Source organism: Dyadobacter psychrotolerans, assembly GCF_004349265.1.
GTDB classification, from domain to species: Bacteria; Bacteroidota; Bacteroidia; order Cytophagales; family Spirosomataceae; genus Dyadobacter; species Dyadobacter psychrotolerans.
Genome location: NZ_SMFL01000007.1, coordinates 230687 through 288357, shown reverse-complemented (window position 1 = coordinate 288357; position 57671 = coordinate 230687). Strand labels below are relative to the sequence as shown.

Annotated in this window: 48 protein-coding genes (2 of these 48 running past the window's edge); 24 read left to right on the top strand and 24 right to left on the bottom strand. The window is 42.0% G+C overall.

What is annotated here, in order from left to right:
* From E0F88_RS20180 to E0F88_RS20160, 5 genes are all read right to left on the bottom strand, one after another.
* On the bottom strand, nucleotides 1–2021 hold the 5' portion of the coding sequence (locus tag E0F88_RS20180; RefSeq protein WP_131960080.1) for a hypothetical protein. Its footprint begins 382 nt before the window's first position; the window shows 2021 of its 2403 coding nt (coding positions 1–2021); it begins with the start codon at nucleotides 2019–2021; its stop codon lies beyond the left edge, outside the window.
* A gap of 15 nt (nucleotides 2022–2036) precedes the next feature.
* Entirely contained in the window at nucleotides 2037–3722 is a 1686-nt protein-coding gene (locus tag E0F88_RS20175; protein WP_131960079.1) for a RagB/SusD family nutrient uptake outer membrane protein, read from the bottom strand.
* Nucleotides 3723–3734: 12 nt separating this feature from the next.
* Nucleotides 3735–7136, bottom strand: a complete 3402-nt coding sequence (locus E0F88_RS20170; protein ID WP_131960078.1) for a TonB-dependent receptor — start codon at nucleotides 7134–7136, stop codon at nucleotides 3735–3737.
* 293 nt (nucleotides 7137–7429) lie between these two features.
* The gene (locus tag E0F88_RS20165; protein ID WP_131960077.1) at nucleotides 7430–8554 is read right to left on the bottom strand and encodes a FecR family protein; all 1125 of its coding nucleotides are present in this window, start codon (nucleotides 8552–8554) and stop codon (nucleotides 7430–7432) included.
* A 118-nt stretch (nucleotides 8555–8672) separates the two neighbouring features.
* Nucleotides 8673–9281, bottom strand: a complete 609-nt coding sequence (locus E0F88_RS20160; protein WP_131960076.1) for an RNA polymerase sigma factor — start codon at nucleotides 9279–9281, stop codon at nucleotides 8673–8675.
* 261 nt (nucleotides 9282–9542) lie between these two features.
* On the opposite strand from E0F88_RS20160, the gene clpB reads away from it, so the two are divergent.
* The 5 genes from clpB (at nucleotide 9543) to E0F88_RS20135 (ending at nucleotide 15858) form a co-directional block, all read left to right on the top strand.
* A complete protein-coding gene (gene clpB / locus E0F88_RS20155) occupies nucleotides 9543–12146 on the top strand; it encodes an ATP-dependent chaperone ClpB (RefSeq protein ID WP_131960075.1) in 2604 nt (867 codons plus the stop codon).
* Between the two features lie 208 nt (nucleotides 12147–12354).
* Nucleotides 12355–12909 carry a type 1 glutamine amidotransferase domain-containing protein gene (locus tag E0F88_RS20150; RefSeq protein ID WP_131960074.1) on the top strand — a complete coding sequence of 185 codons (555 nt, stop codon included), beginning with the start codon at nucleotides 12355–12357 and terminating at the stop codon, nucleotides 12907–12909.
* Between the two features lie 219 nt (nucleotides 12910–13128).
* Nucleotides 13129–14628, top strand: coding sequence for an ATP-binding cassette domain-containing protein (locus E0F88_RS20145; protein ID WP_131960073.1), 1500 nt, complete (start codon nucleotides 13129–13131; stop codon nucleotides 14626–14628).
* Between the two features lie 12 nt (nucleotides 14629–14640).
* Complete coding sequence (locus tag E0F88_RS20140) at nucleotides 14641–15405, top strand: helix-turn-helix domain-containing protein (protein ID WP_131960072.1); 765 nt, start codon at nucleotides 14641–14643, stop codon at nucleotides 15403–15405.
* 66 nt (nucleotides 15406–15471) lie between these two features.
* Complete coding sequence (locus tag E0F88_RS20135) at nucleotides 15472–15858, top strand: DUF1398 domain-containing protein (protein ID WP_131960071.1); 387 nt, start codon at nucleotides 15472–15474, stop codon at nucleotides 15856–15858.
* Here E0F88_RS20135 and tsaD read toward each other — a convergent pair.
* On the bottom strand, nucleotides 15855–16853 hold the full coding sequence (tsaD, locus tag E0F88_RS20130) for a tRNA (adenosine(37)-N6)-threonylcarbamoyltransferase complex transferase subunit TsaD (protein ID WP_131960070.1): 999 nt from the start codon (nucleotides 16851–16853) through the stop codon (nucleotides 15855–15857). The genes E0F88_RS20135 and tsaD overlap by 4 nt on opposite strands.
* Before the next feature lie 150 nt (nucleotides 16854–17003).
* Here tsaD and E0F88_RS20125 point away from each other — a divergent pair, with 150 nt between their 5' ends.
* The gene (locus tag E0F88_RS20125) at nucleotides 17004–21587 is read left to right on the top strand and encodes a translocation/assembly module TamB domain-containing protein (protein ID WP_131960069.1); all 4584 of its coding nucleotides are present in this window, start codon (nucleotides 17004–17006) and stop codon (nucleotides 21585–21587) included.
* Here the strand turns inward: E0F88_RS20125 and E0F88_RS20120 are convergent.
* Both E0F88_RS20120 and E0F88_RS20115 read right to left on the bottom strand, forming a co-directional pair.
* Nucleotides 21577–22104 carry an acyl-CoA thioesterase gene (locus E0F88_RS20120; protein ID WP_131960068.1) on the bottom strand — a complete coding sequence of 176 codons (528 nt, stop codon included), beginning with the start codon at nucleotides 22102–22104 and terminating at the stop codon, nucleotides 21577–21579. The two genes, E0F88_RS20125 and E0F88_RS20120, sit on opposite strands and share 11 nt — an antisense overlap.
* Nucleotides 22105–22184: 80 nt before the next feature.
* Nucleotides 22185–22577, bottom strand: coding sequence for a hypothetical protein (locus tag E0F88_RS20115; RefSeq protein WP_229213841.1), 393 nt, complete (start codon nucleotides 22575–22577; stop codon nucleotides 22185–22187).
* Nucleotides 22578–22825: 248 nt separating this feature from the next.
* On the opposite strand from E0F88_RS20115, the gene E0F88_RS20110 reads away from it, so the two are divergent.
* The 3 genes from E0F88_RS20110 (at nucleotide 22826) to pafA (E0F88_RS20100) (ending at nucleotide 29197) form a co-directional block, all read left to right on the top strand.
* A complete protein-coding gene (locus E0F88_RS20110) occupies nucleotides 22826–25636 on the top strand; it encodes a M16 family metallopeptidase (protein WP_131960067.1) in 2811 nt (936 codons plus the stop codon).
* Nucleotides 25637–25825: 189 nt separating this feature from the next.
* Nucleotides 25826–27493 (top strand): alkaline phosphatase PafA, encoded by a 1668-nt coding sequence (gene pafA / locus E0F88_RS20105; protein ID WP_131960066.1) that lies wholly within the window; start codon nucleotides 25826–25828, stop codon nucleotides 27491–27493.
* A 48-nt stretch (nucleotides 27494–27541) separates the two neighbouring features.
* Entirely contained in the window at nucleotides 27542–29197 is a 1656-nt protein-coding gene (gene pafA / locus E0F88_RS20100; RefSeq protein WP_374756319.1) for an alkaline phosphatase PafA, read from the top strand.
* A 74-nt stretch (nucleotides 29198–29271) separates the two neighbouring features.
* On the opposite strand, the gene E0F88_RS20095 is transcribed toward pafA (E0F88_RS20100), so the two are convergent.
* The 3 genes from E0F88_RS20095 to E0F88_RS20085 form a co-directional block, all read right to left on the bottom strand.
* Nucleotides 29272–29709 carry an NfeD family protein gene (locus tag E0F88_RS20095; RefSeq protein ID WP_131960065.1) on the bottom strand — a complete coding sequence of 146 codons (438 nt, stop codon included), beginning with the start codon at nucleotides 29707–29709 and terminating at the stop codon, nucleotides 29272–29274.
* A gap of 1 nt (nucleotide 29710) precedes the next feature.
* Nucleotides 29711–30625 (bottom strand): SPFH domain-containing protein, encoded by a 915-nt coding sequence (locus E0F88_RS20090; RefSeq protein ID WP_131960064.1) that lies wholly within the window; start codon nucleotides 30623–30625, stop codon nucleotides 29711–29713.
* A 115-nt stretch (nucleotides 30626–30740) separates the two neighbouring features.
* Nucleotides 30741–31853, bottom strand: coding sequence for an acyl-CoA dehydrogenase family protein (locus tag E0F88_RS20085; protein ID WP_374756321.1), 1113 nt, complete (start codon nucleotides 31851–31853; stop codon nucleotides 30741–30743).
* 264 nt (nucleotides 31854–32117) lie between these two features.
* On the opposite strand from E0F88_RS20085, the gene E0F88_RS20080 reads away from it, so the two are divergent.
* Both E0F88_RS20080 and E0F88_RS20075 read left to right on the top strand, forming a co-directional pair.
* Nucleotides 32118–33434, top strand: a complete 1317-nt coding sequence (locus E0F88_RS20080; RefSeq protein WP_131960062.1) for a UDP-glucose dehydrogenase family protein — start codon at nucleotides 32118–32120, stop codon at nucleotides 33432–33434.
* Nucleotides 33435–33473: 39 nt separating this feature from the next.
* Nucleotides 33474–34466, top strand: coding sequence for a UDP-glucuronic acid decarboxylase family protein (locus E0F88_RS20075; protein ID WP_131960061.1), 993 nt, complete (start codon nucleotides 33474–33476; stop codon nucleotides 34464–34466).
* A 52-nt stretch (nucleotides 34467–34518) separates the two neighbouring features.
* Here the strand turns inward: E0F88_RS20075 and E0F88_RS20070 are convergent, their stop codons facing one another.
* The 6 genes from E0F88_RS20070 to dusB form a co-directional block, all read right to left on the bottom strand.
* Nucleotides 34519–34848, bottom strand: a complete 330-nt coding sequence (locus E0F88_RS20070; protein ID WP_131960060.1) for a type II toxin-antitoxin system RelE/ParE family toxin — start codon at nucleotides 34846–34848, stop codon at nucleotides 34519–34521.
* Nucleotides 34838–35071 carry a hypothetical protein gene (locus E0F88_RS20065; protein WP_131960059.1) on the bottom strand — a complete coding sequence of 78 codons (234 nt, stop codon included), beginning with the start codon at nucleotides 35069–35071 and terminating at the stop codon, nucleotides 34838–34840. The genes E0F88_RS20070 and E0F88_RS20065 overlap by 11 nt, the downstream gene beginning before the upstream one ends.
* 66 nt (nucleotides 35072–35137) lie before the next feature.
* Nucleotides 35138–35698 (bottom strand): ribosome recycling factor, encoded by a 561-nt coding sequence (gene frr, locus E0F88_RS20060; protein WP_131960058.1) that lies wholly within the window; start codon nucleotides 35696–35698, stop codon nucleotides 35138–35140.
* A gap of 27 nt (nucleotides 35699–35725) precedes the next feature.
* Complete coding sequence (pyrH, locus tag E0F88_RS20055) at nucleotides 35726–36445, bottom strand: UMP kinase (RefSeq protein WP_131960057.1); 720 nt, start codon at nucleotides 36443–36445, stop codon at nucleotides 35726–35728.
* A 63-nt stretch (nucleotides 36446–36508) separates the two neighbouring features.
* Nucleotides 36509–37027 (bottom strand): biotin/lipoyl-containing protein, encoded by a 519-nt coding sequence (locus tag E0F88_RS20050; protein WP_131960056.1) that lies wholly within the window; start codon nucleotides 37025–37027, stop codon nucleotides 36509–36511.
* A complete protein-coding gene (dusB, locus tag E0F88_RS20045) occupies nucleotides 37021–38010 on the bottom strand; it encodes a tRNA dihydrouridine synthase DusB (protein WP_131960055.1) in 990 nt (329 codons plus the stop codon). The genes E0F88_RS20050 and dusB overlap by 7 nt, the downstream gene beginning before the upstream one ends.
* A gap of 118 nt (nucleotides 38011–38128) precedes the next feature.
* Here dusB and E0F88_RS20040 point away from each other — a divergent pair, with 118 nt between their 5' ends.
* From E0F88_RS20040 to E0F88_RS20025, 4 genes are all read left to right on the top strand, one after another.
* The gene (locus E0F88_RS20040) at nucleotides 38129–39091 is read left to right on the top strand and encodes a CPBP family intramembrane glutamic endopeptidase (RefSeq protein WP_131960054.1); all 963 of its coding nucleotides are present in this window, start codon (nucleotides 38129–38131) and stop codon (nucleotides 39089–39091) included.
* A 26-nt stretch (nucleotides 39092–39117) separates the two neighbouring features.
* Nucleotides 39118–39336, top strand: coding sequence for a putative signal transducing protein (locus tag E0F88_RS20035; RefSeq protein ID WP_131960053.1), 219 nt, complete (start codon nucleotides 39118–39120; stop codon nucleotides 39334–39336).
* Nucleotides 39311–40144, top strand: a complete 834-nt coding sequence (locus E0F88_RS20030; RefSeq protein WP_131960052.1) for a phosphatidate cytidylyltransferase — start codon at nucleotides 39311–39313, stop codon at nucleotides 40142–40144. The genes E0F88_RS20035 and E0F88_RS20030 overlap by 26 nt, the downstream gene beginning before the upstream one ends.
* A gap of 169 nt (nucleotides 40145–40313) precedes the next feature.
* Nucleotides 40314–41060 (top strand): carboxypeptidase-like regulatory domain-containing protein, encoded by a 747-nt coding sequence (locus E0F88_RS20025; protein ID WP_131960051.1) that lies wholly within the window; start codon nucleotides 40314–40316, stop codon nucleotides 41058–41060.
* An 11-nt stretch (nucleotides 41061–41071) separates the two neighbouring features.
* Here E0F88_RS20025 and E0F88_RS20020 read toward each other — a convergent pair whose 3' ends face one another.
* On the bottom strand, nucleotides 41072–41878 hold the full coding sequence (locus E0F88_RS20020) for a UDP-2,3-diacylglucosamine diphosphatase (RefSeq protein WP_131960050.1): 807 nt from the start codon (nucleotides 41876–41878) through the stop codon (nucleotides 41072–41074).
* A gap of 158 nt (nucleotides 41879–42036) precedes the next feature.
* Here E0F88_RS20020 and E0F88_RS20015 point away from each other — a divergent pair, with 158 nt between their 5' ends.
* Together E0F88_RS20015 and E0F88_RS20010 are read left to right on the top strand one after the other, a co-directional pair.
* A complete protein-coding gene (locus E0F88_RS20015) occupies nucleotides 42037–43434 on the top strand; it encodes an OmpA family protein (RefSeq protein WP_131960049.1) in 1398 nt (465 codons plus the stop codon).
* 179 nt (nucleotides 43435–43613) lie between these two features.
* Nucleotides 43614–44354, top strand: a complete 741-nt coding sequence (locus E0F88_RS20010) for a hypothetical protein (protein WP_229213840.1) — start codon at nucleotides 43614–43616, stop codon at nucleotides 44352–44354.
* Nucleotides 44355–44405: 51 nt separating this feature from the next.
* Here E0F88_RS20010 and E0F88_RS20005 read toward each other — a convergent pair whose 3' ends face one another.
* Complete coding sequence (locus E0F88_RS20005; protein ID WP_131960048.1) at nucleotides 44406–44912, bottom strand: DUF4494 domain-containing protein; 507 nt, start codon at nucleotides 44910–44912, stop codon at nucleotides 44406–44408.
* Between the two features lie 267 nt (nucleotides 44913–45179).
* Between E0F88_RS20005 and E0F88_RS20000 the strand changes: the two genes are divergently transcribed.
* The 7 genes from E0F88_RS20000 (at nucleotide 45180) to E0F88_RS19970 (ending at nucleotide 54386) form a co-directional block, all read left to right on the top strand.
* On the top strand, nucleotides 45180–45830 hold the full coding sequence (locus E0F88_RS20000; protein ID WP_131960047.1) for a hypothetical protein: 651 nt from the start codon (nucleotides 45180–45182) through the stop codon (nucleotides 45828–45830).
* 111 nt (nucleotides 45831–45941) lie between these two features.
* The gene (locus E0F88_RS19995; protein ID WP_229213839.1) at nucleotides 45942–47774 is read left to right on the top strand and encodes a hypothetical protein; all 1833 of its coding nucleotides are present in this window, start codon (nucleotides 45942–45944) and stop codon (nucleotides 47772–47774) included.
* 15 nt (nucleotides 47775–47789) lie between these two features.
* The gene (locus E0F88_RS19990) at nucleotides 47790–48554 is read left to right on the top strand and encodes an exodeoxyribonuclease III (RefSeq protein WP_131960046.1); all 765 of its coding nucleotides are present in this window, start codon (nucleotides 47790–47792) and stop codon (nucleotides 48552–48554) included.
* A gap of 77 nt (nucleotides 48555–48631) precedes the next feature.
* Complete coding sequence (locus tag E0F88_RS19985) at nucleotides 48632–49225, top strand: pseudouridine synthase (protein ID WP_131960045.1); 594 nt, start codon at nucleotides 48632–48634, stop codon at nucleotides 49223–49225.
* Nucleotides 49226–50090: 865 nt separating this feature from the next.
* Nucleotides 50091–52739 (top strand): DNA mismatch repair protein MutS, encoded by a 2649-nt coding sequence (mutS, locus tag E0F88_RS19980; RefSeq protein ID WP_131960044.1) that lies wholly within the window; start codon nucleotides 50091–50093, stop codon nucleotides 52737–52739.
* 88 nt (nucleotides 52740–52827) lie between these two features.
* On the top strand, nucleotides 52828–54021 hold the full coding sequence (locus tag E0F88_RS19975) for a nucleoside permease (RefSeq protein WP_131960043.1): 1194 nt from the start codon (nucleotides 52828–52830) through the stop codon (nucleotides 54019–54021).
* A complete protein-coding gene (locus tag E0F88_RS19970; RefSeq protein ID WP_131960042.1) occupies nucleotides 54018–54386 on the top strand; it encodes a DMT family protein in 369 nt (122 codons plus the stop codon). Before E0F88_RS19975 ends, E0F88_RS19970 begins: the two co-directional genes overlap by 4 nt.
* Nucleotides 54387–54503: 117 nt before the next feature.
* On the opposite strand, the gene rbp is transcribed toward E0F88_RS19970, so the two are convergent.
* From rbp to E0F88_RS19945, 5 genes are all read right to left on the bottom strand, one after another.
* Nucleotides 54504–55001 (bottom strand): RNA-binding regulator, encoded by a 498-nt coding sequence (gene rbp, locus E0F88_RS19965; protein ID WP_131960041.1) that lies wholly within the window; start codon nucleotides 54999–55001, stop codon nucleotides 54504–54506.
* A 43-nt stretch (nucleotides 55002–55044) separates the two neighbouring features.
* Nucleotides 55045–55875, bottom strand: coding sequence for a strictosidine synthase family protein (locus tag E0F88_RS19960; RefSeq protein ID WP_131960040.1), 831 nt, complete (start codon nucleotides 55873–55875; stop codon nucleotides 55045–55047).
* Nucleotides 55876–55986: 111 nt separating this feature from the next.
* Nucleotides 55987–56439 carry an RES family NAD+ phosphorylase gene (locus tag E0F88_RS19955; RefSeq protein WP_131960039.1) on the bottom strand — a complete coding sequence of 151 codons (453 nt, stop codon included), beginning with the start codon at nucleotides 56437–56439 and terminating at the stop codon, nucleotides 55987–55989.
* A 39-nt stretch (nucleotides 56440–56478) separates the two neighbouring features.
* Nucleotides 56479–57003, bottom strand: a complete 525-nt coding sequence (locus tag E0F88_RS19950) for an Xre family toxin-antitoxin system antitoxin (protein WP_229213837.1) — start codon at nucleotides 57001–57003, stop codon at nucleotides 56479–56481.
* Nucleotides 57004–57126: 123 nt separating this feature from the next.
* Nucleotides 57127–57671: the end of a 3-keto-alpha-glucoside-1,2-lyase-like domain-containing protein gene (locus tag E0F88_RS19945; protein ID WP_131960038.1), read on the bottom strand. 2902 nt of this gene lie beyond the right edge of the window; the window shows 545 of its 3447 coding nt (coding positions 2903–3447); its start codon lies off the right edge, out of view; it ends in the stop codon at nucleotides 57127–57129.

Sequence of the window (57671 nt, the reverse complement as noted above, 5' to 3'; positions counted from 1 at the left end):
GAAGTTTGACCTGTTCCGCTTAGTACAAGCAGCCCTCGCCAGGTACAGAAATCAACGATTTGTTTTTTGTGGGTTGTGATCGGGCGCATCGATGAAAATCCGGCATCACGGGGAACTTCATAAAAAGTGCCGTGCGCGTTAAACATGTACCGTTCCGACATCAGCTCGCGACGATCTCTCGGCCAGCCTGCGGTAAATGGCTGGTCATACTTGGCAGAAGTTTTAGGCAAACGATAAGTACCGGTTTTGTCTTTTACAATCACAGAAGCCTCATCGGTTTCAAACTCTCTTGTCAGTTTACAAAGTTCTGCCAATTCCTTTTCCCGGCTTTCGGCAGGTTTGGAGAAAGCAAGCTTTTCGTCAACTTCATAATAAACAGGTGCAGGAGAGGAAATATCCAGGAACTGAAGGTTTTTGTTGTACGCTGCCGGACGGATCAGCCCTGCTGTAACCATCCCGGTTTCATCAATTCCTGCAAGTGACTGAAACATTTTGGCAGAGGCCGCCGAATCATGCCCTTTTCCCTGGTAATGAAAAAAAGCAGAAGCGACACAGTTCTGATCGCTTTTGATACGAACCCAGGTTGCAGCAAAGTTGTCAGGAAAAATATGATATTGGTAACCGGAAGACGGAACAGTGATTTTGGAATACTCTTTCCAGTTGTTATCTCCTTTTACATCAATTTCAATGGTAAACTTTACATCCTTCCCCGAATCCTGATTAAGGTGCAGGATTTTTTTACCAAAACCATTGATCAGAAAAGCGTCCGAAGCTGTATTGGCCGTTACCTGATCATTCATCCAGATTCCGCCCCAGCCACTGGCTGCTCCCCATTCTTTGAGTTCTTCCGACTTACCAAACCAGATATTGGACTGCGAACGGCCGGCCATTGGATTTTGTAAAAGACTGGTCTCGTCAGAGGCAAGAAGCAGCTGCCCATTCCAGTTGGTAAAATCAGGAATGTATCTTAAATGACTGGAAACCGGCAAAATGCCGGATGTATTTGATGCAGTAAATGTTTTGGGAAAATTATAAAACATCCCGTGCATGTCCATCAGCATTTTTCCGTTCCCGATTTCTCTGATCCTGGGCCATTCGGTATAAACACCGGTTGATCCGTCGTAGGTGTGGGTTGATTTTGGCAGACGGTATGTGCTCCATTTTCCGCTGTCAAGCAGTTTCAGTATTACCGAACGTTTGTCCCAGCCAATGCTCCAGAGCGGACTTTTATCATCCGGCGAACCATAAATTCCACCCGGCCCTGTCACATCGGTAAACTGTTTACGCTCGATGATTTTCCAATCCTTTCCATCCCAGGAAGCCAGAACGCCCATATCCTCTTTGGACTTCGGAGCGCCGCCAACCTGTAAGTCTTTTGAATCCAGGTTCCAGTTTGCACGTTCACCGTTGTTTGCCAAAACAAGCTGTCCCTGAGCCGTGTAACCGCCTTTGCCGTGCCAGCCGGGAATGGGGTAAGTGAACAGCTTATTGACTTTCAAAGTGTTTACATCCGCTTCATAAAGCGCTCCTTCCATTTCGTAGTAATACACTTTGTTGGCCGGATCTGTCAGGTGTCGCGCCGTGGCGGTAAGCCTTCCCGGCATCTGTGATGGTGGAATTGTTCTTACTTTGCCTGAAGCATCAATCAGATACGGACCGATCAGCAGCTGATTGGATTCCTTGTGAATCATCCGGTTAGCAGGAGTTCCGCCCACACTTTCCGGGCGGATTTCCATATTCAGCTTATCGTCAATTGTATAAAGTTTATCCGAACTACCTTCCGGACAATGCGGCGAGTAGGTGATCATCCATAACTTGCCAGCCCAGGGAACCACCGCACCTATCCCGATCTCAATCCCGTTTCCGGGATTTTTGATACAGGGAATACCATCTCCTTCATTAAATGCTGCCAAATGCGGATAAACACCGCTGATCTGCAAAGGCTTTTTTGTTTGTCCAAAGGCAATACCGGACATAAACAGGCTTAGTGAAAGCCCTAGTGCAACATTTCTGATGTTCATGCGTGTTCCTGAAATTTAATAGTTTGGATTTTGTTTCAGGCCACTTGTTAAAATTTCAGTGGTTGGTATCGGCCATAAATACTGGCGCGTTGCGTCAAACTTGCGAACAGCAATTTGTTTGATTAAACCGGCAGTAAACATCGGTGTAAAATCAGCAGATCCATCTTCATCGATAACCGGTGTGGAAGGGAAAAACCAAAGACCTGGCTTTACTACCTTCGTGCGAAGATCAGCGGGATCCAACAGACCGTAATTGATTTTATTCAATACTTTTTCGGCCAGCTTCCAGCGGATAATATCCATATACCGGATCCCTTCAAAAGCAAATTCCATGCGGCGTTCGATCCGTACCGCTTTTCTCAATTCACTTTGAACCTGTGTTTTAACAGCAGGATATGTTGTGGCAGATAGTGCTACACCATAAGCCCGTGCACGAACTGTATTAATTGCATCCAGAACAGTCTGGTCAATTTCATTAAGCTCAATTTTCGCTTCTGCATACATAAGCAAAACGTCAGCATAACGAATGAGGATTTTATCGGGCTCGACGGACCACGAATTTAAAAGCCAGTCACTGTCAACACCTTTTTTCAGAACCAAACCATTAAAAGAAGCAAACTGTGCTACCGAACGCGTGTCTTTGTTTTCAACATATTTGTTATCTGCAACTTTGAAAACTGTCAGAGAATCCGGATGCGGCTGGTAGGTGTATCCCAAAAAGCTGGTTTGAAATTCAACGATTGTCGCTTTACATCTTGGATCACGGTTTAGAAATGGCCTGCGGGGATTGTAAAGAGGTGATTTATCAATTGGTAAACCATCTGTGCAAAGAAAAGAGCATAACAGATCCCATGAAGGATCTTTTGCTGCAAAACCACCAGCATTTCTGGTAACATAATTCTGTGTATCACCCTGAACAACCTTCAACGCAATGGAACGCGGAAGCCCGAAAATGGTTTCAACAGAATTTTTTGTTTTTGAAATAAACAGGTTGTCAAAATTGCTATGCAGATTATAAAGTTTTAAATCCATACAGGCCTTTGCAGCAGTTTTCGCCGTCGCCCAATCACCCATTTGCAAGGCAATCCTTGCTTTCATTGCATAAGCTGCACCCGCAGAAGCTCTTTTCAGTTCCGAATTGCCATAAGTTGTTTTCAGGGTCCCAGCGGCAAAATCAAAATCAGCATAGATTTTTGGCAACACCGTTGTTTTGTCTTCTTGTTTCAGTGTTAAAGCTTCCTCGATATCAAGGTCTTTTTCTGTATAAATGATGTTTCCATAATGCGAAAGTAACCGAGAATACTGGCAGGCACGTACAAAACGTGCTTCTGCTGCGTACCGGTCAATTTGAGCTTTGGACAAAACTGCAGCAGCCCTATCGACGCTTGAAATAACAATATTTGCCCGAGCGATCGCTTTATAGGTATTTGTCCACCAGGTTTTGACAAAATCCGTTTGACCGTTAAGGCTGGAACCTGTAATTGGAGAAAGGGCATCCCTGTAAATGTAATCGTCGGCCCATTCTTCGCTGTCGACCATCCAAAAAGCATCTTTATACAAACCGTTTAAAGACATTTCTATTTCTTCTGCCGTGGAATTCCAGGTTTCGCTAGAGCCATCAGACAAAGGATTTAAGTCCAGTGTACCACAAGAGGTTATCAGGATCGTGCAAATACACGTAATGAATATTTTCAATTTCATAATTTCTCAGTTTTAAAATTTAACAGATGCTCCGAAAACGAAAGAAGTAGTGATCGGATAACCAAGTGAATTTTGCTCAGGATCCCATCCTTTTGGGAAATGATTAAGAGACAAAAGATCAGTCACAGTGCTGTACAACCGTATTCCCTGAATATGAATTTTGTCGGTTAACACTTTTGGTATGTTATAACCAAGGCTAATGTTTTTCAAGCGGAAATAAGCACCGTTAATCAGCCAGTAATCGGACATAGCATAATTGTTTGATGCAGAGGTATTAGAATAACGCGGATATGTTGCCGCTGCATTCTGCTCCACAGTATTATACTTACTCCAGGTATTACCATCAAGGATCGCAGGGAATGTACCGAAGTTTTCACGCAACGGCTGGATAATATCGGGACCAAGACGCGAGTTCTGCTTGGCAACGCCTTGAAGAACCAGTGCGAAATCCCAGTTTTTATAACCTACTGAAAAATTAGCACCAAACATTAGTCTAGGCAATGAACCACCCAGCAAAACACGATCATAGTCAGGAGAAATTTTACCATCAGGAGTACCATTTGGTCCGCTGACATCTTTATAGCGAATATCGCCCGGTTTCACATTAGCATTCAGCTTTGGCGATGCATCTACTTCACCCTGAGTTTGGTAAAGACCGTCGGATAGGTATCCGTACCATTCATTAAACTGACTTCCCTGGAATTTTACCTGGTTATCCAAAAATTCAGTACCACCCAGATCACCCATTTTTGATTTGAAATCGGAAAGGTTAAAAGATCCAGAATAACGGATATCACCTGCTTTATCGGACCAGCTAATTTGCGCTTCCCACCCATTTGTATACATTTTTCCTGTATTCTGATTTGGATTGTCGAAGCCTATGTAGTCAGGAATTTCAAGGGGAAGCAACATATCCTTGGTCGTTTTTTTGTAATAGTCTCCCGTAAAACGAAGTCGGTCGTTGAGAAAATTAACATCTATCCCAAAGTCATACGATTGCGTAGTTTCCCAGGAAATATCACGAATTGCGTATTGCCATTGAGCTGCTGACTGACCAGACACAACCGTGTTCCCCTGATAAAATAAAGAACTGTTTTCAAAATTAAGGATTGCCTGATATGGATAATTTCCTATCCGTTCATTTCCAAGTGATCCCCACGATGCGCGTAATTTGAATAACGACAACCACGACGCAGTTGGCTGCATGAAAGATTCATCTGATACCGTCCAACCTGCGGAAACTGACGGAAAGGAGCCCCATCTATAAGCACTGGCGAAGCGTGATGATGCATCATAACGAATGTTAGCCTGAAGCAAATATTTTCCTTTGAAGTTATACATGATACGTCCAAAATAAGAACGATAGGCATTTTCAAATGCGCTTCCACTATTATCACGGAATTCCAGAGGCCCAAGGTTTAGGTAAGGGTACGAGGTAAGTGTATACTGTCCGCGTGAAGCACCCATGAGTTCGTCAGAAGCCTTATAAAATTCATAACCACCAAGTATGTTGATGTTATGATCTCCAAGCTGTTTAGTATAGTTAGCCAAAAGCTGTGTAGTGTAACGATAATTGTCGTTACGCGATTCTGTCAACTTCGTCTCTGTTCCGCCTTCTATAAAACCTGAAACAGATGCAGGGTTGGCAAAAGAGGTATATGGAATCTTTTTATTAAAGACTTTCCCTTTATCAAAATTTAAAAATGGAGAAACAATTCCCGACAATTTCAATCCTTCGATGGGTGTAAAGTCAATACTCATTTTTCCGCCAACCTGATTATACCATGTGTTGTTGAAACCTCCGTTTTTAAGCGCGGCATAAATATTTGCACCATCTTTACCAGCTCCAATACGTCCATCAGACCATTCTGCGGCGTAAACCCTTGGCATCACCCCAATTTTATAAAGCGGGTCTACTGTTGGCTGCTTGGAAATGGTACGCTTGAAGTTAAAGTCAACACTTGCAGAAAGATATTTGTTGATTGTAATATCATTGTTGACTCTGGCAGTTATCCTCTCATAAGTACGGCCATCGTACAGCGCATCCGTTTTGTCATAACCCAATGATACACGAGACCGTAAAGTCTTGCCTGCACCGGAAATACTTAACAAATGTGTCCGGCGTGGCGCCGAGTTGTTAAGGACCAATTTTCTCCAGTCAGTATCAGGATACAAATCCGGATTATCTTTATTAAGCTGGGTGTAATTATCAATAACGTCTTTGGTATAAGTCGGATACTCGTTTGTACCATTGTTATTGTCATTCCATCTTAATTCGTTGGTTAACTGCATATACCGCTGTGCACTAACATAATCCGGCAAACGTGTTGCTTTTTCCAGACCATATTCAAAAGTATAGTCCATGTTTAACTGTCCGTTTTTCGCACGTTTGGTCGTAACCAAGATTACACCCGCAGCTGCTCTTGATCCGTAGATAGAAGCAGATGCCGCATCTTTTAAAACAGAAATGTTATCAACATCATTGGGATTAATGGAATTGATATCATCGACCGGTACTCCGTCAAGAATAATTAATGGGTTAGCCCCTGCATCTGTGATAGTAGTAACACCCCTTACACGGATGGTTGCAGTTGCACCCGGAGCACTGTTGCTTCTTGTAACCATCACACCTGGCATTGCACCCTGAAGTGCCTGGGAAATCTGCGTTGTTTTACGATTGGCAATCAAATCACCTGAAACTGTTGCCACCGCTCCGGTAAGGTCTTTTTTCTGCACTGTTCCATAACCTACGACCACAACCTCAGACAGCGATTTATCTTCAAGTCCCATTTTCACTTCCAGTACCGACTGACTGCCCAATACCAGTTCCTGTGTTTTGTAACCCACGAAACTGAAAACGATCGTAGCCTGTCCAACATTTGCGTCCGGTACATTAAGCTGAAAATCTCCTTCGGTATTGGTTATGGTACCGGTCTGCGTTCCTTTAATTACCACACTTACACCCGGCAAGCCTGTTCCTGTTTCGTCCAGCACTTTTCCTGAGATGTCTTTTTTCGGTGCAACGGCAGGCGGAGCAACTTCCGGCAGGTTTTCCTGTCTTCTCAGGATAATTATCTTGCCTGAAACTTCATACTGTAACCCAAGTGGTGTCAGAACGTTATCCAGTACTTCGTAAAGCGGTTTGTTCTGTGCAGAGATGGTTACCTTCCGGGCCGACTTGATCAGTTTTGAACTGAAAACAAACCGTATATCCACCTGTTTTTCCACCTGATTCAACACTTTTTTCACTTCACTTCCAGTGGCAGTAATCGATATCTTCTGGCTGAGCAGAGATTGCGCGCTGCCTTCACGTGCATAACCGGTCCCCATAAAAATAAGGGCAAACATGAGTTGTGTAGCTGTTATTCGCATCGTCCACAGTAATACCTTACGGTACTTTAAAGGTTTTTTCATAGATTTGATTGTTTTGTAAAATTGAAAAGTTGGCAAAACGCCCCCCGCTCCGAAAGGAGAAATGACGTCAATCATAGGGGACAATAATGGGAGTCGGTGATGCGGGAACATTGCCGGCTCTTTCTTTTTGCATTCAGTAATTTTTCCTGTTTCGTATAGATTTGAGGGTTTAGGTTAATTAATTGGGTTCTTTTTAATATTTGATTTTGTTAAAGGTTTAGGATTAATGGGTTATGAGTTTTAAAAAGTATTTACTGAATTTCAATTCTTAATTAATCATTCTTCATTCTCAACTAATTCCTACACCCCCGGCTGTGAATAATAATCTGCCCGTCGAGGACTTCATAACTTGCTTCCACAGCTTTACAGATAATCGAAAGCTTTTCATGAAGTGGCTGATTATCTAGTCTTGCAGTCAGCGGACAGCCGCTCAAAAGTTCTTCATCAAAAAGGATGTCAATACCATAGGCTTTACCAATGGAGGCGAAAGCTTCACTAGCTGGGGTATCTTCAAATTCGAAATGAGGAATCTGAGATTTTGGAACGATTATTTCCGGATTTTCAACCAGTGTTTTCACCATTCTGATCTGGTCACGCTCAAAAATAATTTTCTGGTTTGGAGACAGAATAACGCCTTCCAGCTCGCGACGGGTAATTTTTGCCTGTAAATCCGGATCCGATTTCGCAAAAACAGAAACACGCCCGGTTTTTACTTCTACCGTCACTTCTCTGGATCTTTCGTACGCTTTAATAATAAAGCTGGTACCCAGAACTTTGGTCACTAATTCATTAGCATATACCAGGAAAGGGTGATCCGGATCTTTTGCAATATCAAAAAAGGCCTCACCTTCCAAATAAACTTCTCTTTTAGCACCAGGAAATGTTTCCGGATAACGAAGGCTGCTTCCGGGTGTAAGCGTTATCGCGCTGTTATCCGCAAGCTGTATACGTAAAGGGACGTCTGTTTTATTTACTTTTTCAATTAGTTCAGTTCCGGCGAACAGTGGTTGGTCGATTGTGGAATTACCGGGCCTGTCGGCAAGCGACTGACCTCGATGAGACTGTAACCACCAGCCGGCAACGAGTAGTATTGCCACGGAGGCCGCAACCTGAAACCATATCGACCGGTAAATTCGTTTCGGACGATCTTCGTCTGTTTCTTCGATTCTTCGCTTTCTGGCTATTGCTAAGGTGTTTTGAACTGCAAGCCGTATTTCCTCATCTGACAAACGGGGTTCTTTGACATGAAGGGATAAAACAACCTCTCTTGCCTGACGAACCAGGGCCGAGGTTTCCGGATTTTCTGTAAGCCATTGGTTCCAGGCCAGGTCGCTTTCCCGCGTAGGTGACAAGATCCACTGCCGGAAAAAAGTGTCCCAGACAAAATCCTCAACTTTAAAATTTTTATACTGATCCATTCGGGTTTTCTGTATCTATACTACGATAGACAAAAATCCAGTTCAGATACCAATAAATTTTAAACTATTTCTAAAAAAAATATAAAAACACTGTTTTTGATATCATTATCAGGTATTTTTATATAAATAAATGAATTAAAAAAAGCGTAAGGAATTCGGCTTTCCAATGTTTTTGAAGCTGTTTGATGGCGATCTGAAGAAGATTTGAAACTGTTTGCGGCGAAACGTCCATGATCTCGGAGATCTGATTTCTTTCCAGCTCCTGAAAAAATTTAAGATAAATAACTTCTTTCTGCCTGCGGGGAAGTTCGTCCAGTAATTTTTGAAGTTTACCTGTTAACACCAGCGTAGATTCATGCTCAATATACTCCTGTTCCACCGAAAATTCGATTTCAAAAGTCCCTTCCTGGTTTTCAAAAGGCTCGTCAAGCAATCGCGACTGAGACGTCATACTTCTGTGCATGAGCCTGCGCAGGGAAGCCATCATGTAGGGTTTTACAGCAATATCAGTGCTTAAATTATTTCGCTTTTCCCAAAGAATTAAAAACAGATCCTGAATCGAATCCTTGACAAACTCCTTATCCCGTGAAAATTTGCTGCCATAATGAAAAAGTGCGCGGAAATGGGAAGACATCAGCTGATCAAAAGCGCTCTCTTCCCCAGCGATAAAACGCTGCCATATCATTGTATCGTCGGAAGCATCAAAACGATGTAAAGATAGGTTCATAAGGCTGAGGCAAAATTCGGATCAAAAATAAAAGAAATCAATCTATAAATTACAATAGTTTTTTATAAAATTATTATAACAAAACAGATACCTTTCTATTTATACCAATTCGCACGGACCAGCCGCTTTTGTACTGTGCAACCGGACATTATGACACATTAAAAGCATAATTTTGAAATTTTCGGTCAAAATTTCCGATTATTGATTCTGGTACGTCCTTTTTGCTATTAGCTAAAAACGAATCAACAAAACATTAACGCCATGAACTTTAACCAATATACCATCAAGGCGCAGGAAATAATACAGCATGCTGCTCAAATGGCCCAAGGCAACCAGCAGCAGGCAATTGAAACCGGCCATGTGCTAAAATCGATACTGGAAGAGGATCCAAACACTTCGCTTTTTATCCTTAACCAGCTGAATATAAGTCCTGAAATATTAAATACACGTCTTCAGAAAATTCTGGACGGATATCCGCGGGTGAGCGGAGGACAGCCTTATCTTGGAAATGACATGGCTGCTGCAAGCGGAAAGGCACAAAATTATCTTAAGGAATTCGGAGACGAATTCATTAGCATTGAATTGTTGCTGCTTGGAATTTTGGCAGGAAAAGATTCTACGGCAACAGTATTAAAGGAAGTGGGTTTTAAAGAAAAAGACCTGATTAACGCCATTAAAGAACTAAGAGGAAAAAACAACCCCGTGAAAGATCAAAATGCAGAAGCAAAGTATCGGTCTCTGGAACGATACAGCAAAAATTTGAATGAGCTGGCCAAAGCCGGAAAAATTGATCCTGTGATTGGCCGGGATGAAGAAATACGACGCGTTCTTCAGATATTAAGCAGGCGAACCAAAAATAATCCGATCCTTTTGGGAGAACCGGGTGTTGGTAAAACTGCGATCGTTGAAGGACTTGCACAGCGGATTGTGCAGGGAGATGTTCCTGAAAACCTCAAATCCAAAACGATTGTATCGCTGGATATGGGACTTCTGATTGCGGGAGCGAAATATAAAGGTGAGTTTGAGGAACGTCTGAAAGCAGTTATTAAAGAAGTAACGGATGCCGAAGGAGAGATTATACTCTTCATTGACGAGATTCATACTTTGATTGGTGCAGGTGGTGGCGGTGAAAGTGCGATGGATGCAGCCAACCTGCTGAAACCTGCCTTGGCGCGAGGAGAACTTCATGCGATCGGTGCTACAACACTGAAAGAATATCAGAAATACATGGAAAAGGATAAGGCTTTGGAACGTCGTTTTCAGGCTGTTATGGTAGACGAACCGAACATTCCGGACGCCATCAGTATCCTTCGCGGTATCAAAGAAAAATATGAATTACACCATGGTGTAAGGATTCAGGATGATGCGGTAATTGCCGCCGTAGAGCTTTCCAACCGTTACATCAGCGACCGTTTCCTGCCGGACAAAGCCATTGACTTAATGGATGAGGCTGCTTCGAAGTTACGTTTGGAAATGGACAGTGTTCCGGAAGAGCTCGATGAGCTCAACAGGAAAATCATGCAGCTGGAAATCGAACGTGAAGCAATCCGACGTGAGAACAATAAAGACAAAGAAACGATCCTTAATAAAGAAATTGCCGACCTGAGCGAAAGCAGAAATGCACTGAAAGCGCAATGGGAAAATGAAAAAGGCAAAGTAAATGAAGTCCGGGTTTTGAAAGAACAATCTGAACAGCTTCGCCTGGAAGCCGAACAGGCAGAGCGTGCCGGCGATTTCGGAAAAGTTGCTGAAATAAGATACGCCAGAATTCCGGAAGCACAGGCGAAACTGGAAGAATTGCAAAAATCTGGAAATGCTGAAAGCCTGATGCAGGAAGAAATTGGTCCGGAAGAAATTGCGGAAGTTGTCGCCAAATGGACTGGTATTCCGGTAAGTAAAATGCTACAAAGCGATCGGGAGAAACTTTTGCAGCTGGAAGAACATTTACATCAGCGCGTAGCCGGGCAAAATGAAGCAATAGAAGTTGTTTCTGATGCAGTACGTCGCAGCCGTGCCGGATTACAGGATCAGAAAAGACCAATTGGTAGTTTCCTGTTTCTTGGACCAACCGGTGTTGGTAAAACTGAACTTGCAAAAACCCTGGCAGAATATCTCTTTAATGACGAGAATGCCATGGTGCGTATAGATATGAGTGAATACCAGGAACGCCATGCAGTAAGCAGGCTGGTGGGAGCGCCTCCGGGATATGTAGGATATGATGAAGGCGGACAGCTAACCGAAGCCGTACGTAGAAAACCATACAGTGTGATTCTTTTGGATGAGATTGAAAAGGCGCATCCGGACGTTTGGAACATTCTTCTTCAGGTTTTAGACGAAGGACGTTTGACAGATAATAAAGGACGGGTTGCGAACTTTAAAAATACGATCATCATCATGACTTCCAACATCGGAAGCCACATTATCCAGGAGAAATTTGCAGAGGATGAAGGGTGGAACCATACGCTGATATTGGAAGAAGCAAAAACAGCTGTTCTTGATCTTCTGAAAGCATCGGTAAGACCAGAATTCCTGAACAGGATTGATGAGATTGTTCTTTTTGAACCTTTGTCAATGAAAAACATTCGCAAGATTGTGGACATTCAGTTTAAAGGAATTCAGAAGATGCTTCTCGAACAGGGAATTACATTAGATGCAACGGATGAAGCGCTGACCAAACTTGGAGAAGATGGGTTTGATCCTGCCTTTGGTGCCCGCCCCTTAAAAAGAGTTTTACAGCGCCGGATTTTGAACGAACTTTCAAAAGGAATTCTGAGCGGAATCGTTGCGAAGGATTCGGTAATCATGATGGAGCTGAACGCAAAGGGTGATCTGATATTTGAAAACGTGGGGAGCGTAGAGATTTAATCTTGATATTATGCTAAAACAGGAGCCGCTTCATGGTAGCTCCTGTTTTTTTATGGCTGATCCCCAAGTCATTCCACAGTTACACAGTTGTGGCTTGCGTGCTACAACTTAGTAATAAAAGATATTAAACATAGGAACAAATAGAAATGGCATGATTTTTGTACAATTATTTAAGAAAATAATCTAACCCACATTCAACCGTATTCACATGGAACAAACATCAAATTCATTCAGGGTTGCCATACTGGTTGCAGATGGGTTTGAACAGGTGGAAATGACTTGCCCCAGAAAAGTACTAAATCAAAATGGTGCAACTACGCATGTTATTTCGCCGAATAAGGATTTAGTAAAAGGCTGGAACCGGGTAGACTGGGGACATGACCACAAAGTAGATGTACCTCTGAACATGGCGCGGCCGGAATATTACGACGCGTTAATTCTACCAGGGGGTGTTATGAGCGTAGATGCATTGCGGACAAACCGTATAGCAATTGCCTTTGTAAGATCTTTTTTTAATTCGGGCAAGGCTGTGGCGGCAATTTGCCATGGACCGCAATTGCTGATTAATGCAGATGTTGCAATCGGAAGAAAATTAACTTCGTTTGCTTCTATTCAGCTTGATCTCGAAAACGCAGGAGCTATTTGGATAAACAAAAATGTGGTTGTGGACAACAGCCTGATCACAAGCCGGAACGCGGATGACCTCCCGGCATTCACGAGTCAGATTTTAAAAGAATTTAATCTCAAGGTACAGCATATCTGATAATTACATTTATTTTACATACAACAATAGCATACTTAAAAGTGATACCGCACCCGATAAAAATCTAATGTAGATCACCCCTTTATTAAGTAAGCGTGAGAGGCGTTCCGGAAACGGGACGCTTTTTCTTTTACATTCCGGGCAAAGTTTTAATCTTTGCTACCTTAAAGTTTACATCCGGTCAAGTATGCCGGATTATTAATTGATCCTGATTTCTGCATGGCTGTTTTATCTCTTGAAAATGTTTTCGTCCGTAAATATGATTCCGTTGTCCTTTCTGATGTTTCCTGGTTCGTTGAACCTGGGCAAAACTGGGCGATAATTGGCCAGAACGGTTCCGGAAAAACCATATTGCTGGACATCATCGCCGGCAAATGGCCTGTCTGGAAAGGAAAAGTTCAGTACAACGACAGCCGCCCGTTACGGGAATTTATCGAACTGGTTTCAAATGATTATTCATTCAACAGAATTGTAAGTGCCGGAGCCGAATATTACCAACAGCGCTTCCATGCATACGAAGCAGAACGGGCTCCAACCTTACGGGCCATTTTAACCGACCAGCTAAAACCGGTAGGTACGATCGATGACAATTCCGTTCAGCTTCCACCTTCAAAAATCAAAACAGAAAACCTGGAACGGATCACTAGCCTGCTTTCCCTGACACATTTGCTGGATCACCCTTTCGTAACACTTTCTAACGGTGAAACCCGCAGAATGTTACTGGCTAAGTCTTTGCTTAAAAACCCGAAAGTATTATTGCTCGACAACGCTTTCAGCGGGTTGGATGTACATTCCAGAGAAGTCCTGCGAAACGCCCTTGGCGAACTTTCGGCCACCGGAGTTACAGTCATCATGGCCACAACTTCCACCGAAATTCCCCTCTGCATCACACACGTACTGGAACTGAACGCAGGGCAAATCGAACGCACATCGCTCATACAGGATTTTCGAAAACAGGAAACAGTTCCGCACAGCTTGCCAAAACCGGAAGCGGCCAAACTTCTTCATTTCGGACAGCCTGTTTTTACAGATTTTGGAAACGCCCTTAATCTGAGGAATATAAATGTAAAATATGGAGAAGAGCAAATTTTGAGGGGTGTTAGCTGGAAAATAAAAAAGGGTGAAAAATGGGCGTTGTCAGGCGCAAACGGATCAGGAAAATCTACCTTACTAAGCATCATTACTGCCGATAACCCACAGCGTTTTGCCAATGATTTTGATCTTTTCGATAAAAAGCGCGGTGGCGTTGGTGCTTCCATCTGGGACATCAAACAACAGATCGGCCATGTTTCGCCGGAACTTCACTTATATTTTCCAAGAAACACAACCGTTTTCAAAACCATCGCATCCGGTTTCTTTGACGCAACAGGTGTTTTTTTCAAAAAGCTTACAGATATTCAAATTGAAAGAGTACACGAAGTAGCAGAGCTGCTGCATGTTCATGACCTGATTGAAAAGGATTTCTCCCAATTATCAAAAGGTCAACAGCGCCTGGTTTTGCTGGCGCGGGCTTTGGTAAAAAATCCGCCTCTGCTGATCCTCGACGAACCCTGCCAGGGACTTGATACCGAAGCGATTGAGTATTTCAAATCGGTCGTCGACGCGATTTGCGAATCCCGGCAAAGAACGTTAATTTATGTTTCGCACTATCCACACGAAATTCCTTCCTGTGTGACTCATTTTTTTAAACTGGAAAAAGGAAAGGTTGTAAACCAGTAAACGGCAGGCTTTATGAGGTTCGAAATGCATCTCCCGTCTGAAATTCTAAAATCCTACGTACAGGCATTTGCGATTCAGGAAAATGCAAATGAAAGCACATATAAAGTGCTGCCTGGCACCAGTCTGGTAATTGGTTTCCAGTTTAAAGGGAAGCTGTCTTATCTTGAAAACGGCCACGAGATTCCGCTTGAAACTTTCGGAATTACCGGATTGCAAAATAGTTACCGTATTTTTAAAAATACCCCGGAAACAGGTACCGTTCTCGTATTTTTTAAAGAAGGTGGTGCGGCGGCCTTTTTTAAAAACCCCCTCCATGAGCTTTTTCGTGAAAGTGTATCGCTGGATAATTTTATGCTCCGCTCCGAACTTCTTTTGTTGGAAGAACGGCTGTGTGAAGCAAGTACCGACCAGAAAAAAATTGGGGTAGTAGAACAATTCCTCATTGCGCGAATGAACCCAGGCAGTACCGACCAACTGGTAGTTGCCGCACTTTCCATCATTCACAAAAATAAAGGCACTATCAGGATCAAAGACTTAGCCGATCAGCTACATATTAGCCAAAGCCCCCTCGAAAAACGTTTTCGCCAGGCGGTGGGTGCCTCGCCAAAAAAATTTGCTTCCATCGTGAGGCTAAAAAACGTCATCGAACAACAGCGGGAAATTGAAACGCTTACCCGCCTGGGCTATGAAGCAGGCTATTACGACCAAGCCCATTTTATTAAAGAATTCAGGACCTTCACCGGAGAACCGCCTGAAAAATATTTCAAAAAAAAATAAAACGATTTTTTACAATTGAGACAATCTCTGAAGTGCCAGATTTGCATAAATTTAAAAACAGCAGTTATGTTCACGATCAACCAAATCAGAGAAGCACATGCGAAGGTGAAAAGCGGAGCGGATTTTCCCGGTTATGTGCAGGAAATCAAAAACCTTGGCGTCCTGAGTTACGATACTTTTGTATCCGACGGCCACACAACTTACAAAGACAGAAACGGCACTTCGACAGAATCAGAAGCAAAATATGCTAACCTGCAGATAGCACCGCTCAGTGACATAAAAACACTCAAGCATTGTCTCAAAATACACCAGCAGGGACAAACGGATTACATGACCTTTGGCAAGCAGGCCGCTGAATCTGGTGTAGAAAAATGGACGGTCGATACAGCCAGTATGACATGCGTCTATTTCGACCTGGCCGGAAATAAAATGCTTCTGGAAACGATTTCCTAAAACTCCATTCTTGCGGCCGGACTAACCGTCTGGTCGCAAAAATCTTCATTTAAAAATTTGTAATGCGCTGCCATGGCAATCATCGCCGCATTGTCGGTACAATATTCAAATTCAGGGATATAAACCTTCCAACCCAGCGTCTCTCCAAGTTCCAGCAATGTTGTCCGTAATCCTGAATTGGCAGAAACACCTCCGGCAATGGCTATTTCTCTAATTCCTGTTTCCCTCGCCGCTTTTTTTAATTTTTTCAAAAGAATATTAACCAGCGTAAACTGGATACTGGCGCAGATGTCTTTTAGATTTTCAGTAATAAAATTGGGATTGGCACGAACCTGTTTTTGAAGAAAATACATGAACGAGGTTTTGATTCCACTGAAAGAAAAATCAAATCCTGACATTTCAGGTAAAGGAAAAGAGTAGGCAAGCGGATTTCCTTCCTTGGCATATTTGTCGATAAGCGGACCGCCCGGATAAGGTAAATCGAGCAGTTTGGCGGTCTTATCAAACGCCTCTCCCACCGCGTCATCTTTTGTTTCCCCAATAATCTCCATTTCCGCCGGACTGATTACCTTAACGATTTGTGTATGTCCGCCACTAACTGTAAGACAAAGAAATGGAAATGCCGGTTTTGGATCTGAGATAAAATGAGCCAGAACATGCGCCTGCATGTGATTTACGTCAATCAAAGGAAGGTCAAGCCCAAGTGCCATCGACTTTGCGAAGGACGTTCCGACCAGTAATGCACCCAATAATCCGGGTCCTTTTGTGAATGCAATGGCATCCAGGTCTTTTTTTGTTACTTTTGCATCATTCAATGCCTTATCCACCACAGGCAGAATGTGTTGCTGGTGCGCACGTGATGCAAGCTCGGGAACAACACCTCCGTATTGTGTGTGAATAAGCTGTGTGGAAACAACATTGGAGCGAATTTCTCCGTTAGTGATAACGGCTGCTGAGGTTTCGTCACAGGACGATTCGATGGCAAGAATGTTCATACATTTTGAAAATATTCGCAAAAATAGTCAATTAAGAACGATTAATTTCCAGAGCTCAACTCCATTCAGAAATGTGGTGGCACAAAACTCCTGGCAAATTAAGATCCGATACTTACAAAACGATACTTTGTATCTGCTGAGAAGCTATATATGTTACAATTCCTGAAGGTAGTCATCAACAGCTTTGTAGTGGTCCTGATCTTCGCGCTGCTTGCGCTGGGGATTGCTACAATCGCCCTTCAGATTCCTTCTGTACAAACTTTCGCTGTCCAGACTGCCGCCGGAAAAATTTCGAAAGCGATGGGTTATCCCCTTAGTCTTGAACGCGTTAACATTAAATGGTTCGATGTTGTTTCCCTGGAAGGTGTGTCTGTTAAAGATACCAGCCGGCAGCAGATGATCGATGTGGACCGTATCGATGTAAATCTCAATCTGAGTGAAATTATTGAAAACTCCTCCAGGGTTATACATCTGGATGAAGTCAATGTATATCAGCCCAATGTGCATCTAAGGGTTGTTCCTGAAACCGGCGATCTGAATATTGACGGATTTATTAATAAAATCAACGAACTGACCGCTCCCAAAGTCAGACGGCCTGCCAACGCACCGGAAAATAATACCCCTTTTACTATCGGCAAATCTCGAATTACGGATGGCACTTTTAGCTACGACGATCCGCGCCAGGCAAAAAGAAAAGGTGCCCGTATCTTCGACTACTCGCATTTTACGCTAAATCAGCTGAACGGGGATCTGAAAGACTTTCTTGTTCAGGGAGATACCATTTCTTTTTTGGGAAGAAATTTAAAAATGGTGGACAAACAGACAGGGCTGAATGTAAAAGATCTGGATACCCGTTTTTTGTTTTGCCAGAAAAAAATGGAGCTTAAAGAGCTCGACGCGCACATCGGCGATTCCCACTTGAAAGATGAAATTTCCTTTTTTTACAACCGTTCCGGTGAGCTGGGCGATTTTAATCATAAGGTTTACCTAAAAGGACATTTGGTTGGAAGTGAAATCAGCTCGAAAGACCTGGGACTGTTTTCTGAATATGTCGACGATCTGAACGAAACATGGCGAATCTCAGGAAATTTCAATGGAAAGGTTGATGACTTTGTGCTGTCGGATACGGATCTGTTTTTTGGGAAAAATAGTCGTTTGCTGGGTGATATTGGTTTTAAGGGTTTACCAAAAATTGAAGGCTGTATCATGGACATCCGGCTTTCGCTTTCAAAAGTGGAACCGGCTGACATTGTTCAGTATTATCCTGAATGGGACAAACATCCCGACCTGGCGAAGTTCGGACTCACGCTTCTTGACGGAACTTTCAAAGGAACACTGGAAGATTTTGCTGTTGATGCAGACGTTTCATCTGCACTGGGAAAGCTTTCCGGAGATCTTGTATTTCACATTGCAGATGCAAAAACAACAACTTATTCAGGAGAGGTCACCACAACGGATTTTGAACTTGGCACTTTGCTGGATGATGAGGACAACTGGCAAAAGCTTGATTTTGCAGGTAAAATTTTCGGAAAGGGACTCGAACTGAAATTCGCATCTACCAATATGGATGCGCTCGTAACCAGGGTTGGTTTCAGGAACTACAATTACCGTAATATTAAGCTGAAAGGAAATATTCAGAACCAGTATTTTAATGGTCACGTAGCTGCAAAAGATTCAAATCTGGTTGTAAATCTGAACGGTGAATTTGATCTATCCCGGCCAAAAAACTTCTTTGATGTACGGGGAGTTATTGAAAAAGCCAATTTACAGGCGCTGGGTTTTATTAAGGATTCTATCACGCTGCGTACGGAACTTGATGTGAAAGTTGCCGGTAACACCATTGATGAACTAACCGGTGATGCCAAATTATTAAATACATATCTGGTAACTACCAAAACAGAAAGAAACCTGGTGATTGACACACTGGTCCTTTCCTCTGTCCAGAATCTTGATAAACGTACTTTAAAACTTGAAAGTGAATTCCTTACCGCCAGGGTTCAGGGCGATTTTTTGCCAACCGTTGCCTGGAAAGATCTCAGCAAAGTTTTAGAGGAATATAAATTGTATTTCCTGGATAACGAGAAAAACCGCCAGGAATACTATGCCAACAAACCAATCCAGCAGATTAACAATAAATATCAGATTGACTATGAACTGGAAACAAGAAACCTATCCCGTTTCCTGGCATTTATAAGTCCGGACATCTATGTTTCAAAAGGAGCAAAAGCTGAAGGTTTTTTCAAGATGGATAATACCTCTTTTTTAACCTTAACAGCTTCTGCAGACACACTTAAATACGGAACAAACCAGTTTATAACTTCGGAAGTTGATATTACAACTTCCAAATTCGTGAATAGCGCCGAAGTCCTCGCATCTGCCCTGGTTACTTCCGAACAGCAAAAAATGAGCGCTCTGGTTCCTACGGAAAAACTGGAAATTGAAGGAGCCTGGGATGTAGATCATATTGATTTTAACGGAGGCATCCGCCAGATCAGCAGCACCAACCGGGCAAACCTGGGAGGTGAAATCCGCTTTTTGCCGGCTGGCCTGGACATCAGTTTCAAAAATTCAAAGCTGAATCTTCTTGATGAAGAATGGAACGTTCCCTCTGAAAGTCTGATTTCCATTGTAGGCTCCAACGTCAACTTTACAAATCTTGGCTTGATAAGCGGAAGACAACGCCTGACAGTCAACGGCGTTCTTTCAAACGACCCAAGTCAGAGTCTGATCCTGGATATCAGGAATTTTAGACTAGGTACACTCAATACAGTATTAAATACCCAAATTGCCGGAATCATGGATGGAACGGCAAAGGTAAAAGATGCATACAACAACGTTGTTCTTGATGCCAGTTTTAATGTGGAAAGTTTGGGTTATGCGCAATATGAGTTTGGGAATTTCGCAGGAACCGGAGAATGGGATACACAGACGAGCCAGCTTGAAATTGATGCCCAGCTTAGCAAAAATGCAAAGAGAGTTTTTAATCTGACAGGGGGTTACCGCCCAAAACTTGCAGCTAATACACTAAATCTGAAAGCAGTTTTTAACCAAATCGATTTTAAGGCAATTGAACCATTTGCCGAAGGTTTGGTTTCTGACGTAAGCGGGAAAGCGCAGGGAACCGTAACAATTAAAGGAACGGTCAATGCGCCTGTTCTGGAAGGTTCTCTTGCGGTGGAACAGGGAAAAATGAAATTCGATTATCTGCAATCGGTTTTTACATTTAATGATAAAATTACTTTTAGTGAAAGTGAAATAAGCGGAAACAATATTTTACTTACCGATCAGGACGGCAACACAGCTACACTTCGCGGCGGTGTTTTTCATGAAGGTTTTAAATATTTCACTTTAGGTTTTAATGCCGATCTCAGAAACTTCAAAATATTAAACACGGCTGCAAAGGATAACGACGTTTTTTATGGAACCGCCTACGTTACAGGTCCGGTTGCGGTTTTTGGTTCCATCGATAATCTTAATATTGAAGCAAACGTCACCAGCAACAAAGGAACGCGTATTCATATTCCGCTGGATGGCGCAACGGAGGTTGTTACACAGGATTATATCCAGTTTGTAAGCCAGATGCCCGCAAAGGATAGTACTGAAACTGCATCGGGCGAAGAAGCAAAAAGGCTGGTTTCGGGAGGGATAAAAATGGATTTTAACTTTAACCTGACGCCCGATGCAGCCTGCGAAATTATTTTCGACCGGCAAACTGGCGACATAATCAGAGCCAACGGAAACGGAAGGTTAAACCTGAACATCGATACAAAAGGTGACTTTACGATGACCGGGACTTATGAAATCGATAAGGGCGATTACAACTTTACATTACAAAACGTCATCAATAAAAAGTTTAACATCAAACCCGGAAGCAGGATTGTATGGTCCGGAGACCCTTACGGTGCCATGCTGGATGTGAAAGCCGGTTATACCCAACTGGTTTCACTGATGGGCGTTTTACCAAACACTACGGATTCTGAAAAAGACAAGGAAATTTTGTCGAGACGTTACCCCGTTGAAGTTACCATTGGCTTATCCGACAGGCTTATGGCTCCGCAGATCCGCTATGATCTTAAAATACTCGACAATCCTTCTTTGAATAATTTACGCGGACAGCTTGAAGCTTTTCAAAACAAACTAAAATCCGATGAGCAGGAATTAAGCCGTCAGGTGAGCAGCTTGCTGGTTATCAATCAACTTCTGCCTGAAAGCAGCAGTACGGCAAGCAGCACGTCCATTCTGGGTAACAGCATCAGCGAACTTGTTTCCAATCAGATCAGCCGATGGGCATCAGGCATAAATGAAAACCTTGAGGTGGGTGTTTCGGGACTTTCACTTGATCAGAATGCACTTAACAATTTACAGCTGCGTTTCTCCTATCGTTTTCTCAACGACCGTTTCAGGGTAACCCGGGATGGCCGGATCAGTTCCGGTACAACAGGCACGACTACGCAATACGACGCAGCAAGTTTACTGGGCGAATGGACCCTGGAATATTGGCTCAATCCAAAAGGTTCGGTGCGGGTGAAGGCCTATAACCGTAACATTCAAAGTCCTTTTTCTTTGAGTAATACCGTTACGACCGGAGGCATGAGCGTACAGTTTACGCATAGTTTCAACCGCTTTGTTCCAATACCGAAACCGGTTGTTAACATCCCATACATTCCAATGGATTCCACAACGCGCGATTCTCTGGACAAAAAGTTACTTTCCAGAAAAGACCTCAACCGTTAATCCCGGCTGACAATTCCTGTTTGATTGCGTGAATACGGCTGTTAAATTCAAGATTAGGAAAATCAAGATCGGGCACGCAGGTCGCGGTGAGATAATCCATGACTTCTTTCGGATGTGGTGTTCTTTTGCCCGTGGTGATGCTGATATGCTTTGAGGTTGTCCAAAGCAATGTTTTTAATTCTGTATGCTGATCATTGGTCATAAAATATTCGGTGACCATGGTATCTTCATTGTAATAAATCACGCGTGAAGTGATCCTCACCCATTCACTGATCAGCGCAGGACGCACATAGGCAATTTGATGCTGGTATACCACCCAGCTCGTACGCAACTCCCTGAACATGGCTTCGTAACTAAATCCGTAAAGCTTGGAAACCTGATCTTCGCGCGCATTGAAAAAGTATTCAAAATATTTTGAATTATTCAGATGCATCAAAGGATCACAATCCTGAAACCGGATGATCACCCTTGATTCCGCCTCAACCGGCATGTCAGATAAGTTGGCTGTAAAAAGCATTTTTTTGTATAATAATTTTGTTTGATTGATATCTGTTCTACACAAAAACAACCTAACTTTTAAACAGTTTAAACTAATTCTTACTCTCCCCGATAACGCACAGCAAGTCCGCTTAACATATATCCTTCACTTTTTACCGAGGCGTAATACTGATATTTTACGTGAATGATCGCATCCGCCCCAATTTTTTGTGCTTTAAGTACAAGCCGGGCAGTCAGCAGTTCCTTTGTGCTGGCATCATTACCACGAAACATCATACGCTTGTTCTGTGTCTGCTTTGCGCTAAGTGTATCTTCATTACTGATTTCAACCATACCAATTTCAGAATAGGGACGCTCCAGAGGCTGGTTATCATACAAAACCTCTATCGGATATTTGGCACCGGTAGAGATTGGAAGACCGCTGGAACAGCCGAGAAAAACACCGAATGACAGGAAAAATATAATCCGGCTAATTTTTTTTAAACTAATCATGATAAACGTTTTAGAATCTTAAATAAAACTGAGAACAGATTTATTCAATTTGGAAGAAAATAAAGGTAAATATAGGTATAGCAATCCATACAATACTTAGCAGACCGAGTGTTGCACCAACACCGCAAATTAAAAATTTCAATTGTTATAACAATAGTTTACCGTTTATCATGAAGTGGTTGTTTACTTAAAATATCTCTTCTATTTTCATGCTATAATTTGCCATATCCCACCTTAATTTATTTAGAATGATCATCAGGTCTAAAAAAACAAAAAAGGGTCACATTGCAGTCGTTGCCAGCGTGCTGTTATCCGCCCTTCTTACCAGCCCTTCATTTGCACAGGAACTTCCCAAAGGAGTAAAAAAAGTCACTTCTGTTGAAGGAATCACCGAATACAATCTGGACAATGGTTTAAAAGTCCTGATGTTTCCTGATCCTTCGAAGCCAACTATTACGGTTAACATGACCTACCTGGTAGGTTCAAGACATGAAGGTTACGGCGAAACAGGAATGGCCCATTTACTGGAACACATGGTTTTTAAAGGAACTCCCAAGCACCCGAATGTTCCCGCAGAACTTACTTCACACGGTGCAAGGCCAAATGGCACAACCTGGTATGACAGAACCAACTATTTCGAAACTTTCTCTGCAACGGATGAAAACCTGAAATGGGCACTGGATCTGGAATCAGACAGAATGGTAAATTCCTTCATTGCCAAAAAAGATCTGGACAGTGAGTTCAGTGTGGTACGTAATGAATTTGAATCAGGCGAAAACAGTCCTTTCAGCGTTTTGATGGAAAGGGTTTTATCAGGATCTTTTTTATGGCACAACTACGGAAAATCAACGATCGGCAACCGGTCTGATATTGAAAACGTTCCTATTGAAAACTTACAGGCTTTTTATAAAAAATACTATCAACCCGATAACGCGGTGCTGACAGTTGCCGGAAAAATAGATGAGGCAAAAACAATCGTTTTGGTTAATGAATATTTCGGAAAACTTACAAAACCAACACGTGTTATTCAAAAATCCTATACCGTTGAGCCAACCCAGGACGGAGAACGTTTCGTAGAATTAAAGAGAACCGGGGACGTACAAATGGTTATGGCTGCGTATCACATTGCCCCTGGCTCCCATGCCGACTATCCTGCTACGGAAGTACTAACAGAAGTGCTTACTTCGGAGCCTAACGGAAAACTTTACAAAAATCTCGTAAACACGAAAAAAGCGTCCTCACAATTCGGTTTCAGCTTTCAGTTATTTGATCCGGGCGTTGTTTTGTTTGGTGCCGAAATTTTGAAAGAAAAATCACTTGATGAGGCTCGCAAGGCTTTTACAGCAACGCTTGATTCGGCTGCAACTGCTAAACCTTCCGCGGAAGAAGTTGAACGTGCTAAAACCAATCTGCTAAAAAACTGGGATCTTGAATTCCGTAATTCTGAACGTATCGGATTGAATATCAGCGAATCCATCGCAACCGGAGACTGGCGGCTTGCGTTTCTTCACAGAGATAACGTCCGTAAGGTTACTCCCGAAGATGTATACCGTGTAGCACAAGCGTATTTCAAGCCGTCGAACCGTACACTAGGAACATTTATTCCTGAATCAAATCCTCAGCGTGCAGAAATTCCTTCTGCTCCGAATGTGGCAGATCTTGTAAAAAATTACAAAGGAGAAGCTGTGGTAGCAGAAGGCGAGGCGTTTGACCCGTCTCCTGCAAACATTGAAACCCGCACCGTTCGTGCTGAAAAGCCAAACACCATTGAAACGGCACTTTTAACAAAGAAAACCCGTGGCAATGTCGTAGCCGCAAAAATCACACTTCGTTATGGTGACGAAAAAAGTCTGATGAACAAGGCTACAATTTCTGACCTGACAGGATCAATGCTTGATAAAGGAACAAAAACAAAAACCCGTCAGCAATTAAAAGATGAACTTGATAAGCTGAAGGCAAGGGTATTTTTCTTTGGAGCAAGCAATACCGCCGGAGCAAATATTGAAACAACGAGAGAAAACCTGCCTGCTGTACTTAAGCTGGTAGCGGATGTTTTGAAAAATCCTGCATTTGATGAAAATGAATTTGAAAAACTAAAACAGGAAGAACTTGCCGGAATCGAGTCGCAGCGCAGCGAGCCGCAGGCAATTGCTTTTAACCAGTACCGCCGGATCGTAAGTCCGTATCCAAAAGGAGACATTCGTTATGTTGAAACTTTTGATGAAAGTGTAGCCAGCGTAAAAGCAGCCACAATTGATCAGCTGAAACAATTCCACAAAGATTTTTATGGTGCCAACAATGCCTCAGCAACAGTGGTGGGTGATTTTGATCAGGCACAGGTTCAGAAAATACTTAACACGGAGTTCGGAACATGGAAAAGCGCCAAAGCATTCACCCGTGTTGCTTCACCCTACCAGGTCGTAAAAGCAGAAAACAAATCGTTTGAAACACCAGATAAGGCAAACTCCATGTTTGTAGCCGGAATGGCAATGCCCGTTCAAGACACTGATCCTGATTATCCTGCACTAATTTTAGGTAATTATATGTTAGGCGGCGGGTTTTTAAATTCACGTCTTGCAACACGTATCCGTCAGAAAGAAGGTTTGAGCTATGGCGTTGGTTCGCAGTTTTCCGCCAGTTCGCTGGATAAAAACGGATCGTTTATGTCTTATGCGATTTATGCTCCTCAGAATGCTGAAAAATTGGAAGCTGCATTTAAAGAGGAAATTGATAAAGTATTGAAAGAAGGATTTACAGCAGACGAAATTAAGGCTGCAAAATCAGGTTATCTGCAATCCAGACAGGTAGGAAGAGCGCAGGATGCTTCGCTTGCAAATACCCTGACCAATAACCTTTACTTAAACCGCACCATGCAGTGGGATGCTGATTTCGAAAAAAATCTTGAAGCGCTCACTCCCGAAAAAATCAAGGCTGCCATGCAAAAGCATATTGATTATTCAAAACTAAGCATTATCAAAGCAGGAGATTTTGCCAAAGGAAAAGCGGGAGCCGCTGCTGAAAAAGCACCGGGATCCCTGGGAGGAAGTGAAAAGAAATAGTTGACGTTAAAATTTGAAAGCCGGGTTGCAGCAAATGCAATCCGGCTTTCTGCGTTTAGTGGTAGTCCATCTTCGGGTTTGAATGGTATTCTTTTAAGCTGACATTAAAATTCGATTAGAAAAACGCTTAAATTCAGCGCTGCGAGAAGTTCTTCCCTTATATTTATCTTTTTCATTTATTCCTAAACTATGAAACGAACGTTCCGGTCCTTTCTGAATTTTAGTCTGTTATGCCTCATTACTATACCTGCGGTAACAGGACAGGCCACGGTTAAAAGCACAACATCTGCACTTGCAAGACCAAAGCTTGTGGTTGGTATTGTAGTTGACCAAATGCGGTATGATTATCTATATCGCTACTACGATAAATACAAGGAAGGCGGTTTGAAAAGGCTGATGAACGATGGTTTTAACTGCCGCAACAATCACTACCATTACGCATTAACGGTTACCGCAGCCGGGCATTCGGCCGTTTACACAGGAGCTCTTCCGGCAGTAAATGGAATTGTCGGAAATGACTGGTTTGACAAATCGACCGTAGCTAATGTGTATTGCACAGACGACATAACTGTAGCAACGGTTGGAAGTTCAAATGTGACCGTTGGGAAAATGTCGCCAAAAAATCTGCTAACCAGCACCGTAACTGATCAGCTTAGAATCGCTACAAATTTCAGATCCAAAACCATTGGTGTAGCGATTAAAGACAGGGCTTCTATTCTTCCCGCAGGTCATGCAGCAAGTGGGGCTTACTGGTTTGATTCTAAAACCGGAAATTTTGTAACCAGCACGTATTATACCAACGAACTTCCAAAATGGGTGCAGGATTATAACAACAAAAAAATGCCGGGTGAGTTTGCAAAAAGAGGATGGAAAACACTTTTACCAATTGAACAGTATACTCAAAGTTCTCCTGATGATGTTAATTGGGAAGGAAAAATATCCGGCGAACCTAAATCTGTCTTTCCTCATGAACTGATTGGTACTGCAGGAGATGCGTTTACTGTAGTAACGACTTCTCCATGGGGAAATACGATGACAAAAGAAATGGCGATCGCAGCGATTAAAGGTGAGAATATGGGAAAAGGTGCGGATACCGATTTTCTTGCAGTTAGCTTTTCAACACCTGACCGGATCGGACATGCATTCGGCCCAAATTCTGTTGAACAGGAAGATAACTACCTAAAACTGGATATGGAGTTTGCTGAACTTTTCAATTTTCTGGATTCGTGGACAGGAAAAGGCAACTACACCGTTTTCCTTACCGCCGATCACGGAGCGATGGATGTGCCTGCGTTCTGGCAGGAACATAAATTACCCGCCGGTTTGATGAGCCCGACAACACTGACCAGAAATATTGTGAAATCACTTAACGATGCTTTTGGAGAAGGAGAATATGTTCAGGCTTTTGAGAATTACCAGATTTATCTCAATAATGCGCTTTTAAAAGAAAAGAAAGTCACGGTGGCAGATGCCTATCAGGTTTTGCGTACTGCTTTGTTGCCGATGCAGGGTGTAGCTGATGTTTTAAATCTGAAAAATATCGGAGAAGCCCCTCTGAATACATATCAATTGGAAATGTATAAAAACAACATCAATGCAAAACGGAGCGGCGACATCCAGGTGATTGTGCAGCCAGGCTGGTTTGCTGCCTCCTATGCTACCGGGACCGATCACGGGACACCTTATAACTATGACACCCATGTTCCGTTTTTGTTATATGGCTGGGGAGTTAATAAAGGTGAAACCTTAAGACGCACAACCATTGCGGATATTGCTCCTACGATCTCTGCCTTACTGCACATTTTACCTCCAAGTGGAAATGTTGGAAATCCGGTAGAAGAGGCGTTAAAAAAGTAGATTTTCGTTCCTGAACCATTTTATATTAGTAAATCAAATTATTGACTTGTGAAAAAAATATCCTTCCTGGCTCTGGGTCTTTTTGTGATGTTTTCTGCCAATGCGCAGACTGCAAAAAAGGCTCCTGCCAAATCCACAGCCCTTGCCCGCCCAAAACTCGTTGTTGGTATTGTAGTCGACCAGATGCGCTATGATTATCTTTACCGCTATTATGATCAATATGTGGAAGGTGGTTTCAAACGTATGATGAATGAAGGTTTCAACTGCCGCAACAACCATTACAGTTATGGAATAACCGTAACAGCAGCTGGTCATGCTTCAATTTATACAGGATCCGTACCGGCTATTAATGGTATTGTTGGCAACGACTGGCATGATAACATTACCGGAAAAGGTGTTTACTGTGTTGAAGACAGCTCTGTAACTACCGTTGGAAGCACCAATACAAGTGTGGGAAAAATGTCACCGCGTAATTTGCTAACAAGCACTGTGACAGACCAGCTAAGGATCGCCACCAACTTTCGTTCAAAAACAATCGGTGTTGCCATAAAGGACCGTGGCTCCATTTTACCGGCCGGACATACCGCAAACGGTTCCTACTGGTTTGATTCAAAAACCGGAAACTGGGTAACAAGCACCTATTATATGAATGACCTGCCACAATGGGCGAAGGATTACAATGCGAAGAAAATGCCGGCTGAATATATGAAAAAAGGCTGGCAGCTGTTATTACCGGCAGATCAGTATAACCAAAGCTCTCCGGATGATGTGGCCTGGGAAGGTAAACTTTATGGCGCTACCAAACCGGTTTTCCCTTATGAGCTCGTAGGAGTTGCCGGTGATGCATTTGGCACTGTAACCAATACACCCTGGGGTAACACGCTTACCAAGGAAATGGCGATTGCAGCCGTGAAAGGTGAAAATCTGGGTAAAGGAAAAGATACCGATTTTCTTGCCATCAGTTTTTCTTCACCTGATAAAATCGGACACAGCGTAGGACCTAATGCCGTGGAGCAGCAGGACGATTTTCTTCGTCTGGATCGTGAATTTGCCGATCTTTTTAACTTTCTGGATGGCTGGGTTGGAAAAGGTGAATACACTGTTTTCCTTACCGCTGATCATGGCGTCGTAGACGTTCCGGGATTTGCAAAAGAACACAAATTACCTTCCGGCCTTGTGCAAAGAAAATTAGTGACCGACGCCGTAACCGTTGCTCTTAACGAAGCTTTTGGAACAGAAAAATATATTGTTGCTACCGATAATAACCAGCTCTATTTTGATCATGTTTTACTAAAAAAGAAAAAGCTTACTGTTGCTGCTGCAGCAGAAGTTATTCGCGAAGCTGTTTTAAAAGTGCCGGGAGTTGCAGACATTCTGGATTTAACCAACATGGGAAAAGCACCGCTGAATACGTATCAGCTTGAACTGTTCAAGAATAATGTTCATGCCAAACGCAGCGGCGATATTCAGATCATTACCCAGCCGGGCTGGTTTTATGGTGGTTCAACCGGTACTTCGCATGGCACGCCTTACAACTACGACACCCAGGTTCCTTTCGTGATGTTCGGATGGGGAATTAATAAAGGTGAAACGTTAAAAAGGACTTCTGTTTCCGATATCGCACCAACTATTGCTTCTTTGCTTCACATTTTGCCGGGAAGCGGTAACATCGGAAATGCAGTTCAGGAGGCTTTGAAGAAGTAAATTTCTAGATAACGAAAACAGCCGGCCCGAATTAATTTTCGGCCGGCTGTTTCTATTAATTTAAAATATTTAAATCAGGATTCTTCAACAATCAATACAATTCCATCCGTTCTGATGATGACCACTTTGCTTCCTGCAATAATCAAAGAGCTGTTTAAAGAAGTAGCCTTCCATTCTGCCCCCCGGTAGTATATTTTACCTTCTCCATTTGAGGGAATATCCCTGATCACCAATGCCGTTTCTCCTACGAACTCGTTGTATTCATGTTGTTTTCCTCTGTTGTCAAGAAGCCGGCGAGCATGTTTTCTTAAAATTAATAATGATAGAAGAGAAATAACCGAAAAGGCAATCAACTGCATTTCAGGACTTGATAAAATACCGACGCTAGCCAGCAAGGCTGTAAGAAGAGCACCAATAGCAAAAAATATAAATACCAGTAAAACACTTACCAGTTCTGCTAGAAGCATGATCAGCCCTACAATAAGCCATATTTGGGGAAGCGACAAATCCATATTATTTTTTTACTTCAGAGGATTTAACAACAGTCAAAGCGGTGGCAATCAACCCACCCATATCAGCGAGATTTGCAGGCAGAATCAATGTATTACCTGCCTTTGCCAGTTTTCCGAATTGTTCAATATAACTTTCTGCAACCTTAAGTTGAACAGCCTCGGCTCCGCCCTGCAACTGAATGGCTTCCGCAATGACCCTGATACTATCCGCAGTAGCCTCCGCAACAGATTTTATCGCTGAAGCTTCACCCTGCGCTTCATTGATCTGACGTAAACGCAAACCTTCCGATTCCAGAACTGCCTTTTGTTTTTGACCTTCGGCAACATTTATCGCCGCCTGTTTCTCTCCATCTGACTGCAAAATAACAGCCCTCCGTTCCCTTTCTGCCTGCATCTGCTTTTCCATGGCAATAAGCACGCTCGAAGGCGGAGTGATATTCTTAATTTCATAACGAAGAACTTTCACACCCCACCCGATTGCAGCTTCGTCTATACTTTCTACAACCGCGCGGTTAATCGTCATGCGTTCTTCAAATGTTTTGTCAAGATCGAGTTTTCCTATTTCGCTCCTCATGGTTGTCTGAGCAAGTTGAATTACGGCGAAAGAATAATCAGCAATACCGTAAGCTGCTTTTTTAGGATCTATAACCTGAATAAAAATGACGCCGTCCATGCGTACCTGCACATTGTCACGGGTTATACATATCTGCTCAGGAATATCCAAAGCGGTTTCTTTCAGAGTATATTTATAAGCAATCCGGTCGAAAAAAGGAATGATGAAATTAATTCCGGGCTGAAGCACACCATAGAATTTCCCAAGCCTTTCCATAATGTAGGCTGTTTGCTGCGGGATTACTTTTACAGTCATCAAAACGGTGAGCACAACCAAAACAAGAAGTACAATTAATGCGGTCATAGATTTAGCCAGGTTAGATGGTATGCGAAAATAACCATATACGCCCTGGTTTCCTATGGATGTAGTACCAACGAGCAGGAGTGACGCTCATCGGTACATAATTGTGATGAATGGTTTAATCAGCGAGAATTTCCTTTGAAATAACCTTCTTTTGAATTTCGCTCGTTCCTTCACCGATCGTACAAAGTTTGCTGTCGCGGTAAAATTTTTCTACCGGATAATCCTTTGTAAAACCGTAACCACCAAAAATCTGCACGGCATCATTAGCGACTCTTACGGCCGTTTCGGAAGAATGATATTTTGCAACAGCACTTGGCAACGTCACTTTTTCACCTTGGTCTTTCAATTCCGCGGCATGAAAAGTCAGCAGAGAAGATGCCTGGATATCGGTGTACATATCGGCCAGTTTAAACTGAATAGCCTGAAATCCGGATATCGATTTACCAAATTGCTGCCTTTGTTTTGAATAAGCCAGAGCAGCTTCATAAGCTCCCTGGGCAGTACCTACACCGAGCGCTGCAATTGAAATACGCCCTCCGTCCAACACTTTTAATGATTGAATAAAGCCGTCCCCAACGTCACCCAGCCTCTGGCTGTCAGAAATGCGGCAATCCTGAAAAATAAGCTCGACGGTTTCGGAAGCTCTCATGCCCAGTTTATCTTCTTTTCTACCGCTGGTAAAACCTGCCGTTCCCTGTTCGATAATGAAGGCGGTAGCACCGTGTTTGTCGCCCGGCTGGCCTGTCCTTGTGATAAGCACAGTCACATCACCGCTTTTACCGTTGGTTATAAAATTTTTGGAACCATTAATAATCCAATCATCTCCTTCCTTCACAGCAACCGTTTGCATATTTCCAGCATCCGATCCCGTATTAGGTTCTGTTAATCCCCAGGCTCCCATCCACTCTCCGGACGCAAGTTTGGGTAAATAGTGTTTCTTCTGCTGCTCATTTCCAAACATCAGAATATGATTGGTACATAAAGAATTATGAGCCGCCATGGAAAGACCGATAGAAGGATCTACTTTCGAAAGTGCTACAATCGCCGTCACGTATTCTTTGTAACCCAGTCCTGATCCGCCAAATTCTTCCGGCACCAGCATGCCCATTAGGCCCAGTGCTCCCAATTGCTGAAATATTTCTTTTGGGCAATGTTGTTCGTCATCCCACTTTCTGATAAAGGGCCGGATATTCTGTTCGGCAAAATCCCGTACCGTTTCCCGGATCATCTGACAGGTTTCTTCCCTGTGGCTTTCGGTTATATTTGATTCTGTTGCTTGCATATATGTTGATGATGAAATTTGTATAATTCAATAATAAGAAGAAATAGATACATTCCGGGTACTATTCACAAACAAATCAAAAATAGAGCAGGAAGGATTCGTTTAAAAAAATTACTTTTGCGAAAGACTTAATATACGCAGCTTGGTTTAGTCCAATTATACCCTGCTGCTAATTAGTTTCATCACAGCTATATAGTTTAAATTACATTTATGAAAATTGCAGTAGTAGGTACAGGTTATGTTGGTCTTGTTACCGGAACTTGTTTTGCTGAAACAGGCAACCAGGTTATTTGTGTCGATATAGACGTAAATAAAATCGAACGTCTTCAAAAAGGAGATATTCCAATTTACGAACCGGGTCTTGATGTTTTGTTTGATCGGAATGTTGCCGAAGGTCGTCTACAATTTACGACAGATCTTAAAGAAGGGATCAAAGAAGCGCAGGTTATTTTTCTTGCATTGCCCACTCCTCCGGGAGAAGATGGCTCTGCCGATTTGAAATATATTTTAAAAGTAGCGGATGATCTGGGGCATATTCTGGATCATTACGCAGTAGTAATCGATAAAAGTACGGTACCTGTTGGTACAGCGGAAAAGGTTACAGCCGCGATTGCGAAAAATGCAAAAGTAGAGTTTGACGTTGTTTCAAACCCGGAATTCCTACGGGAAGGTGTAGCCGTTGAAGATTTCATGAAGCCTGATAGAGTTGTTGTAGGAACAACTTCCGAAAGGGCAAAAAAAGTGATGGAGAAACTTTATGCTCCGCTTGTTCGTCAGGGAAACCCGGTTATCTTTATGGATGAGCGCTCTGCAGAGATGACAAAATATGCGGCAAACTCATTCCTGGCGATGAAGATCACCTTTATGAATGAAATTGCCAATCTTTGTGAAAAGGTTGGAGCCAATGTGGATGACATACGCCGCGGCATCGGAACCGACAGCCGGATTGGGAAACGTTTTCTCTTTGCGGGAATTGGTTATGGCGGAAGTTGCTTTCCAAAAGATGTGCAGGCATTGGCCAAAACATCGCAGGACTTTGATTACGATTTCCGGATTCTTAAATCTGTAATGGAAGTGAATGATGATCAGAAGAAAAAACTTTTACCGATGGTAAACAGCTATTTCAACGGTGATCTAAAAGGCAAAACGATTGCGGTATGGGGACTTGCATTTAAACCCTACACCGATGACATTCGCGAAGCTCCGGCTTTGGAAAATATTCAAGTTTTACTTGAAGCAGGTGTGAAGGTCACTGCTTACGATCCGGAAGCAATGAATAATGTAAAGGGTATTTTGGGAGATAAAGTGACTTTTTGCCATACACCTTATGCTGCTTTAGATGATGCGGACGCATTGATGATCTTTACAGAATGGCCTCAGTTCAGAACACCGGAATTTGAAAAAATGAGCAAACTTCTGAAAAACAAAGTCGTTTTTGACGGAAGGAATTTATACGAATTGGAACAAATGCGTGAAATGGGATATACCTATTACAGCATCGGAAGAGAAAAGGTAGTACCAGCCTGACATTTATAAAATAGTTTTTATCTAATCATCTCACTGTTAATGAAACGTGTCTTAATAACCGGAGCAGCAGGTTTTTTGGGTTCGCACCTTTGTGAACGATTCTTAAAAGAGGGTATGTATGTAATCGGGATGGATAACCTGATTACCGGCGACATGCGCAATATTGAGCACCTGATGCCGAATCCCAATTTCGAGTTTAACCACCACGATGTTACAAAATTTGTACACGTGCCGGGTGAGCTTGATTACATCCTTCATTTCGCATCACCGGCCAGTCCGATCGACTATCTGAAAATCCCAATCCAGACTCTTAAAGTGGGTGCGATGGGAACGCATAATCTTTTGGGACTTGCACTTGCGAAAAAGGCCCGTTTCATTATTGCTTCTACTTCCGAAGTTTATGGAGATCCTTTGGTTCATCCGCAAACTGAGGAGTATTGGGGACACGTGAATCCAATTGGGCCACGCGGCTGCTATGACGAAGCAAAACGATATCAGGAAGCGATCACGATGGCTTACCACCGTTATCATGATGTAGAAACCCGTATCGTACGGATATTCAATACTTATGGACCTAGAATGCGCCTCAATGACGGACGGGTACTTCCTGCTTTCATCGGACAGGCGTTGCGCGGTGAAGACATTACCATTTTCGGTGACGGTTCACAAACACGTGCGTTCTGTTACGTAGATGATCTGGTTGAAGGTATTTACCGGTTGTTGCTAAGTGATTATTCACTCCCTGTGAACATTGGTAATCCTGCTGAAATCACGATTAAAGAATTTGCAGAAGAAATTATTGCCCTGACCGGAACAGATCAGAAAGTTGTTTACAAAGATCTTCCTCAGGATGATCCTAAACAACGCCAGCCGGATATCACCAAAGCCAGAGAAATTCTCGGCTGGGAACCGAAAGTTACACGTGAAGAAGGTTTGCGCATCACTTACGACTACTTCCGCAATCTGCCGGAAGAAAGATTGTACGAAGAATCAAATCACCGCGGTTTCGAAGGTTTTAGTGCAGGCAAATAATAGCTGACTTATAAAAAAATCCCACCGAAAGTGGGATTTTTTTATAAAAACTTCACAGGATATTTTCATCCAAAAGCCGTTCCAACTCTTTATCTTCAATATTTTCCTGTTCCGACTTATCATAAATAGATAGAAGAATTACCGATTCTTTTAGCGCCACAACACAAGTTATCACTCTTGCTCCACCACTTTTACCCTTTCCCTTACTTCTGATCGCTAACCGAATTTTGTAGCATTCTTTTCCAATGGGTGTTCCCAAAGTTGGATTCTCGGAAAGGCTTTCTCCTAACAGAAAAACTTCTTGTTTCAGAGAAGCATATTTCTTAGACAGCTTTTTTAATTGCTTAGCAAAATTCGAAGAAGTTATGACCTCAAAGCTCATCTAAGACTTCTTTTAACGTACGGGTTTTTAACGTCCCATTTTGAAGAGCTATATAATCTTCCTTTAACCGACTCAGTATTTGCTCCTTTGTAGGCTCGTCATCTTCTTCCGTTTGCAGCATGTTGGCAAGAGCCAGTCTGTCTTTGGCTGGTAACTGCTCACGAATAATTTGCGCCAATTGGCTTAAACTTACCTTAGTGTCAAAATGAAGTGTCGTTTCCATGATATTTAATATTTGCTTTAAATGAAATTAGCGTATTTCAAAGCACAACAAACTTCATGCGGCTTTCTAAACCTCCATGATCTCTTTTTCCTTGGCAGTGTAAATTTGCTCAACTTTTGAAACAAATCCATCCGTCAGTTTTTGAACACGGTCTTCACTTACTTTAACTAAATCCTCTGCAACACCTTCCTTGGTTAACTTACGAAGTGAATTGTTTGCATCCTGACGAATATTACGGATATTAATTTTTGCCGTTTCAATTTCGTTTTTAGCTCTTTTGGCCAGTTCACGACGACGTTCTTCATTAAGAGGCGGAACCGATATACGGATCATTTCTCCGTCATTGGAAGGAGAAAAACCAAGATTCCCGTTACGGATTGCCTTTTCGATATCGTTGATGATTTTTTTCTCAAAAGGCCGTATTGCAATCGTCCTGGCATCAGGCGTATTAATTGTTGCGACGTTTTGAATAGGCGTCATTGAGCCATAATATTCAATCTGAAGACCTTCCAGCATCTGTGGTGATGCTTTTCCGGCACGTATTTTACCCAATTCAATAATAAGGTGTTTAATCGCGCCTTCCATCGTTTCCTTGGCGTCGTCCAGATATAATTCTATTTCTTCCATGATTTAATGTAAGCTATTTTAATTCTGTTAATTCGATATCAAGGTACCCACTTCCTCGCCCATAACCAGATCAAACAAATTCCCCGGTTTGTTCATGTCAAAAACGATGATCGGCACATTGTTTTCCTTGCAAAGTGTGAAAGCCGTTAAATCCATGATCTTAAGATTTTTGGATAAAGCTTCGTCAAAAGTCAGCTGGGTGTATTTGGTAGCCAAAGGATCTTTTTCCGGATCAGCCGTATAAACACCGTCAACGCGTGTTCCTTTCAAAACCACCTCTGACTCTGACTCAATTGCCCGAAGCCCGGCCGTGGTATCAGTCGTGAAATACGGATTTCCGGTTCCTGCACCGAAAATAACTACGCGCCCTTTTTCCAAATGGCGAATTGCTCTGCGGCGAATTAACGGCTCACAAACCTGCTCCATTTTAATGGCTGACATCAGCCGTGTATTCAAATTGTGTTTTTCCAGAGAACTTTGAATCGCCATGCCGTTAATAACCGTAGCAAGCATGCCCATGTGGTCGCCCTGTACGCGGTCTATGCCGGATTTTTCCACAGATGCACCGCGAAATATGTTTCCGCCGCCAATCACAATCGCAATCTGAACACCGACTTCAGCAATTTTTTTGATTTCTTTGGCATAATTATCGAGAATATTAAAATCGATAACCTGTCCTTTGTCTCCTCCGTTAAGTGCTTCTCCGCTGAGTTTGAGAAGTATGCGTTTGTATTTTGGTTCAGGCATGGTTGTGATGTAGGTGATTTTGATCGCAAAAATACATGTTGGGAGATTAGATAAACAAGTTATTTAATGAAACTCTAACATAACCTGGTTTTTTTCAACCGTATCTCCGGAGTTAATTTTAAGTGATTTGACAATTCCGTCTCCGGAAGCCTTAATAATATTTTCCATTTTCATCGCAACCAGCACCAGCAAAGTATCCCCTTTGTTGACATGATCACCCTCAGAAACAGCTATGGACTGTATTAATCCCGGCATAGGCGCTTTCACGTGATTTATCTTCTGCACGGCCTTAGCTTCCAGACCCATACCTTCCAAAAGCAGGTCAAACTGATCTTTAACGGATGTTTTGACCAACAGGCCGTTGATCAGAAGCTGGAAGGTTTTTTCCTGATGATTTGACTGGATAACTTCAACATTATACGATTTATTAGCCCAGATCACATGATAATGGTTTTCAGAAAGACGAACGACATCTCCGTCAAACAATGTATTATCAATTGTCCAGCTTTCCTGCTGCTGCTCCAGTTCGAACGAAGCTCCGGGTTGATCTGCAATTTCGTTTTCAACTGTAACTTTTAACATACAGGCTCGCTAAACTCATGGACAACCTCATTCAGAATTCCATCCAGCTCTTCAAACGACATTCCCTCAACCAGACGCATCCTGAAAGGTTTGAAGTTTTCAAGCCCGCGAAAGTAATTGGTGTAATGTCTTCTCATTTCAAACACACCGGCAACCGGACCTTTCCAGCGGATAGAAAATTCGAGATGTCGCCTGCAAACTTCTACACGTTCTGCCAAAGTCGGAGGGGTTAACTTCTCCCCTGTTTTCATATAATGTTTTATCTCATTAAAAATCCAGGGATTCCCAATCGTTGCCCGTCCGATCATGATACCGTCCACGCCGAACCTGTCGCGATATTCTACTGCCTTTTCGGGTGTGTCCACATCGCCGTTTCCAAAGATCGGAATCGTAATTCGCGGGTTATCTTTTATTTTGGCGATCAGTGTCCAGTCCGCCGAACCCTTATACATCTGCACCCGGGTCCTTCCGTGTACCGATAATGCCTGAATTCCAATGTCCTGCAAGCGCTCAGCAACCTCCTGCACATTTTTGGTACTCTCGTCCCAGCCAAGGCGGGTTTTTACTGTAACCGGTAAATGTGTGGATTTCACAACTGCCTCAGTCATTTTTACCATTTTTGGGATATCCTGCAGCAAAGCTGCTCCCGCACCGCGGCAAGCCACGTTTTTCACAGGGCAGCCATAATTGATATCTATCAGGTCCGGATTGACTTTTGATGCAATTTCAGAACATGACCCCATCGTTTCAATATCACTTCCAAAAAGCTGAATACCAACAGGCCTTTCATATTCAAAAATGTCCAGCTTTTGCACACTTTTTGCCGCGTCACGAATCAGTCCTTCTGACGAAATAAATTCCGTATACATCAGATCCGCCCCGTTTTCCTTACAAACCGCACGAAATGGCGGATCGCTTACATCCTCCATGGGAGCAAGCAACAAAGGAAAATCACCCAATTCTATATTTCCGATTTTTACCATTTATTCCTTTTTTACATACTGCTTGCATGATTTTTACAGACAATTAATCAGTCCAATATTTCTGCCGGCAGTTTATTCTGTATTTAAATTGACAATAAACTGTAAATTTACACCAATTATGCAAAAAAGTAATCTGAATTTAGTCGATTCACGTGTACCTGGCACCTGGGGTAGTTTATTGGTTCTGATCGGATTCGTGCTGATTGGCATGGCAATCGGGAATGTTTTGGCACTTATCATTTTGGCAATATACCTGTCCGCCGATTTTGGTAGCGTGGCAACAATATTAAATCAACTCATTACCGAACCTGAGCAGGTTAAAAACGGATGGTACGCCATGATGATGTTACAGGGAACCGTTCACTTCTTTTCGTATCTTTTCCCCTCTATTCTTTACTGGTATTTCATTGAAAGAAAAACCTTAAAGGATTTCGTATTTAAAACTAAACCTGATCCTAAAATCTGGCTGCTGGCATTTGTACTGGTACTGGCTTTTATACCGCTTAACAGTAAATTTATTGAGTGGAACGCCGCTATGTCTTTCCCGGATGCCTTATCCGGACTGGAAATCTGGATGAAAGAAAAAGAGGAACAGCTGGCTGTACTTACAAAGTTTCTTACGACCTACGATCGTTTTAGTCAGCTACTCATTGCGTTATTTGTGGTGGTACTTCTGCCGGCTTGGGGAGAAGAAACATTGTTTCGCGGTATCATTCAGCGAAAACTAGGCCAGCAGTGGGGAAATGTGCATATTGCAATCTGGGTTTCTGCTGCCATATTCAGCGCCATTCATTTTCAGTTTTACGGTTTTTTACCAAGAATGCTCCTTGGCGCAGTCTTTGGTTACCTTTACTATTGGACGGGAAGTTTGTGGATTGCCGTTTTTGCACATTTTATTAACAATGGTTTTGTGCTGGTGATGGTTTATTTATATAACATCAGAGTTCTGAATCTGAATATCGAAGAAACCAAAACGATGCCCTGGTTAAGTGTCATTTCTTCGTTGGTTCTAACGGCGGTGATTCTTTTTACAATCAGAAAAGACAGCCTTGGACAAAAGATATTAGTTAAAAAAAGTTAAAAGAAATAAATAATTGACATCAAATTATGGAAGAAAGTTGGGCGAAAGCATTTCAAAGTGAACAAATGATACAGGCTGAACTTGCCCGTGAAGTTCTGGATCAAAGTGGAATTGCAGCGGTAATTGTAAACAAAAAGGATAGCAGTTATCCGATATTTGGCATGTGCGAGGTACATGTTTTGGCAAGTGATTTGGCTCAGGCTCAAACTATTTTAGCAGATGCAGAAGCGTTTAGACAATCTTAATAATTTACAACAACGCACCATAACAGCTCTTGCGGGCGTATTTGTCATCATTGGATGTATTGTTTACAGTGACTGGACCTGCCTGCTTCTGTTTTGTACAATAAGTGCCCTTACCCAGCTCGAATTCTATAAACTTTTAGGATTGGATGGTAATCAGCCGCTTACATATTATGGCACCTTCTGCGGCACAGTTATGATGCTCCTTGCGTATCTGATTGAAATGGAAAAGGTAGCATTTGAAAATTACTTCATTATCAGCCCTTTGCTGTCAATGATCTTTTTTATCAAATTATATAAAAAGAATGACCTGAAACCTTTTACAAATATTGGATTCACTTTTCTTGGGATCATATATGTTGCGCTTCCTTTTTCCCTAATTGTCGTAATGGCCATGCGGGGTGGAAGTTACAATTACGAGATTGTCTTGGGAAGCCTTCTATTACTGTGGGCATCGGATATCGGCGGTTATTTTGCAGGAACAAAATTTGGGAAACGAAAGCTTTTTGAAAGGATTTCTCCAAAAAAATCCTGGGAAGGCGCCATGGGCGGAGCGGCTTTTGCAGCTTTGATCGCTTTTGTATTAGGACAATATTTCCTTACATTCGAACCCTGGAAGTGGTATTGCATTGGAGCCATCATTGTTGTCGTTGGCACTTACGGAGATTTGGTAGAATCTTTATTTAAACGAAGCATTGCCATAAAAGACTCCGGCAGCAGCATTCCCGGTCACGGGGGATTTCTTGACCGTTTTGATGGATTGCTGCTTTCAGCACCATTTATAATAACTTTTTTGAAGTTATTTTCCTGAGAAACAGTCTTATATTAACAACCAGGCAATGCCTGAAACTATAGGTCGTTCTTATTCAGGAATGGTTTTTTAGATTTTTTTACTGTTGCTGAATACGACAGCTGATAATTCAAAGTAATAAGTCCTAATAGCGGCCGGGGTACTGGTCTTTTGTAACAATCCGGAACGAATGAAAAGGAATTTTTTTATAATCATATTGATACTGGCGGGAGTCATTTGCGGCCAGGATATTTTTGCTCAGGGACAACAGAAGGCCATTATTTTTAGCGGTATGGTCGTTGCAGGAAAAACCAGTGACCGTCTGCCTGGAGCCTATATTTTTATTCCTAAAGCGGGAATGGGAACTCTGGTCAAAAGTGATGGAACTTTCGACATTCCTGTTCTTCCGGGTGACAGCATCGTTTTTAGCTATGTAGGTTATAAGAACCAATATCATGTTATTCCTCGGAGATATAATGCCGGTACTTACTCCGCCATTGTTGCCATGCAGGAAGATGTGACACTGCTTTCTGAGGTTAAAATTTACCCTTACGCAACTGAAGAAGAATTTAAAAAGGCTTTCCTGGCGCTCAAATTGCCAGATCAGGCAGACCGTGATGCTTTAGCAAAAAGTACAGATATTGATTATATCAACAGAATGGCTGCAACCATGCCTAATAATGCGCAAACCAACTTCCGCTATACGATGGACCAGCAAATTTTTGGTCGTGAGGCTGCGGGGAATAAAAACTTCGCCACCAGCTTTCCTTTCCTGAATCCTTTTGCCTGGAGCCGGTTTATTAAATCAGTTAAAAATGGTGATCTTAAGCAAAAAGATTACCGCAAGGACTTAGGAAATACGCCCCGCGAAAATATTACACAGCAGGATTTTATTCCTTTTACGGATCCGGATAAGGACACTAAAAAGCAAAACTGATTTATCAGAGTTTATATTCTGGCAAATCTCTCAACCAGTAGCTCTGCACCGTTAAAACGTGCGTAGGTGTGCTGTGTAACCCATTCTCCAAGATTTATGTAACGGCTATTTTCGCTTACTTTCAGATCGAGAGTCAGGTGTCTGTGGCCAAAAATGTAGTAATCAAAGTGCTCAGATGATTCAACTTCTTTGCAGTATTGAAGCAGCCATTCGCGTTCTTCGCCCATAAAGCGCTCTTCTCCTTTATTGACATTGGCAAGCCTGCTTCGCTTAGACCATTCCTTCGCTATCCAGATTCCAACATCCGGATGCACCAAACGGAAAATCAGCTGAAAAAAAGAATTTTCAAAAACTTTTTTTAAAATTTTATAAACCCTGTCACCAGGCCCGAGACCGTCACCATGGCCAACCAGTATTTTTTTTGTTAATCCCTGATGATTTATAAATTCAAAGTGAACAGGATTTCGGTAAACGGAAGCTCCTATTTCCTCCGTCAGATAACCTGACATCCACATGTCATGATTTCCAGTAAAAATTACCAGCTCTACTCCTCTGTCGGACAACTGCGCCAGTTTACCAAGGATCCTGACGAATCCCTTCGGTACCGCGTGATTGTACTCAAACCAAAAATCAAATATATCACCCACCAGGAAAATCACCTGAGCGTCGTGTTCAATAGATTCCAGCCATTTTACAATGAGTTTTTCACGCTCCTGGCTTTTGGTCAACGTAGGAACTCCTAAATGATAATCAGAAGAAAAATAGGCCTTTAGCCCTTCCTTTAATTCAATTGACCTTTTTTCAAACTTAAAATTCATGCTCTGTTTCAAAATGCATGGCAATTTACAATCTTCCTGTTAAATACACTGGTGATTACAGCGAATATGGCTTTACCGTTAAATCAATTCACCTGGACTTCCGTCAGGATTTTTTGTAGGTTTAACGCCATTTCATTGGATAAATAACCTGCTACGTCATGTCAAAAAATAAGAAAACAGCTCTTTTGGCTTTTGTCATTTTTTCTTCCTGTGCATCTTATGCACAGATAAGAATCAACGATCCCGGGAGAGTAGTAGAACGCCAGGCAGAAAACCGGGCGAACCGCAAAGTGGACCAGGCTGTGGATAAAGGATTTGACAAGGTCGAAGAAGGAATCGGAAATTTGTTTAAGAAAAAAGAAAAAAAGCCAAAAGAAGAAACAGCCGGCAAAACACAAAAAGAATCCCAGCCTGTTGAAAGCAGCAATGAAAATAATACTTCACAAACTAATTCCGTTGACCCGACAAATGAAGAATCTACAGGTGGTAAGACTGGAAAGCCATCCTTGAAATCATACAGCAAATTTGACTTTATTCCAGGAGAAAAAATTGTTGCCGTAGAAGATTTCTCACAAGACGCAGTAGGTGATTTTCCTTCAAAATGGAATACAAATTCCTCGGGGGAAATTGTAACGATCGAGGGAACGGAAGGTAAATGGCTGTTGCTTGGCCCGTCTGGTGTCTTTTATCCTGAATTTGTCAGCAAACTTCCGGAAAACTTCACTTTCGAATTTAACCTTGCTACTACATCCGGATTTAGCTACTATTCCGGATTTCTCCGTACCATCTTTGCACAGGTAACCAACGCCGGAAAAGACTTTGTGAGCTGGCAATGGTATGACGGCAACAAATTCAAAGGGTTGGAAGTGGGTTTGCATCCAAAAGACGCAGGCGGTGTACAGGGCATGTCGGCCTTCAATGTGTTCGCAGAAACTCCCGGTCAGTCGATGATGAAAAACGAAAAAAGTTTTCCTGCGTTTCATGTACCGGAACATAACGTTGTTAAGGTTTCTATTTGGCGGCAAAAAACACGATTAAGACTTTATGTGGATGACTACAAAGTTTGGGATCTGCCAAGGGCTTTCAATCCCGAAACGAGTTACAACTTTATTGGATTTTCAACTCACACCTATCATGATGAGGCAGATAAATATTTTGTTTCAAATCTCCGTCTTGCCGTTGGTGCTCCGGATACACGCAGCAAACTGATTACAGAAGGCAAATTTTCTACTACCGGAATTTTGTTCGATGTCAATTCTGCAAACATCAAACCTGAGTCCTACGGGGTTCTGAAAGAGATTGCCTCTGTACTGACCGAAAACGCTGCTGTTAGAGTACAAATTATCGGACATACAGACGCGGATGGCGACGATGCGGCAAACCTAACTCTTTCTAAAAAACGGTCTGAATCTGTTAAAGAAGCTCTTTTCAAAGATTTCGGGATAGTCAAGACCCGGCTGGAAACAGATGGTAAAGGAGAAGGAGTTCCGGCAGCGCCCAATACAACGGCCGAAGGTAAAGCCAGCAACAGAAGGGTTGAGTTTGTGAAGATTTAGGTTTGGGGTTTGGGGTAAAATCTGTTTTTATAATTTCAAGTCTCTTTTTTTGTCAAATTAAATTATCAGAACACAAATTGATCGTCTGTCCGGACATTGGTTTGTGTTTTTATTTTGTCGTAAACGGTTAGTAAGTTTGGCACCTGTTAACCTCAGCATGCATCGATTCAACTAACAAAATGAAACTCAAAAAATTTAGCTGCCTGTTAATCTTCGCTGTTTTCGTTCAGTCAGGACTGGCGGTTGCACAGGTCGCAAAAAAGCTGATCGCAGACAAGCAAAGGTCGATTCAATGGAAACCCGAAAAAGGACAGTATTATTTTAGTCACTCCATGGTTCTGAATTATGAAAATAAAACAGAAAAAACGAAAGGGGCGATCAAAATATATCTGGATCCGATCAGTGGTGCTATGTGTTTTAGAAAGGAAAGCAGTTTTGGTCAGTCTGGTGAAGCCTATGATTTTATTCTTGCCTTTTCAGATGGACGTTTTATCCATTGTGGTACGGATGAAAATGGAAAGAAAATAAGGACGACCGAGAAGGTTACCGACGTAAAACCTGACGCAGAAACACAAAATCAGCAAAAAGAAAATTTTGAAACCTATTGTAGTCCAACCGGTAACAAAAGAACTGATGCCGGATTTGAAAGTGTAGAATACATACTGTCCTACGCGACTTCTGAAAACAAGGACAAACTCTGGCTTACGACTGTACCATTTAATGTAAATCCGCTGTACGGCTTTGAGCTCATTGAGGTTGCTGCCAGCCTGCCTGTTTCGCTTGATTATCTTTATTTGCTTGGCCTTAATCAATTGATCAGTGAACTGGACTCCAAGGATTTGAAATTAAAACTGACAGGTATCAACGCAGATCCTTTTTTGGCTTTGACGAGAAATTATCAGGAAGTAAAAATGGATTAAAACTGAAATCATCCGCGCAAGCGCATTACGCCCATACGCGGATGATCTTTTTTAAATGCTTTCAGCTGCTTCACGTTCTGCCATTACTTCTGACAATGGACGCATATTTGCAGGAATTTCAACTTCTTCCTCCTCTGCTGTATATGGGAAAACATCCAGGATTGGGGTCAGGTTAATATCAGTCGTTTCATACGGAATCAACATCGTACGCAGACTTTCCGTAATTCTTTCCAATGCCTGATCAATACCATCTGCATTCACAAGCATGTAGTTTACCACTTTCTTTTCCTTCCCGCTTTTTTCGTCAACCGAAAAATAAATCACTTTACATTTAAACCATTTTTCACCTTCTTCATAGGCAAAAAGATCGGCCAAACGCATCCGTGATATTGCCGTAACGCTAAAATCACTAGCTCCGGTTACAATTTGTTTGTATAATCTAGCCTCAGATTCTGTATATGAAATGGCATCAACAAGATAAACTTCATTGAATGTTTTAAGGCTGCCGGCCTCGTCTTCTTTTTGGTAACGTATTTTCCCTAAATACCAGCTTGCCATAAATTGTGTGATTTTAAAACCTGAAACAAAGGCTGCAAAGGTATGTGCTAGCCGGAAACCAAGCAAGGGTAGTTGTGTTAAAAAAGTTAGTTTCAAATCCGCACGAAACAGTGACCGATACAAGGTCCGCCGTCAAAATTCTAAACCAAACTTGCACCATGTATCATCCAAAACAAAGAGCTGAAAAATATTCCGGCTAAAATAATGAAGCAGCGCTATTCGCGTTCTGATACCATCTGTTTAACTTTGAACAAATAATCCCTGATAATGAGAAAACAATTTTTTTTGGCTGTAATCCTATTTACAACAGTTATAGCTGCTTCCGCAGTGCTTATCAGCTGCGGCGTAGGCAAACAGGTTTCCGCGGCAAAGACATTTGCTGAATGCAAATATGATCTCGCATCGATTGACAGTGTGTATATTGCCGGAATAGACATCCGTGAATTTAAAAATATCCGCAGTTTCAATGACCTTGACCTTGCAAGATATCCCGGTGTTGCCATTGCCCTGCTGAGAAAAAATGTTCCGCTGGATCTTCGGGTAAATCTGGACATTACCAACCCAACCAGAAACCGTGCTGCAATTAATCAGCTGGAATACAAGGTTTTGCTTACCAAAAGTGAAATTTTTAGCGGATTTCTTAACCAGCTTATCGAAGTATTGCCCGGAACAGCCAGCACCCGTGTTCCTATTAAACTAAACGCGAATATTTATCAGCTGATAAATAACAATGAAACGCGTGACGAGTTTATAAACATGATCATGTCTTTAACCGGTAAATCAACCTCAAAACCTACTAAATTTACGGTTAAGGTAAAACCTACACTTGATTTGGCAGGAAAGCAGGTAAATTATCCAGGCTATATTACCTTTGAAAAAGAGATTACCAGCAGTATGATCACAGGAATTGTAAAATAGTAGAGAAGACTTATCACAGCATTTTCAAAAATGTTGTGATAAGTCTTCTCTATCCACAAATATTATTTCCGGTTTTTTGAAAAAGAAGCCGGACCATTTAAACTCATCGATTTGGATAACGTTCTTCTTCATAATCCTTATTTATTCGAATATTTTGGGTTGATATCAATCCTGCTTGTTCTTTTTGGCGTAACCTTTTTGTTAAAAAAAACGGAGGTGATCAGGCCGGCAATCGGTTTGGGGCTTATCCTTACCCCGATTATCTACTTTTATCTGATCTTAGAGGCACACACGCTCAACATTCCCTTTACAGACGACTACAATCTTTTAGAAACAATTGCCAATTTCAGAAAGGAAACTGATTTTGTAAAATCAATCGAAATCCTTTTTGAACAGGTAAATCAGCATCGTTTTGCTTTTGAGCGCATAGTGATGCTCATTATGGTGTTTATTACGGGCACGATTAATATCAAATTACAGATCTTTCTGGGTAATTTGTTTATGCTCGGCATCCTATACCTGTTTTTCGCAACCTTCAAAAAAGAGCAGATTTCCTGGTATTATTTTATCCCGGTTCCTTATATTCTTTTCAATCTCGTTTATTATGAAAACGCGTTCTGGGGAATTGCTGCCATTCAAAATACACCGCTCATATTTTTCGCTTTTTTGTCTGCCTATGGGCTAAGCAGGCAGGATCGCAAAGGCTGGATTATTGGTCTTTTGGCTGCCATTACCGTCACCTTTGTCAGCGGAAGCGGAATGCTGGCGTGGATCATAGGAGTAATAATTCTGTTTTTACAAAAAGAATACAGACTGCTTTTTCAGTGGCTGGCATTCGCTGCTGGTATCATTGCATTCTATTTCCTATTCGATTATTATTTCATCCCGACCAACGGCGAAAAACCCTGGAAACATCCGATTTTTAACACCATTTACGTTCTTGGTTTTTTTGGAAACGGAATGTACCTGGATATTCCCCACCCTTCTGCTACCTCGTTTTATAAGGACATGATTCTTTGTGTCTTGCTTGGGGCAATGATCAGCGTTGTATTTTTTGTCTGGTTTCTGCGGATCATTATCCTGCCAAAGCTACAATGGACTTACTGGTATTTGCTGGGAGCGTTTATGTTTGTCATGGGTACGGGCTGCATGTTCGTGGTCAGCCGGCCGCTCAGTAACTATCTGATGTTTGGCGGAAGCATTTTTTCCAGACGTTACATGATTTTTGGCGTCGTCATCATAGCAACCATGTATGTTGCCATGATTATTCTTGCCAAAACATTTAAAACAGCACGTATATCAATTGCCTTTATCGGCATGATGTTTTTTCTGGTAATGAACGGCCTGAGTTATTTCATGTCACTTCCTCAAATGCGGAAGCAGTACGAAGAACTTTCACTGGATGGATTTTACTACAAGAATTTTGCTACTTTTCTTACAACAGGTATTCATTTCGGTGATATACCTTTCTGGAACCATCCTACGCGGATGAAAGAATTGGTGACTCTGGTTGAGAAGAACGGTCTCAGCAATTTGTACGAATCTGATCTTTTTCCACCGCATCAGCAGGTTTTAAAACAGACAGAAAACCGACGTGAAAAGTATAAGGGTAAAGTGGATGTTCAAATTGAATTTCGTGAAAATGAACAGGTAATTCCGCCAAAATCGATCCATTTTCTGGCCGGAGAACAAAATGGCGTTAAACCGTCATACTTTGTTCTGGTGTCAGAAAAATATACGCTTCTCTTACCCGCACTTCCAAAGCCAAATTCGTTTTCAGCTTTTGTAAAAACAAAAAACTACTACGATCGCTTATATCAATATACACTTTTCCGCACCAAACTTCCGGCTGGCAAATATGAACTTTGGATGATGTCAGAAAAAGGTGAAAATTCTGGTCAGTGGGAATCTAAATTTACCGGTAAAAAAATATTTTTATACTGATCATCATTCTGTTTCATGCAAATTCTTACCTATAATTTAAACGGTATCCGCGCCGCAATCCGTAACGGTTTGCTGGAATGGCTCAGTGATAAAGACTTTGACGTTCTCTGTTTTCAGGAAGTAAAAGCAACACCTGATGTTGTGGATCTTTCAGGCTTTGAACAACTTGGTTACGAACTGATAGGCTGGCATGCGGCTGAGAAAAAAGGATACAGCGGCGTGGCAATCTTTTCGAAAATTAAACCGGATTTTGTTTCAATTGGCGCCAATCTCCCTGTTTACGATATCGAAGGCCGAATCCTTCGTGCAGACTTTGGTGATATTACTTTACTGAACTGCTACTTTCCTTCCGGCACCAGCGGAGAAATTCGCCAGGGTGTAAAAATGAGTTTTTTGGCAGATTTTTATCAATGGGTTAATGAGTTACGTAAAGAGCGTCCCAACCTGATTATCTGCGGTGATTATAACATTGCACATACTGAAAACGACATTCATGATCCGGTCAGAAACAAAAAGTCTTCCGGTTTTCTGCCTGAGGAAAGAGCATGGATGACCCAATGGTTTGGCAACGGTTATACGGATGCATTCCGGTTTAAAAACCCTGATTTGAAAGAATACTCCTGGTGGACTTACCGCTCCGGCGCACGTGCCAACAATAAAGGCTGGCGTATCGATTATATTTCCGTTGCCGATACCATCAAAGACCGCATCGTGGCAAGCAGGCAATATAATGATGCCGTGCACTCTGATCATTGCCCGGTTTGGCTGGAGATAGAATAACTTACTATGTTTCTTTCCGATTGTATATCCTGATCAAATTAACACACGGCTGTTGAAAAGCCATTACTCTTATTAACTTGTTTCGGTACTTCCTCATTTACAAACCATTTGGCATGCTTTCGCAATTTACACGCGAAGGCGATCATGCAACACTTGCCGACCTTGATTTCGAATTTCCCAAAGATGTTTATCCCGTGGGCAGACTGGATGCCGATAGCGAAGGTCTTCTGCTGCTTACCAATGATAATTTTTTAAAAACAAAACTGCTCGAACCGCGGAACAAACATAAGAGAACCTATTATGTTCAGGTTGAAGGTTCAATTACCAGCGAAGCATGTAAGGAATTGGCCTCTGGTGTGAATATTTCCATCAACGGTAAAACTTACCGTACACTTCCTGCACAGGCGGTTCCACTTGATGAGCCGGCACTTCCAGAAAGAAATCCGCCAATTCGTTTCCGAAAAAATATTCCCACTTCCTGGGTTGCCATTATTTTGCATGAAGGAAAAAACCGGCAGGTTAGAAAAATGACAGCTGCCGTAAATTTCCCTACATTAAGGCTCGCCAGATGGGCAATTGGCGATATCTCACTTGCCAATTATCCGGAACAAAATCAGCCCGGTTCTGTATGGGAAATTAAGGGAGAGGAAGTTAAACGTCTTTATCAGTAGTTTCAGGAACAGCACTCATGTAAGGCAAAACTTATGGTCCTTTCCATAACCATTTATGGCGATTATGAGTTGGGGTAGCTTTGATCCGCATGATTTTGGATTTTGGGCTTCTATTTTATTGTCAATATTCGTAGGAGTAACCGGAGATATTATCCTGGTAAAACTCAACAAAAAGTCTAATATTTCATCTAAATAAATTATTTTATGTAAGGTTCTATTTAAATTTTTGATAGAACCTTACATAAAATAAAATTCCAACATATCTGAGCCACTTCTTACCGGCTGGTTACATATATAAATTATTCTGATTTCATTTCCTGTATCATATCCTTTTCTACTAAGTTTACGATCACATACAAATTGTAATTCATTCTATCCGATCTTAGCCTGCACTCGATATCGGATATTGCTCTACACCTGACCAATCCTCTTGTTAGGGTCCTCAACATCATCAGGTTCGAAACTTCTTAATGTTAATCAACTCTTTAACGTTTGGTTACTGCAAAGCTGGTACGATCTCCACTCTTCTCAATTCCCAAACACGCTCTTAATCAGTCCACCGTGTTGATTAAGGCAATAGTCCCATCCTTAAAGGCTTCTCGTCCAGGCTTTGTCAAACATTGTATCTGTATATTAATGGCCGATGCTGTCTTCAAATTGAAAAAGACATCCGTATAGTGAAACCTGTCTATGTCCATATAGACTACCCTATGTATTACGCACACCTTACGAAAACATTCCGGCAACCTTGACAAACCGGATAGAAGGGTTAATTTTGTAACTGACCTGTTTCAATTTTTGATTCAGTCCCACCGTATCACAGCTTTATCTTGTTGTGGCACAGTAACCTTTAACTTAAAAATACTTGGCAAAGGAACGTAAGGAAACCCCGCTTAACAAACAATATAATCAGATTAAGGCCAAGTATCCCGGTGCGCTGCTGCTATTTCGCGTTGGCGATTTCTACGAAACATTTGGCGAAGATGCCATACGCGCCTCCAAGATTCTCGGAATTGTACTTACCCGGCGTAACAATGGCGGATCACATGAAGAGCTTGCCGGATTTCCACACCATTCCCTTGATAATTATCTCCCAAAACTGGTTCGTGCCGGAGAGCGTGTAGCGATTTGCGACCAGCTTGAAGATCCGGCTACTGCCAAAGGAATTGTTAAACGTGGTGTTACAGAACTGGTTACGCCCGGTGTTTCTCTGAACGACAATGTGCTTGACGTTAGAAGAAATAATTATCTGGCAGCGGTTCATGTTGGTGATGACGACGTTTATGGCGTTGCCTTTTTGGATATTTCTACCGGTGAGTTTATGACTTCACAGGGCAATGCCGCTTATGTGGATAAAATGCTGCAGGGTTTTAGTCCGGCAGAGGTACTTTTTTGTAAAAAACATAAACAGGAATTTAATCAGCTATTTGGCGGAAAATATCACACTTTTCAGCTGGAAGACTGGTGCTTTGGATATGACTATGGATATGATCAGCTGATCACACATTTTCAGACAGCGACATTAAAAGGTTTTGGAATTGAAAACCTGCCGATGGGCATCATCGCTGCCGGTGTTATCCTGCATTACCTGCGTGAAACAGAACACAAGGAAGTTAGTCACATCAGTCGTGTAACCCGTCTGGAAGAAGAAAAATATGTTTGGCTTGACCGGTTTACAGTAAGAAATCTCGAACTGGTATTTCCTCAGCAGGAAGGCGGCGTACCTCTGATACAGATTCTGGATCAGACTGTTACGCCTATGGGTGCCCGGCTACTAAGAAAATGGGTTGTTTTACCCTTAAAAGAAAAACTACCAATCGAAGAGCGGCTGAACACGGTTGAACATTATCTTAATCACGAAGATTTCCATGATGCCGTCACCCAATATCTGAAACACATCGGAGATCTGGAACGGTTGATTTCCAAGGTTGCAGTCAGAAGAATAAATCCACGTGAGCTTGTTCAGCTAAAAAAATCGCTGAAACAAATCGGACCAATTAAAGAGTTATTGGCAGGACTTGTTCAGGAAGAAAAAAAAGTAAAAGCAGGAAAAACGTCAGGTTCGGCCTATGCTGTTCTCAACAAATATGCTGATCAGCTAAATCCATGCAGTTTCCTAATTGACGAAATTGAAACCAAATTACGTGACGATGCGCCGGTTCTTTCCAACCAGGGACGTATGATCAAAAGCGGAGTAGATTCTGATCTTGACGAATTGCATGCAATTTCTTACGAGGGAAAAGACTATTTACTAAAATTACAGAACAGGGAAATTGAACGCACCGGAATCGGGTCCTTAAAGATTGCCTATAACCGTGTTTTTGGTTACTACCTGGAAGTAACCCATGCACATCAGAACAAGGTTCCGGCAGATTGGATCCGGAAACAAACACTGGTGAACGCCGAGCGTTACATAACGCCTGAGTTAAAAGAATACGAGGAAAAAATCCTGAATGCGGAAGATAAAATCTCAACGATCGAATTCCGCATTTTCAGTGAATTGATGCTAACTGCGGCGGAGTATGTGGGAACAATACAGCAGAATGCCCTTGTTATTTCTACTCTGGATGCGCTTGGTTCATTTGCCACAATCGCCCGGAAAAACAATTATGTAAAACCGGTCATTACCGAAGGCAAAGAGCTGGATATTAAAGATGGCCGCCATGCTGTAATAGAACAGCAGTTACCGCTGGGTGAAACCTATGTACCCAATGATCTTTATCTTGACGATACCACACAACAGATCATTATCATAACCGGACCCAACATGGCAGGTAAGTCGGCTCTGCTGCGGCAGACAGCGCTGATTGTGCTCATGGCGCAGATGGGAAGTTATGTTCCTGCCAAGGCGGCATCGATAGGACTGGTCGACAAGATTTTCACACGGGTTGGAGCGAGCGATAATTTAAGCCGTGGAGAAAGTACTTTCATGGTAGAAATGACGGAAACGGCGAGCATTCTTAATAACCTGAGCGACCGAAGCCTGGTTTTGATGGATGAAATTGGCCGTGGAACAAGTACTTATGATGGCGTTTCCATAGCATGGGCAATTACGGAATATCTTCACAGCCAGCCTGAATATCGACCGAAAACCTTGTTTGCCACGCATTATCATGAATTAAATCAGCTGGCAGACGACTTTCCCCGCATCAAAAACTTCAATGTTGCCGTAAAGGAGGTTGACAACAAAGTTATTTTTCTCCGTAAGCTTAAACCCGGTGGAAGCGCACACAGCTTTGGTATTCATGTTGCACAGATTGCCGGGATGCCGCAGCCTATCGTTTTGCGTGCAAGTGAAATCATGCACCATCTGGAAAAAGACCATGTAACGGAAGCGCACAAAAAACGTGTAAAAGAAATTCCGAAAAACAACTTCCAGCTCAGCATCTTCGAACCCGCTGATCCGAGACTTGAAGAATTGAAGGAAAAACTGACCCTCGTGGATGTAAATACACTTTCTCCGATAGAAGCCCTTTTGAAATTGAATGAATTTCAGAAAATTATTAAGAAATAGAAGAAAGAATTAAGATCAGGAAAAGAAGGAGTGCTCAATCCAAAATACGGAGTAAATTAGATTTTTTTTATTAACCTATTCCCATTAAATGAAGAATACGACACGTTTTCAATTAATGGCCATGATGTTTCTCCTGTATTTTATTTGGGGATCCTGGTATGGCCAGATGAGTAAATATATGTTTACCACGCTTGGAGCAACCGGAGCTCAGGTTGGTAATGCATATGCAGCTTTTTCGATTGCGATGATCATCGCACCATTTTTCGTAGGGATGATTGCCGACCGTTATTTCGCAGCACAAAAAGTGCTGGGCGTATTTAGTCTTGTAGGTGCTGCCTTGCTTTATGTTATAACAGGTGTAACTGATCCTGATACTTTCTTTTGGGTGATACTGGCCTATTGTATCACTTTTGCTCCCACAATGGCTCTCACCACATCTATTGCCATGCAACATGTGAAAGATTCGGAAAAAGACTTCCCGCCAATTCGTGTAATGGGCACAGTGGCGTGGATTGTGGTTTCAAACATTATTGGATATTATGGGTTTGGTGACAGTGTGACAATTTTCAGGCTATCCATGTTCGCAGCTGCCATTCTGGGGGTATATTCATTCTTTTTACCAAGCACGCCACCAAAACCGAGTACAAGCACTTCATTTTCAGATATTCTGGGACTAGATGCATTTAAATTATTTAAAGACAGGTCTTTTGCTATTTTCTTTTTCTCCTCCTTATTGATCTGCATTCCTTTGTCATTTTACTACGCTATGGCAAATCCGTCACTGACAGATGCCGGCATGACAAACGTTGAAAATAAAATGTCACTGGGCCAAGCCTCGGAATTCGTTTTTATGTTACTTATTCCGTTTGCATTCAGGCGATTTGGCGTAAAATGGATATTAATCGTTGGCCTGATTGCATGGATCATACGTTTTATGGCTTTTGGTTACGGAACTATAGAAAACGAATGGCTGCTTTACATCGCTATCATCCTGCACGGTGTGTGTTATGATTTCTTCTTTGTAACAGGCCAGATTTACACAGATAGCAAAGCAGGAGAAAAATACCGTTCATCTGCACAGGGTTTAATAACACTGGCCACACTTGGTATTGGGCAGGGAATAGGTTCCTGGATCGCAGGTATGGTTGCTGATATGAATACCGTCAACGGTGTAAAAAACTGGACAGCCATCTGGATGGTTCCGGCAGGGATCGCAGCAGTAGTACTTATTTTGTTTGTGCTTTTCTTTAAAGATAATAAAGTAAGAGCTACCGCAGAATGAAATCACTTTGGACCATTGGTCTGCTAATCCTTTCAAATGCCTTTATGACATTGGCATGGTATGGTCATTTAAAGTTTAAGGAGCTTGCCTGGTTTAGTAAATTAGGATTGTTTTCCATCATTCTGATCAGCTGGGGAATTGCTCTTTTTGAGTACTGTTTCCAGGTTCCGGCCAACAGAATTGGCTTTAATGAAAATGGCGGTCCATTCTCTCTCGTGCAGTTGAAAGTAATCCAGGAAGTAATTACGCTGGTAATTTTCACTTTGTTTACCTTATTGTTTTTTAAAACAGAAACATTCAGGTTGAATCATTTAATCGGTTTTGTCTTTCTGGTATTGGCAGTGTATTTTATCTTTAAGAAGTAAACAAGGTTTTCTCATAACTAAAAGAGGTTCTGAAACTGTTTCAGAACCTCTTTTTTAATGATATACCTGTTTATAAAACTAACAGCCGTCAACTAAAAGCTACCAGCTAATTTGTTGTTACCAGTCATCCCGGTCGCGGCTATCTCCTCTTTTTGATCCCCCGCCTTTTTTGTAATCACCACCACGGCCTCCGAATCTGTCTTTGTCATAATCCGACTTTGGTTTTCCGCCATATCCGCTTCCTCCACCATATCCACCTCCACTGCCGCCACCATATCCGCCGCCGCTGTATCCACCTCCGCCACTTGGCTTGTCTCTGTTAAAAGTTCTTGGTGCATCAGTGCGTGGTCTGCTGCTATCCGCCGGTCTCGATTCTTTTTTCTGCGATTCATTTACAACCAAAGGCCTTCCATACATTTCAACTCCATTCAATTCACTTATAGCAAGTTTGGCCTGCTCTTCATCAGGCATTTCTACAAACCCAAATCCTTTGCTTTGACGTGTAATTTTGTCAATAATAATTTTTGCGGAGCTCACTTCACCAAATTTTTCAAAAGCTTCACGCAACTCGCTTTCCTTCAACTTAAAAGAAAGACTCCCAACAAAAATGTCCATAGAAATGCCTGTTTTTTTTTGATTGATTAAGTTATAAATATATTTATTTTAACTGATATGCTACCACACTATTCTTCATGAATGTCGGAACATACACGATTTTTTTAATGGCATCGTAGCCAATGTCGGCAGAATTGATTTTATCTGCACTTGTATCAAGTAATTTCTCAGCGCCTTTGTCGGTTACATAATAAACCATCCCGGCCCAGCTTGTAACGATATATTCACCCGGCTTGACCTGTTCGATTCCGTCCGTGCTTTTGTCCATCCCTTCCGCAATAGTTGTAATTTTCTTATCGGTACCCAGCCTCTTTAGTGCTCCGCTGTCAGCAATTAATAAATCAGAACCTACCGCAAGCAGGCCGTTCGGACGGGTTAGTTCTTCATAGTAAGTCGAAACTTTTCCATCCTTAATTAAATGAACTTTATGGGTATCTGAATCGGAAACATAAATATTACCTTTTGAATCTATTGTTAGATCGTTCAAAAATTTAGCACCTTCGACCTCATACTTTTTCAAGATTTTACCGTTTTTTATGTCTATTTCAACAACTTCCGTTACATCTGCTACATAAAGTTTATTTCCGATTTTACCCATTCCTTTCGGCGCACTCAGACCGGTAACCCAGTCTTTCGCAATAACCTTTCCGTCAAGAGCAACTTTCGCGATTCCACCCTTTCCATCCTTTTCACCCGCTTTGCCATCAATCTGAGCAACATAAAGTAATTTATCCTGTGCATTGTACAAAACGGATTCTGGTATGGGCAGAGAAGCTTCGGTTTCCCAAATACGCTGCAATGAATGCTGCGCCGTTGCGTACATTACTGAAAAAGTCGTTAAAGCCGCTGTTAAAAATAAGTGTTTACTTTTCATATCGTTATGGATTATATGCCTTACAAAGGGGAAAGCATCTATTATGGTTTATTATACTATCAAAGCCGTAAAAAATATATGCCTGTAATGCATTGAGACCATTTTCTGTAATTATTTCAACTTCAGTCTTACATCATAAACAAAATCCCTGATACTCAGAATTTTCAGTGCTGAGCTCTTTGGATGCCTTGGATTTAACAGGTAATTAAATTCATCTGCCACAATTGCCGAAGGAACTTTAACGACTAAATGTGTAGCCAGCAACGCAGAACCCAATTCTTTGGCAGATGAAGGAGCTGGTGACAACGCCCAGTCTCCTGGAAGCCCGGATAAGGGTATTTCAAAAATTTCGTTATCAGGAATTTCAAAAACAGATACACTCAATGCCCTTGGAATATCTTCAATATTCACATTGGCAGTGTATTCCAGCAAAGCCAAGGCCCGGCTTTCGGATGTATAAATGCAGGGAATTAACTTATGATTCCAGCGTCCGCCGTTTAGCCTTGCACCCTCGCCTGTGAGATCCTCTGCAAATTTTGTCCGTCCTATTCTGTAAACAAGCATTAATAAATGAAGAAATTCTGATGATACATCAGACGGGAATTATGAATAAACACCATAGTCAATACGACCAATCAGATCTTTTACTTCTTCCCTTCCATATTGATTATCAAGAAAATCAAAAGGAGGCAGCCCGCCGAGCGCCTGATTAGGCCGAAAGATCCAGTTGTTAAAACGCTCTGTATCCTCAAACACCTCGTAACCGTAAGCATAGATATCCGCCAGGCTTACAATTTTTTCACTCAAAGTCTGATTAAATTTCTCAGTACCTTTTTTATTGATCAGCGTTGCACGTGCAACAGAAAGTGTAGCGGCCAACTGGTCATAATCCAGACCTGCTTTTTGTTTAAAGCCTTCGAAATCTTTTTTGCTTATTCCATCGCGAATAAGACCAATTTTTTCAAAAGCGGTCATTTTGCTTTGCGGCTTGGATGTATGGAACGGCAAATAATTACCTCTCCCTCCCAGGTAGACGGGAGCAGGTGCATCTGATACCTGAGCTGCAACCATCTTTTCATCCAAAGAATATGACTTTCTTTTATCCGCCGTTTTCAGGATCTTTTCCATAGACCAATATCATACTTAATTCAATACAAATTTATACTTTATTTTGGAATATAAAACTGTTTTAAATTAATAAGCCCGGCCAGAAACGATCTGACCGGGCATATTGAATTAAAACAAATGACTCTATTTCCTCTTCTTCGATTTTTTAGCTGGAGCAGGCGGTGCAGCTTCAACAGTTTCAGTTAAATCCTTAATCCTGATATTTCTGAACTTCAAAGGAGAACCATGTCCCAGGAATCCCAGATATCCTTTTGATCTGCTTAGGCCCGGATGTGATTTATGATCTGCTGTTCCATTTTTACTTGCTTCTGCAAGATCTCCATCCAGAATTACAGTTCCATTTAAGGTCACCTTTATTTTAGATCCCTGAACCCGCACTTCTTCATAATTCCATTCACCAAGCGGTTTCAAAAAGCCGCGTTTGGCAGGAATGATTCCATAAGCCGAGCCATGATACTGATATTCTTTCAAGTCCTTATATATCGACGCATCATTATCAAGAATCTGAATTTCAGTTCCCACATAAGCCGCATCGCCTTCTAATGGCGTGCGGATACCCAATCCGTTGTTTGCCCCTGGTGTTAACTGAAATTCAAAGCGAAAATCGAAATCGCTGTATTCATTTTTTGTATATAAATTTCCGTTACCCCCGCGCTTAGGATCTACGA

What these genes read in the sequence shown, in the direction of transcription:
- E0F88_RS20175 (WP_131960079.1), bottom strand. Translation starts at nt 3,722, where the DNA reads ATGAAATTGAAAATATTCATTACGTGTATTTGCACGATCCTGATAACC.
- E0F88_RS20170 (WP_131960078.1), bottom strand. Translation starts at nt 7,136, where the DNA reads ATGAAAAAACCTTTAAAGTACCGTAAGGTATTACTGTGGACGATGCGA.
- E0F88_RS20165 (WP_131960077.1), bottom strand. Translation starts at nt 8,554, where the DNA reads ATGGATCAGTATAAAAATTTTAAAGTTGAGGATTTTGTCTGGGACACT.
- E0F88_RS20160 (WP_131960076.1), bottom strand. Translation starts at nt 9,281, where the DNA reads ATGAACCTATCTTTACATCGTTTTGATGCTTCCGACGATACAATGATA.
- clpB (WP_131960075.1), top strand. Translation starts at nt 9,543, where the DNA reads ATGAACTTTAACCAATATACCATCAAGGCGCAGGAAATAATACAGCAT.
- E0F88_RS20150 (WP_131960074.1), top strand. Translation starts at nt 12,355, where the DNA reads ATGGAACAAACATCAAATTCATTCAGGGTTGCCATACTGGTTGCAGAT.
- E0F88_RS20145 (WP_131960073.1), top strand. Translation starts at nt 13,129, where the DNA reads ATGGCTGTTTTATCTCTTGAAAATGTTTTCGTCCGTAAATATGATTCC.
- E0F88_RS20140 (WP_131960072.1), top strand. Translation starts at nt 14,641, where the DNA reads ATGAGGTTCGAAATGCATCTCCCGTCTGAAATTCTAAAATCCTACGTA.
- E0F88_RS20135 (WP_131960071.1), top strand. Translation starts at nt 15,472, where the DNA reads ATGTTCACGATCAACCAAATCAGAGAAGCACATGCGAAGGTGAAAAGC.
- tsaD (WP_131960070.1), bottom strand. Translation starts at nt 16,853, where the DNA reads ATGAACATTCTTGCCATCGAATCGTCCTGTGACGAAACCTCAGCAGCC.
- E0F88_RS20125 (WP_131960069.1), top strand. Translation starts at nt 17,004, where the DNA reads ATGTTACAATTCCTGAAGGTAGTCATCAACAGCTTTGTAGTGGTCCTG.
- E0F88_RS20120 (WP_131960068.1), bottom strand. Translation starts at nt 22,104, where the DNA reads ATGCTTTTTACAGCCAACTTATCTGACATGCCGGTTGAGGCGGAATCA.
- E0F88_RS20115 (WP_229213841.1), bottom strand. Translation starts at nt 22,577, where the DNA reads ATGATTAGTTTAAAAAAAATTAGCCGGATTATATTTTTCCTGTCATTC.
- E0F88_RS20110 (WP_131960067.1), top strand. Translation starts at nt 22,826, where the DNA reads ATGATCATCAGGTCTAAAAAAACAAAAAAGGGTCACATTGCAGTCGTT.
- pafA (WP_131960066.1), top strand. Translation starts at nt 25,826, where the DNA reads ATGAAACGAACGTTCCGGTCCTTTCTGAATTTTAGTCTGTTATGCCTC.
- E0F88_RS20095 (WP_131960065.1), bottom strand. Translation starts at nt 29,709, where the DNA reads ATGGATTTGTCGCTTCCCCAAATATGGCTTATTGTAGGGCTGATCATG.
- E0F88_RS20090 (WP_131960064.1), bottom strand. Translation starts at nt 30,625, where the DNA reads ATGACCGCATTAATTGTACTTCTTGTTTTGGTTGTGCTCACCGTTTTG.
- E0F88_RS20085 (WP_374756321.1), bottom strand. Translation starts at nt 31,853, where the DNA reads ATGATCCGGGAAACGGTACGGGATTTTGCCGAACAGAATATCCGGCCC.
- E0F88_RS20080 (WP_131960062.1), top strand. Translation starts at nt 32,118, where the DNA reads ATGAAAATTGCAGTAGTAGGTACAGGTTATGTTGGTCTTGTTACCGGA.
- E0F88_RS20075 (WP_131960061.1), top strand. Translation starts at nt 33,474, where the DNA reads ATGAAACGTGTCTTAATAACCGGAGCAGCAGGTTTTTTGGGTTCGCAC.
- E0F88_RS20070 (WP_131960060.1), bottom strand. Translation starts at nt 34,848, where the DNA reads ATGAGCTTTGAGGTCATAACTTCTTCGAATTTTGCTAAGCAATTAAAA.
- E0F88_RS20065 (WP_131960059.1), bottom strand. Translation starts at nt 35,071, where the DNA reads ATGGAAACGACACTTCATTTTGACACTAAGGTAAGTTTAAGCCAATTG.
- frr (WP_131960058.1), bottom strand. Translation starts at nt 35,698, where the DNA reads ATGGAAGAAATAGAATTATATCTGGACGACGCCAAGGAAACGATGGAA.
- pyrH (WP_131960057.1), bottom strand. Translation starts at nt 36,445, where the DNA reads ATGCCTGAACCAAAATACAAACGCATACTTCTCAAACTCAGCGGAGAA.
- E0F88_RS20050 (WP_131960056.1), bottom strand. Translation starts at nt 37,027, where the DNA reads ATGTTAAAAGTTACAGTTGAAAACGAAATTGCAGATCAACCCGGAGCT.
- dusB (WP_131960055.1), bottom strand. Translation starts at nt 38,010, where the DNA reads ATGGTAAAAATCGGAAATATAGAATTGGGTGATTTTCCTTTGTTGCTT.
- E0F88_RS20040 (WP_131960054.1), top strand. Translation starts at nt 38,129, where the DNA reads ATGCAAAAAAGTAATCTGAATTTAGTCGATTCACGTGTACCTGGCACC.
- E0F88_RS20035 (WP_131960053.1), top strand. Translation starts at nt 39,118, where the DNA reads ATGGAAGAAAGTTGGGCGAAAGCATTTCAAAGTGAACAAATGATACAG.
- E0F88_RS20030 (WP_131960052.1), top strand. Translation starts at nt 39,311, where the DNA reads ATGCAGAAGCGTTTAGACAATCTTAATAATTTACAACAACGCACCATA.
- E0F88_RS20025 (WP_131960051.1), top strand. Translation starts at nt 40,314, where the DNA reads ATGAAAAGGAATTTTTTTATAATCATATTGATACTGGCGGGAGTCATT.
- E0F88_RS20020 (WP_131960050.1), bottom strand. Translation starts at nt 41,878, where the DNA reads ATGAATTTTAAGTTTGAAAAAAGGTCAATTGAATTAAAGGAAGGGCTA.
- E0F88_RS20015 (WP_131960049.1), top strand. Translation starts at nt 42,037, where the DNA reads ATGTCAAAAAATAAGAAAACAGCTCTTTTGGCTTTTGTCATTTTTTCT.
- E0F88_RS20010 (WP_229213840.1), top strand. Translation starts at nt 43,614, where the DNA reads ATGAAACTCAAAAAATTTAGCTGCCTGTTAATCTTCGCTGTTTTCGTT.
- E0F88_RS20005 (WP_131960048.1), bottom strand. Translation starts at nt 44,912, where the DNA reads ATGGCAAGCTGGTATTTAGGGAAAATACGTTACCAAAAAGAAGACGAG.
- E0F88_RS20000 (WP_131960047.1), top strand. Translation starts at nt 45,180, where the DNA reads ATGAGAAAACAATTTTTTTTGGCTGTAATCCTATTTACAACAGTTATA.
- E0F88_RS19990 (WP_131960046.1), top strand. Translation starts at nt 47,790, where the DNA reads ATGCAAATTCTTACCTATAATTTAAACGGTATCCGCGCCGCAATCCGT.
- E0F88_RS19975 (WP_131960043.1), top strand. Translation starts at nt 52,828, where the DNA reads ATGAAGAATACGACACGTTTTCAATTAATGGCCATGATGTTTCTCCTG.
- E0F88_RS19970 (WP_131960042.1), top strand. Translation starts at nt 54,018, where the DNA reads ATGAAATCACTTTGGACCATTGGTCTGCTAATCCTTTCAAATGCCTTT.
- rbp (WP_131960041.1), bottom strand. Translation starts at nt 55,001, where the DNA reads ATGGACATTTTTGTTGGGAGTCTTTCTTTTAAGTTGAAGGAAAGCGAG.
- E0F88_RS19960 (WP_131960040.1), bottom strand. Translation starts at nt 55,875, where the DNA reads ATGAAAAGTAAACACTTATTTTTAACAGCGGCTTTAACGACTTTTTCA.
- E0F88_RS19955 (WP_131960039.1), bottom strand. Translation starts at nt 56,439, where the DNA reads ATGCTTGTTTACAGAATAGGACGGACAAAATTTGCAGAGGATCTCACA.
- E0F88_RS19950 (WP_229213837.1), bottom strand. Translation starts at nt 57,003, where the DNA reads ATGGAAAAGATCCTGAAAACGGCGGATAAAAGAAAGTCATATTCTTTG.